The sequence below is a fragment of the Curvibacter cyanobacteriorum genome, assembly GCF_028649475.1.
GTDB lineage: Bacteria > Pseudomonadota > Gammaproteobacteria > Burkholderiales > Burkholderiaceae_C > Curvibacter > Curvibacter cyanobacteriorum.
The window spans coordinates 1-57,671 of record NZ_JAQSIP010000012.1 but is presented as its reverse complement, the minus strand read 5'-3'; the positions used below and the strand labels follow the sequence as shown (position 1 = coordinate 57,671).

Annotated in this window: 45 protein-coding genes (1 of these 45 running past the window's edge); 16 read left to right on the top strand and 29 right to left on the bottom strand. The window is 64.3% G+C overall.

The annotated features are described in order from the left end of the window. From PSQ40_RS19555 to PSQ40_RS19530, 6 genes are all read right to left on the bottom strand, one after another. On the bottom strand, positions 1 to 40 hold the beginning of the coding sequence (locus tag PSQ40_RS19555; protein WP_273953565.1) for a CoxG family protein. 602 nt of this gene lie to the left of the window's left edge; 40 of the gene's 642 nt are visible here — the first part of the coding sequence; the start codon lies at positions 38 to 40; the stop codon falls past the left edge of the window. A gap of 50 nt (positions 41 to 90) precedes the next feature. Next, on the bottom strand, positions 91 to 1,281 hold the full coding sequence (locus tag PSQ40_RS19550; protein ID WP_273953564.1) for a vWA domain-containing protein: 1,191 nt from the start codon (positions 1,279 to 1,281) through the stop codon (positions 91 to 93). Positions 1,282 to 1,293: 12 nt separating this feature from the next. Continuing rightward, positions 1,294 to 2,190 (bottom strand): AAA family ATPase, encoded by an 897-nt coding sequence (locus PSQ40_RS19545; RefSeq protein ID WP_273953563.1) that lies wholly within the window; start codon positions 2,188 to 2,190, stop codon positions 1,294 to 1,296. 27 nt (positions 2,191 to 2,217) lie between these two features. Continuing rightward, entirely contained in the window at positions 2,218 to 3,009 is a 792-nt protein-coding gene (locus PSQ40_RS19540) for an FAD binding domain-containing protein (protein ID WP_273953562.1), read from the bottom strand. A gap of 25 nt (positions 3,010 to 3,034) precedes the next feature. Next, positions 3,035 to 5,413, bottom strand: a complete 2,379-nt coding sequence (locus PSQ40_RS19535) for a xanthine dehydrogenase family protein molybdopterin-binding subunit (protein ID WP_273953561.1) — start codon at positions 5,411 to 5,413, stop codon at positions 3,035 to 3,037. A 69-nt stretch (positions 5,414 to 5,482) separates the two neighbouring features. Then, positions 5,483 to 5,959: a (2Fe-2S)-binding protein gene (locus PSQ40_RS19530; RefSeq protein ID WP_273953560.1), complete on the bottom strand. Its 477-nt coding sequence runs from the start codon at positions 5,957 to 5,959 to the stop codon at positions 5,483 to 5,485. Positions 5,960 to 6,214: 255 nt separating this feature from the next. On the opposite strand from PSQ40_RS19530, the gene PSQ40_RS19525 reads away from it, so the two are divergent. After that, a complete protein-coding gene (locus PSQ40_RS19525; protein ID WP_273953559.1) occupies positions 6,215 to 7,387 on the top strand; it encodes a helix-turn-helix domain-containing protein in 1,173 nt (390 codons plus the stop codon). 60 nt (positions 7,388 to 7,447) lie between these two features. On the opposite strand, the gene PSQ40_RS19520 is transcribed toward PSQ40_RS19525, so the two are convergent. Further along, on the bottom strand, positions 7,448 to 8,440 hold the full coding sequence (locus tag PSQ40_RS19520; protein ID WP_273953558.1) for a TOBE domain-containing protein: 993 nt from the start codon (positions 8,438 to 8,440) through the stop codon (positions 7,448 to 7,450). 492 nt (positions 8,441 to 8,932) lie between these two features. Between PSQ40_RS19520 and modB the strand changes: the two genes are divergently transcribed. Together modB and PSQ40_RS19510 are read left to right on the top strand one after the other, a co-directional pair. Continuing rightward, positions 8,933 to 9,595, top strand: a complete 663-nt coding sequence (gene modB, locus PSQ40_RS19515) for a molybdate ABC transporter permease subunit (RefSeq protein ID WP_273953557.1) — start codon at positions 8,933 to 8,935, stop codon at positions 9,593 to 9,595. 127 nt (positions 9,596 to 9,722) lie between these two features. Beyond that, entirely contained in the window at positions 9,723 to 10,469 is a 747-nt protein-coding gene (locus PSQ40_RS19510) for an ABC transporter ATP-binding protein (protein ID WP_273953556.1), read from the top strand. Positions 10,470 to 10,499: 30 nt separating this feature from the next. Here the strand turns inward: PSQ40_RS19510 and PSQ40_RS19505 are convergent, their stop codons facing one another. Beyond that, positions 10,500 to 11,771: an SUMF1/EgtB/PvdO family nonheme iron enzyme gene (locus PSQ40_RS19505; protein ID WP_273953555.1), complete on the bottom strand. Its 1,272-nt coding sequence runs from the start codon at positions 11,769 to 11,771 to the stop codon at positions 10,500 to 10,502. A 41-nt stretch (positions 11,772 to 11,812) separates the two neighbouring features. Further along, positions 11,813 to 13,075, bottom strand: coding sequence for a putative Na+/H+ antiporter (locus PSQ40_RS19500; RefSeq protein ID WP_273953554.1), 1,263 nt, complete (start codon positions 13,073 to 13,075; stop codon positions 11,813 to 11,815). Positions 13,076 to 13,297: 222 nt separating this feature from the next. Between PSQ40_RS19500 and PSQ40_RS19495 the strand changes: the two genes are divergently transcribed. The 3 genes from PSQ40_RS19495 (at position 13,298) to PSQ40_RS19485 (ending at position 16,017) form a co-directional block, all read left to right on the top strand. Beyond that, positions 13,298 to 13,837, top strand: a complete 540-nt coding sequence (locus tag PSQ40_RS19495; protein WP_273953553.1) for a TRAP transporter small permease subunit — start codon at positions 13,298 to 13,300, stop codon at positions 13,835 to 13,837. Between the two features lie 54 nt (positions 13,838 to 13,891). Continuing rightward, positions 13,892 to 15,403 (top strand): TRAP transporter large permease, encoded by a 1,512-nt coding sequence (locus PSQ40_RS19490; RefSeq protein ID WP_273953552.1) that lies wholly within the window; start codon positions 13,892 to 13,894, stop codon positions 15,401 to 15,403. Positions 15,404 to 15,507: 104 nt separating this feature from the next. Further along, on the top strand, positions 15,508 to 16,017 hold the full coding sequence (locus PSQ40_RS19485) for a hypothetical protein (RefSeq protein ID WP_273953551.1): 510 nt from the start codon (positions 15,508 to 15,510) through the stop codon (positions 16,015 to 16,017). A 193-nt stretch (positions 16,018 to 16,210) separates the two neighbouring features. Here PSQ40_RS19485 and PSQ40_RS19480 read toward each other — a convergent pair whose 3' ends face one another. The 3 genes from PSQ40_RS19480 to PSQ40_RS19470 form a co-directional block, all read right to left on the bottom strand. Next, positions 16,211 to 17,290 (bottom strand): TRAP transporter substrate-binding protein, encoded by a 1,080-nt coding sequence (locus tag PSQ40_RS19480; protein WP_273953550.1) that lies wholly within the window; start codon positions 17,288 to 17,290, stop codon positions 16,211 to 16,213. Positions 17,291 to 17,514: 224 nt separating this feature from the next. Further along, a complete protein-coding gene (dxs, locus tag PSQ40_RS19475; protein ID WP_273953549.1) occupies positions 17,515 to 19,380 on the bottom strand; it encodes a 1-deoxy-D-xylulose-5-phosphate synthase in 1,866 nt (621 codons plus the stop codon). 76 nt (positions 19,381 to 19,456) lie between these two features. Then, positions 19,457 to 20,353, bottom strand: a complete 897-nt coding sequence (locus tag PSQ40_RS19470) for a polyprenyl synthetase family protein (RefSeq protein WP_273953548.1) — start codon at positions 20,351 to 20,353, stop codon at positions 19,457 to 19,459. A 535-nt stretch (positions 20,354 to 20,888) separates the two neighbouring features. On the opposite strand from PSQ40_RS19470, the gene PSQ40_RS19465 reads away from it, so the two are divergent. The 4 genes from PSQ40_RS19465 to PSQ40_RS19450 all read left to right on the top strand — a co-directional run bounded on the left by PSQ40_RS19465 (position 20,889) and on the right by PSQ40_RS19450 (position 25,508). Further along, entirely contained in the window at positions 20,889 to 22,460 is a 1,572-nt protein-coding gene (locus PSQ40_RS19465) for a methyl-accepting chemotaxis protein (RefSeq protein ID WP_273953547.1), read from the top strand. Positions 22,461 to 22,604: 144 nt separating this feature from the next. Continuing rightward, positions 22,605 to 23,081 (top strand): cache domain-containing protein, encoded by a 477-nt coding sequence (locus tag PSQ40_RS19460; protein ID WP_273953546.1) that lies wholly within the window; start codon positions 22,605 to 22,607, stop codon positions 23,079 to 23,081. A 371-nt stretch (positions 23,082 to 23,452) separates the two neighbouring features. Beyond that, positions 23,453 to 23,908, top strand: coding sequence for a hypothetical protein (locus tag PSQ40_RS19455; protein ID WP_273953545.1), 456 nt, complete (start codon positions 23,453 to 23,455; stop codon positions 23,906 to 23,908). Positions 23,909 to 23,915: 7 nt separating this feature from the next. Then, the gene (locus PSQ40_RS19450) at positions 23,916 to 25,508 is read left to right on the top strand and encodes an ATP-binding response regulator (RefSeq protein ID WP_273953544.1); all 1,593 of its coding nucleotides are present in this window, start codon (positions 23,916 to 23,918) and stop codon (positions 25,506 to 25,508) included. A 335-nt stretch (positions 25,509 to 25,843) separates the two neighbouring features. Here the strand turns inward: PSQ40_RS19450 and PSQ40_RS19445 are convergent, their stop codons facing one another. The 15 genes from PSQ40_RS19445 to PSQ40_RS19375 all read right to left on the bottom strand — a co-directional run bounded on the left by PSQ40_RS19445 (position 25,844) and on the right by PSQ40_RS19375 (position 47,090). Further along, a complete protein-coding gene (locus PSQ40_RS19445) occupies positions 25,844 to 27,847 on the bottom strand; it encodes a methyl-accepting chemotaxis protein (protein ID WP_273953543.1) in 2,004 nt (667 codons plus the stop codon). Between the two features lie 185 nt (positions 27,848 to 28,032). Beyond that, positions 28,033 to 35,232, bottom strand: coding sequence for a LamG-like jellyroll fold domain-containing protein (locus tag PSQ40_RS19440; protein WP_273953542.1), 7,200 nt, complete (start codon positions 35,230 to 35,232; stop codon positions 28,033 to 28,035). Then, complete coding sequence (locus tag PSQ40_RS19435; protein ID WP_273953541.1) at positions 35,232 to 35,600, bottom strand: hypothetical protein; 369 nt, start codon at positions 35,598 to 35,600, stop codon at positions 35,232 to 35,234. Before PSQ40_RS19435 ends, PSQ40_RS19440 begins: the two co-directional genes overlap by 1 nt. A gap of 52 nt (positions 35,601 to 35,652) precedes the next feature. Continuing rightward, positions 35,653 to 36,540 (bottom strand): PulJ/GspJ family protein, encoded by an 888-nt coding sequence (locus PSQ40_RS19430; RefSeq protein ID WP_273953638.1) that lies wholly within the window; start codon positions 36,538 to 36,540, stop codon positions 35,653 to 35,655. Further along, entirely contained in the window at positions 36,533 to 37,108 is a 576-nt protein-coding gene (locus PSQ40_RS19425; RefSeq protein WP_273953637.1) for a type IV pilus modification PilV family protein, read from the bottom strand. Before PSQ40_RS19425 ends, PSQ40_RS19430 begins: the two co-directional genes overlap by 8 nt. A gap of 38 nt (positions 37,109 to 37,146) precedes the next feature. Further along, entirely contained in the window at positions 37,147 to 37,647 is a 501-nt protein-coding gene (locus PSQ40_RS19420) for a prepilin-type N-terminal cleavage/methylation domain-containing protein (protein ID WP_273953540.1), read from the bottom strand. A gap of 36 nt (positions 37,648 to 37,683) precedes the next feature. Further along, positions 37,684 to 38,313 (bottom strand): prepilin-type N-terminal cleavage/methylation domain-containing protein, encoded by a 630-nt coding sequence (locus PSQ40_RS19415; RefSeq protein ID WP_273953539.1) that lies wholly within the window; start codon positions 38,311 to 38,313, stop codon positions 37,684 to 37,686. 44 nt (positions 38,314 to 38,357) lie between these two features. Then, positions 38,358 to 39,596, bottom strand: coding sequence for a type II secretion system F family protein (locus PSQ40_RS19410; protein WP_273953538.1), 1,239 nt, complete (start codon positions 39,594 to 39,596; stop codon positions 38,358 to 38,360). Between the two features lie 10 nt (positions 39,597 to 39,606). Then, positions 39,607 to 41,307: a GspE/PulE family protein gene (locus tag PSQ40_RS19405; protein ID WP_273953537.1), complete on the bottom strand. Its 1,701-nt coding sequence runs from the start codon at positions 41,305 to 41,307 to the stop codon at positions 39,607 to 39,609. Then, positions 41,304 to 41,855 (bottom strand): tetratricopeptide repeat protein, encoded by a 552-nt coding sequence (locus PSQ40_RS19400; RefSeq protein ID WP_273953536.1) that lies wholly within the window; start codon positions 41,853 to 41,855, stop codon positions 41,304 to 41,306. Before PSQ40_RS19400 ends, PSQ40_RS19405 begins: the two co-directional genes overlap by 4 nt. 655 nt (positions 41,856 to 42,510) lie before the next feature. Then, on the bottom strand, positions 42,511 to 44,349 hold the full coding sequence (locus tag PSQ40_RS19395; RefSeq protein ID WP_273953535.1) for a secretin N-terminal domain-containing protein: 1,839 nt from the start codon (positions 44,347 to 44,349) through the stop codon (positions 42,511 to 42,513). Positions 44,350 to 44,360: 11 nt separating this feature from the next. Beyond that, the gene (locus PSQ40_RS19390; RefSeq protein WP_273953534.1) at positions 44,361 to 44,624 is read right to left on the bottom strand and encodes a hypothetical protein; all 264 of its coding nucleotides are present in this window, start codon (positions 44,622 to 44,624) and stop codon (positions 44,361 to 44,363) included. 68 nt (positions 44,625 to 44,692) lie between these two features. Next, positions 44,693 to 45,439 carry a hypothetical protein gene (locus PSQ40_RS19385; protein ID WP_273953533.1) on the bottom strand — a complete coding sequence of 249 codons (747 nt, stop codon included), beginning with the start codon at positions 45,437 to 45,439 and terminating at the stop codon, positions 44,693 to 44,695. Further along, positions 45,436 to 46,110, bottom strand: coding sequence for a PilN domain-containing protein (locus PSQ40_RS19380; RefSeq protein ID WP_273953532.1), 675 nt, complete (start codon positions 46,108 to 46,110; stop codon positions 45,436 to 45,438). Before PSQ40_RS19380 ends, PSQ40_RS19385 begins: the two co-directional genes overlap by 4 nt. Then, positions 46,107 to 47,090: a type IV pilus biogenesis protein PilM gene (locus tag PSQ40_RS19375; RefSeq protein ID WP_273953531.1), complete on the bottom strand. Its 984-nt coding sequence runs from the start codon at positions 47,088 to 47,090 to the stop codon at positions 46,107 to 46,109. The genes PSQ40_RS19380 and PSQ40_RS19375 overlap by 4 nt, the downstream gene beginning before the upstream one ends. Positions 47,091 to 47,502: 412 nt before the next feature. On the opposite strand from PSQ40_RS19375, the gene PSQ40_RS19370 reads away from it, so the two are divergent. Next, complete coding sequence (locus tag PSQ40_RS19370) at positions 47,503 to 48,231, top strand: LytR/AlgR family response regulator transcription factor (RefSeq protein ID WP_273953530.1); 729 nt, start codon at positions 47,503 to 47,505, stop codon at positions 48,229 to 48,231. A gap of 9 nt (positions 48,232 to 48,240) precedes the next feature. Here the strand turns inward: PSQ40_RS19370 and PSQ40_RS19365 are convergent, their stop codons facing one another. Continuing rightward, on the bottom strand, positions 48,241 to 48,792 hold the full coding sequence (locus tag PSQ40_RS19365) for a hypothetical protein (RefSeq protein WP_273953529.1): 552 nt from the start codon (positions 48,790 to 48,792) through the stop codon (positions 48,241 to 48,243). A gap of 30 nt (positions 48,793 to 48,822) precedes the next feature. Then, entirely contained in the window at positions 48,823 to 50,973 is a 2,151-nt protein-coding gene (locus PSQ40_RS19360) for a putative bifunctional diguanylate cyclase/phosphodiesterase (RefSeq protein ID WP_273953528.1), read from the bottom strand. A gap of 947 nt (positions 50,974 to 51,920) precedes the next feature. On the opposite strand from PSQ40_RS19360, the gene PSQ40_RS19355 reads away from it, so the two are divergent. From PSQ40_RS19355 to flhD, 5 genes are all read left to right on the top strand, one after another. Next, entirely contained in the window at positions 51,921 to 53,057 is a 1,137-nt protein-coding gene (locus PSQ40_RS19355; protein ID WP_273953527.1) for an aromatic ring-hydroxylating oxygenase subunit alpha, read from the top strand. A gap of 135 nt (positions 53,058 to 53,192) precedes the next feature. Beyond that, a complete protein-coding gene (locus PSQ40_RS19350; protein ID WP_273953526.1) occupies positions 53,193 to 54,104 on the top strand; it encodes a DMT family transporter in 912 nt (303 codons plus the stop codon). Positions 54,105 to 54,519: 415 nt separating this feature from the next. Next, positions 54,520 to 56,154, top strand: a complete 1,635-nt coding sequence (locus tag PSQ40_RS19345) for a leucine-rich repeat domain-containing protein (protein WP_273953525.1) — start codon at positions 54,520 to 54,522, stop codon at positions 56,152 to 56,154. Between the two features lie 103 nt (positions 56,155 to 56,257). After that, complete coding sequence (locus tag PSQ40_RS19340) at positions 56,258 to 57,127, top strand: sulfurtransferase (protein WP_273953524.1); 870 nt, start codon at positions 56,258 to 56,260, stop codon at positions 57,125 to 57,127. A 304-nt stretch (positions 57,128 to 57,431) separates the two neighbouring features. After that, positions 57,432 to 57,671, top strand: a 240-nt coding sequence (gene flhD / locus PSQ40_RS19335; RefSeq protein WP_273952381.1) for a flagellar transcriptional regulator FlhD, incomplete at its 3' end; no start/stop codon positions are given.

The following is a 57,671-nucleotide window of genomic DNA, read 5'->3' as shown; positions in this document are numbered from 1 at the left end:
GCTGGGTGATGGCCAGGAGGCGGCTGCCTTGCATTTCCATGGTGGGTTCCTCGGGAAGGGCTGGATTGAAACGGAAAAATCAAAAATCGGTCAGCGGCGCAGCACAGCAGCCAGACTGCTGGCAAGGTCTTCCAGCCGGCTCAGGTTGTGCACGGCCAGCATGCCATGCGCGTGGGCGTGCAGCTGCACGGCCCCGCGAGCCAGCGGTGCGTAGCCCTCGAAGCGCAGCAAGGGGTTGAGCCAGAGCAGGCGCCCACAGTGGCGGCGCAGCCAGGCCAGTTCCTGCCCCAGCGCCTCGGGCTCGCCAGTGTCCAGGCCATCGCTGATCAACAGCACCAGGGTGCGGCGCCCCACCAGGCGGCGCGCGTGGCGCTGGCGCAGCTGGGCCAGGGATTCGCCCAGGCGGGTGCCGCCCGCGAAGTCGCGCAGGGTGTCGCTGGCCTGGGCCAGCATGGCATCGGTGTCGGCCAGCCGGAACGCGGGGGTCAGGTCGCTCAGGGCGGTGCCAAAGGCAAACACATCGCGCCGCGGCAAGCGCCGCGTGGCCGCGTGCAAAAAGGCCAGCAGCAAGCGGGCGTATCGCTCCATGGAGCCCGACACATCGACCAACACCAGCAGCGGCAGGGGCTGCAGGCGCCGGCTCAGGCGCGGCAGCTGCACCAACTCGCCCCCGGTGCGCGCGGCGCCCTGCATGACCCCGGGCCAGTGCAGGCGCGGCCCCTGGGGCCCGGGTCGGCTGCGTCGGCTCGCAAAGCGCGGCAGGGGCAGCGCCACATCGCGCGCCAAGCGCTCCACCAACTGGTATTCGCGGCCCGACAGCGCATTGAAGTCAGCCTGCTTGAGGCGCTGCAACGTGCTGGCGGTCATGGCCGCATCGAGCTCGATGGGCTGGTCGGCGCTGGGTGGCGCGCTCAGCGGCGGTGGCTTGGGGGGCGACAGCGCCTCGTTGACGCGCGGGCGTCGGCGCGAGGCCTCAGCGCGGCCCTGGGCGGTGGGCAGCATCTGCGCGAGCAGCTTGTGCGCCATGTCGGGGTCGCGGAAATAAGCGTCGAACAGCTCGTCAAACAAGGCCCGGTCGGCGGCCCGGCTGGTCAGCACGCAGGCCAGGGCGGCGCGCAGGTCCTCGCGCTGGCCCAGGTCCACCCGTGTGGCGGCGTCGGCGGCCAGGGCCATGCGCGAGGCGTCCATCGGCACGCCCGCGCGGCGCAGGGCGCGGCCGAAGCCGCTCAGGTTGTCGAGCAGTTTGCCGTGGCGGGCATCGCCCAGGCGGGGCAGGCTCATGGGCGCGGCCTCTCAGCCCGCTTCGGGCTGCAGCAGGGTGCCCGCCAGCTCGGGCGTCAGGGCGGCCACGTCTTCACGCTGCTTGAACAGGATGCCCGCGGTGTCGGACACCACCTCGGGGTCGAGCACCAGGGTGTCCAGTGCGACCAGGGCGCGCGCCCACTCCACGCTCTCGGCGATGCCGGGCGCCCGCTGAAAAGCGTTGGCGAACGGCGCACTGCGCAGGCGCGCGACAAAGGCCGCCACCTGCTCGGCCAGGGCCTGGCTGGCCAGGGGCACCTGGGCCCGCACGATGGCGAGTTCGCGTTCGCGCTCGGGGTAGTCGAGCCACTGGTACAGGCAGCGGCGTTTGACCGCATCGTGCAGGTCGCGCGTGCGGTTGCTGGTCAGCAAGGTCACCGGTTTGTGCTGGGCGCGCACCGGGCCGAGCTCAGGGATGCTGACCTGGTACTCGCCCAGGTACTCGAGCAAAAAGGCCTCGAAGGGCTCATCGGCACGGTCGACCTCGTCGATCAGCAGCACAGCCCCCGGCGCCGGCGCCTGCAGGGCCTGCAGCAGCGGTCGACGGATCAGGTAGCGGTCCTGGTAGACCTCGCGCTCCAACTCGCCCGCCAGCGCGCCCGAGCGGCCTTCGGCGGCGCGCAGGTGCAGCAGCTGGGCGGCGTAGTTCCACTCGTACAGCGCCTCGCGCTGCTCCAGGCCGTCGTAGCACTGCAGGCGGATCAGGTCACGCTGCAGCACCGCCGACAAGGCCTTGGCCAGCTCGGTCTTGCCGACCCCGGGCTCCCCTTCCAGCAGCAGCGGCCGCTGCAGTTGCAGGGCCAGGAAGACCGAGGTCGAGAGACGGCGGTCTGCCAGGTAGCCGACCCCCGCCAGGGCCTGTTGAAGCGCGTCGATGGAAGCAAACAAGGCTGGAGGTTCTCCGGGGTCAGGGCCTCAGGCCAGCAACTGGGCCACCGCACGCTGCGTTTGCACGCTGATGAGGTTGGCGCGGTAGGCGGCCGAGGCGTGGATGTCGGTGTTGAGGTCGCTGGGGTCTATTTTGACCGCCGCGGCCGCCTCCGGCGTGAAACTCTGGTTGAGCGCGGCTTCGAGCCCGGCGTGGCGGAACACGGCGCTCGCCGCGCCGGTGATGGCGACCCGCACCCCGGCGTCGGTCTGGGACAGGAACACCCCCACCAGCGAGAAGCGCGAGGCGGCCTGCTTGAACTTCAGGTAGGCCGCGCGCCGCGGGATGGGAAAGCGCACCGCGGTGATGATCTCGCCGTCTTCGAGGGCCGTGGTGTACATGCCCAGGAAGAAGTCGTCGGCCGCGATCTCGCGGCGGTCGGTGATGACCGTGGCCCCCAGGCCCAGCAGCGCACTGGGGTAGCAGGCGGCCGGGTCGTTGTTGGCCACCGAGCCGCCCAGCGTGCCGCGCGCCCGCACCTGGCGGTCGCCAATGTGCGCGGCCAGGTCCGCGAGCGCGGGAATGGCGGCTTGCAGTTCGGCGTGGGCGGCCACGTCCATGTGGCGGGTCATGGCGCCGATGACAAAGCTGTTGCCTTCGCGGCGGATGCCGCTCAGGCCGGCCACCTGGTTCAGGTCGACCACCTGCTCGGGCGCCGACAGGCGCAGTTTCATCGAGGGCAGCAGGCTCTGCCCACCGGCCAGCAGCTTGCCGCCGGCCTGGGCCAGGGCGGCCGCAGCGGCCACAGTGCTGGGGGCTTCAAAAGTGAATGCGTACATGGTTCGTCTCCTGGAAGGGGGCGGTTCAGGCGCGGGCCTGCTGGATGGCGGCCCAGACACGGGCCGGCGAGGCCGGCATGTCGAGGTCTTTCACGCCCAGCGGCTTGAGCGCGTCGAGCACGGCGTTGATGACCGCCGGGGGCGAGCCGATGGCGCCGGCTTCGCCGCAGCCCTTGGTGCCCAGGGGGTTGTGGGTGCAGGGCGTGCAGACATGACCCAGCTTGAACTCGGGGAAGTCGTCGGCACGCGGCATGGCGTAGTCCATGAAGCTGCCGGTCAGCAACTGGCCGGTCTCGCGGTCGTAGACACAGTTCTCGATCAGGGCCTGGCCAATGCCTTGCACCAGCCCGCCATGCACCTGGCCTTCGACGATCATCGGGTTGATGATGGTGCCAAAGTCGTCCACCGCCGAGAAGCGGTCCACCTTGACCACGCCGGTGGCCGGGTCGACCTCGACCTCGCAGATGTAGGTGCCTGCCGGGAAGGTGAAGTTGGTCGGGTCGTAGAACGCGGTCTCGTTGAGGCCGGGCTCGAGCTTGTCGAGCGGGTAGTTGTGCGGCACGTAGGCGGTCAGCGCGACCTGGCCGAAGGTCACCTTCTTGTCGGTGCCACGCACGGTGAACTCGCCGTTGGCAAAGTCGATGTCGGCGTCGCTGGCCTCCATGAGGTGGGCCGCGATCTTCTTGGCCTTGGTCTCGATCTTGTCGAGCGCCTTCATGATGGCCGCGCCACCGACCGAGATCGAGCGCGAGCCATAGGTGCCCATGCCAAAGGGCACGCGACCGGTGTCACCGTGCACCACATCCACCTGGTCGGGCGTCAGGCCCAGGCGTGCCGCCACCACCTGCGCGAAGGTGGTTTCGTGGCCCTGGCCGTGGCTGTGTGAGCCGGTGAACACGGTCACGCTGCCGGTGGGATGGACACGCACCTCGCCACACTCGAACAAGCCGGCGCGCGCGCCCAGCGCCCCGGCGATGTTGGACGGCGCAATGCCACAGGCCTCGATGTAGCTGCTGTAGCCGATGCCGCGCAGCAGGCCCTTGGCGGCGCTGGCGGTCTTGCGTGCCTCGAAGCCGGCCGCGTCGGCCAGCTGCTCGGCCTGGGCCAGGCAGGCCGGGTAGTCGCCGATGTCGTACTGCAGCGCCACCGGGGTCTGGTAGGGGAAGGTGGTGATGAAGTTGCGCCGGCGGATCTCGGCCTGGCTCAGGCCCAGCTCCCAGGCGCAACGGCTGACCAGGCGCTCCAGCAGGTAGGTGGCCTCGGGGCGGCCGGCCCCGCGGTAGGCATCGACCGGCGCCGTGTTGGTGAACCAGGCGTCGACCTCGACATAGACCTGCGGCGTGGTGTACTGGCCCGCCAGCAGCGTGGCGTACAGGATGGTGGGCACCGCGCTGGCGAAGGTGCTGAGGTAGGCGCCCAGGTTGGCATCGGTGTGCACGCGCATGGCCAGGAACTTGCCGTTGGCGTCCATCGCCATCTCGGCGTGGCTCACGTGGTCGCGCCCGTGGGCGTCGGACAAGAACGCCTCGCTGCGGTCGGCCACCCACTTGATGTTGCGGTTGAGCTTCTTGGAGGCCCAGGTCAGGCAGACGTCCTCGGCGTAGAGGTAGATCTTGGAGCCGAAGCCGCCGCCGACGTCGGGGGCGATCACGCGCACCTTGTGCTCGGGCAGCCCCATCACAAAGGCCGTCATCAGCAGGCGCTCGACGTGCGGGTTCTGGTTGGACACGTACAGCGTGTATTCATCGTTGGCGCGGCTGTAGGAGCCAATCGCCGCGCGCGGCTCCATGGCATTGGGCACCAGGCGGTTGTTGATCAGGTCCAGCTTGGTGATGTGGGCCGCTTGGGCGAACACCGAGTCCACCGCGCCCTTGTCGCCGATGGCCCATTTGAAGCAGTGGTTGTCGGGGGCGATGTCGTGCAGCGGCGCGCGCGCCGTGGCCGCGTCGCGCACATCGACCACGGCGTCCAACACGTCGTAGTCCACCGCCACCAACTCGGCCGCGTCACGCGCCTGTTGCAGGGTTTCGGCCACCACCATGGCAACATGGTCGCCCACGTAGCGCACCTTGCCCTGGGCCAGGATGGGGTGTGGCGGCTCTTTCATCGGCTGGCCGTCGGTGCTGGTGATGAGCCAGCCGCAGGGCAGACCGTTGATGTTGTCGGCCGCCACCTGGCTGCCCACAAACACGTCGAGCACGCCGGGCGCGGCCTTGGCCGCCGCGGTGTCGATGCTGTTGATGCGGGCGTGGGCGTGCGGCGAGCGCACAAACACCGCATGCGCCTGGGCGGCGAGCACCACGTCGTCGGTGTACTGACCGGCACCGGTCAGGAAGCGGTAGTCTTCCTTGCGCCGCACGGCAGCGCCGATGTGGGGAAGGTTGGCGAAATCAGAGGCACCCATGTCTTTGTCTCCTGCTGTTCTGGAACCGGGGCACAGGGCCCCACAAGAAGCGAACCTGCGAAAGCGGACTCAGCGCGCGCCGGCCGCCATGGCCTCGCGCCCCTGCACCACGGCCTTGACGATGTTCTGGTAACCGGTGCAGCGGCACAGGTTGCCCTCGAGCTGTTCGCGGATCTCGGTGTCGCTGGCCTGGGGGTGCTGCTGACACAGGTCCAGCGCACTCATCACCATGCCCGGCGTGCAGAAGCCGCATTGCAGGCCGTGGCATTCCTTGAAGGCGGCCTGCATCGGGTGCATGGTGCCGTCGGCGGCGGCCACCCCTTCGATGGTGGTCACCTCGGCGCCCTGGGCCTGAGCCGCCAGCACCGAGCAGGACTTGACCGCCCGGCCATTGAGCAGCACGGTGCAGGCGCCGCACTGGCTGGTGTCGCAGCCCACGTGGGTGCCGGTCAGTTGCAGGGATTCCCGCAGCAACTGGACCAGCAGGGTGTTGGGGGGGATGTCAACGCTGGTGGCGCGGCCATTGACTTTGAGTTGAACCTGCATGGACGGACTCCTTGAGGAAGGGATCAAACAACAGCCGCCATCTTTTTCGGAGCCCGCCCCCACCGCGTCTAGGCAAAACCCTAGGGTGATTGCGCTGGGCGCGGGATATTCTCAAAATGAGACGCTGCCCCAGCCGAGCGGCCGCCCAACGGCTGCTGTGTTCGTCCACAAGGGCGAGACACCCGCGCCACGGGGCCCCACGATCTGCCAGCCCCACCGATCCCAAGCCCACCGATCCCAAGCCCACAGCACCCGATGCACACCGCCACCCCGTCCCCAGCCCACGATGAGCGCCAGGCCCTGATCCGCCAGGCACGTGCCGTCTGGCTCGACGAAGCCGCCACAGGCCCGGCGGCGCCAGCGCTCGGGGGGGCGACAGCCGCGCTGGAGCCCTGGATCACCCGCTCCTGGCAACGCTGCCTGGCCGCCGGCCGCCAACCCAGCGACAAGATCGACTTCGACCCCCTGCACGCGACCCGGCAACGCCAGGTGCGGGAGGACAACCAGGCCCTGATCGACGCGGCCCGACCGGTGCTGGCCCAGCTGACCCGCACCATTGCGGGCACCCGCTACTTCAGCCTGCTGACCAATGCCCAGGGCGTGGTGGTCGAAGTCCAGGGCCCGGTCGAGGCCCGCAGCCCCGCAGCCCCCCTGGCCCGCGTCGGGGTGGACCTGTCCGAGCGCGCCGTGGGCACCACCGCGATCGGAGCCGCGCTGACCGAGCTGCAACCCGTCTGGCTGCACCAGGGCGAGCACTTCTTCCACGAGAACCGCATCTACAGCTGCGCAGGCGCCCCGGTGTTCGGGCCGGAGGGCGACTGCGTCGGCATGCTGGACCTGACGGGGGTCGAGGTCCCCGAGCGCCCCGAGCTGCGGCACCTGGCGGCCCGCGCGGCCCGCCACATCGAAGACGCGCTGACCCTGCAACGCCCCTGGCAACTGCTGTTGCGCCTGAACTGGCCCGGCACCCCGATGGTCGACGGCGCGCCCAACGAATCCGATGGCCTGTTGTGCCTGGATGCCGACGGCCTGGTGTTGGGCAGCAATGGAGCCGCGCGCCAGATGCTGCCGCAGCCGCTGCGGCCGACGGGGCAGCGCCTGCACGCCAGCGACCTGTTCGCCCTGCCCTGGGGCCTGCTGTTTGACCACGCCCAACGCGAGGCCCCCGCACAGGACCTGCCCCTGTGGTCGGGCCTGCGGGTGCAGACCCTGGCCCGCCTGCGCCAGCACCACGCCCCCAGTGCGCCCGCCGCCCCCCCACCAGCCACCTTGCCCGGGGCACACGGCCTCAAGGACCTCGAAGCCAAGCTGATCCGGCAAGCGGTGGACGATGCCCGGGGCAATGTGGCCGAGGCCGCCCAGCGCCTGGGCATCAGCCGCGCCACGGTCTACCGCAAGCTGGCGACCCGCGGCGGGCCGGCGCGCTGACGACGCCCCACCGCCACCGCCGGGCCGCAGACCGCGCCCCGCCCCGACACCAGGCAGGCCTCAAGCCCCCAGTGCCAGCACCACCGCCGACGCGTGCAGCACCGCCCGGGCCAGCCGCCCCCGCCGCAGCGAGACCCCGGGGGCCGTGAAGCCCACCCACTGCAAGCCCCCCGGCAGCGCCAGCACCACCTCTTGCGCCTCGCCCGCACGTGCCACGCGCAAGACCTGTCCCACCAGGCCGCTGAGCCCATCGGCCTCGTCGGCCGGTGTGTCGGGCCCCGGCTCGGGCCGTGCGGTGGCCTCGTGCGCCGCGTCGCCGCCCGGCCCCTGAGGGGCCTCCAGGCCGGTGTCGGCCGCGCTGTGGCGCACGCCCCCCAACGCCTCGCCCGACACGGCCTCGATGCGCACGGCTGTGGCTTTGCACAGGGCCTGCACGGCCAGGCCGGTTTGCAAGCCCAGCAGCTCGGCACTCTCGCGCGTCAGGCGGGACGACAGGGTGAGACCGCCCGCCAGACCCAGGGTCACATCGACCAGCGCGCCAACCCGGCGCAGCCCCAGCACCTGGGCCGGCACCTGGTTGCGCATGCTGGTGCGCAAGCCCAGGGCGGCCAGGCCCACGGGGGCGGTCGGGGCCACGCCGGCGGTGCTCGGCGCACCCTCGCCAAACGGGGGCAGGCGGGCCAGCACGGTCTGGCGGGCCTGGTCCAGGGCCTCGGCCGCCTGCAGCAGCCACAGGCCTGCGTCGGTGACGCGGGCGCCCCCGCCCCCGGCCCCGCCCACCGCCCGCTGCACCAGCTCGACGCCGGCCAGGTTGCTCAGGGTGTCCAGCGCTTGCCAGGCGGCCTTGTAACTGACCCCGGCCTCGCGGGCGGCCTGCGAAATGCTGCCGCTGCGGGCGATGCCGCGCAGAATGTCCAGGCGCTTGTCACTCGCGGCATGGCCCAGCGCCTGGGCCCACTGCGGCGCTGGGGCAGCGGCTGGTGCAGCATCCGCCGCCGTGGCCGAGGCCGAGGCCGTCAGCGCCACGGTGGCACGGGCTCGGGCGGCGCTCATGCGCGCGCCCCACCGGGTTGACCCACTGGGCTGCGCACGCCGGGATTCGGCAGGACAAAGGCACACGACATCGAACAATCTCCCCCAAGAAACCAGCCACAGACCACCCGCCGAGGCGGCAGCCCCAAGCACTGCGACACGGCCCCGATTTTGCGCTGCCGCCGCAGGTCGCGCGGCAAATCAGCACCAAACCAGCGCAGCAGCCTGCAACGGCCTGCCCCCAGCCCAGCGGGAGCCCAGCCTCACGCAGGCCTGGTGAGGCGACTGCGCCCGCGGCCCGCGGCCAGCAAGACGCGGCACGCCTCGCCCAGCCCACCCGACCGACCCCGACCCCGACCCCAACCCCAACCGATGATTGAACCCAGCGGCCGCGGCCCCGGGACGCCCCCACGAGCGCGCCAGAACCGCTACACTGCGCGGCAGCTTCGCTATTCATTTTCAGAATAACGTCCACCCCTCGCCCGGGTGGGCATGCCCCAGCGTCTACCCGCCATGCTCGATGTCCTGACCCCGCTCTGGCTGACCCTCAAGGTCGCCGGTCTGGCCACCCTGGCGGCCGGCCTGCTGGGCCTGGCGCTGGCCTGGTGGATGGCGCACCGCCGCTTTGCAGGCCACGCCCTCTTGGACGCGGTGCTGATGCTGCCCATGGTGCTGCCCCCCACGGTGCTGGGCTATTACCTGATCGTGCTGGTGGGGCGCAACGGCTGGCTGGGGCAGTACCTGGACCGTTGGCTGGGCATCAACCTGATGTTCACCTGGCAAGGCGCGGTGCTGGCGGCCACCGTGGTGGCGCTGCCCTTGATCTACAAGGGCGCGCGCGCCGCCTTCGAAGAAACCGACCCGCGCCTGGCCCAGGCCGCCCGCACCCTCGGGGCGGGGGAGTGGGAAGTGTTCCTGCGCGTGACCCTGCCCCTGGCACTGCGCGGCATCGGCGCGGGCCTGATGCTGACTTTCGCGCGGGCCATGGGCGAGTTTGGCGCCACCTTGATGATCGCAGGCAATCTGCCGGGCAAGACCCAGACCCTGTCGATTGCCGTCTACGACGCGGTGCAGGCTGGCCACGACGCCCAGGCGCTGTGGCTCACGGGCGTGATCTCGGCCGTCTGTGTGGCGGTGCTGTGGGCCTCAGGCCGCCTGCTGCAGGCCCGGCATTGAGGGGCCTGCCCCCCAACGCCCACCCATCGCTCCCCCCTCCACGGTCCAGCCAGCACGCCGTCACCCCACCTCCAGCGCCAACGCCGACGCCCCCCAGTCCTCCAGCCCCCCGATTCCCCACTTGCCCATGCCCTCCATGCCCCCGCTGCCCTCCCCCCACACGCTACCGGACGCGCCGCCCCCCGTGCTGGCGGTGGACCTGAAGCTGCGGGCACAGGCCCCGGGGCGGCAGTTCACCCTCGACGTGGCGTTTGACTCCCACCAGTTGCGCACGGCGCTGCTGGGGCCGTCGGGGGTGGGCAAGTCGATGACGCTGCAGGCGCTGGCGGGGCTCAGCGCGCCGGGGCAGGTCACAGGCCACGCCCGGGTACAGGGCCAGGCGCTGTTTGACAGTGCACTGGGCCTGAACCTGCCGGCACGCGACCGGGGGGTGGGCATGGTGTTTCAGGACTACGCCCTGTTCCCGCACCTGAACGTGCAGCAAAACGTGGGCTTTGGCTTGCAGCGCCTGGGCCAGCGCGCGTCCCCGCAAGCCGCCGAGCGGGTGCGCGCCTTGCTGGCCCGCTTTGACCTCGAGGCGCTGGCCCAGGCCTCGCCACGCCAGTTGTCGGGCGGGCAACGGCAACGCGTGGCGCTGGCCCGTGCGCTGGCGGTGGAGCCCCGCTTGCTGTTGCTCGACGAACCCCTGTCGGCGCTGGACACCGAGCTGCGGGAACGCCTGCGTGATGAACTGCAGGCCTTGCTGGAGCAGGTGCGGATTCCGGTCTTGCTGGTGACGCACGACCCGCAGGACGTGGCGCAGCTCGCCCAAACCGTGGTGCGCCTGCGCCCCGGCGAAGCACCCCAGGTCAGCGACGTGGCGCGCCCGGCTTGAGGCGCGGCCCCGCCCGGGGCGCGACGCCCGTCAAAGCGCGCAGGAACGGAAGCCGACAAAGTCCGCATCGTCCCCGGGCAAGGCAAACCAGCGCCAGGCCGGGTCACTGAGGCGGGCCCGGTGGGCCGGCGAGTGCCCGCGCCGCACCCGCGCCTGCCCCATGAGGGGCCAGGCGTAATCGGCCCAGGGCCCGCTTCGGGCGCCCGGCCAGGGGTGCAGGCGCGACGCCGTCCACTCGACCACGCCACCGTGGCGGAAACCGCGGCGCGACAGGGTGCGGGCGGCCAGGTCCCATTCGGCCTCGTCGGGCAGCCGGCGCCCGGCCCAACGGCACCAGGCATCGGCCTCCCACCAGCTCAGCTGAGTCACCGGGTGCAGGCCGGACAGGCGGATGGACTGGCCAAAGCGCTGCAGCAGCACGGCACCGCTGCCGCCTTGGCGGGCCACCCCCAGGCTCAGGACCTGGCGCGGGGCTTGACGGCGGGCCGGCGGCTGCGCCTGCAACCAGGCCCAGCCCTCGGGCTGCCAGCATTCGGGGCGCTCGTAGCCACCGTCGTCGACAAACTCGATGTACTGGGCCCAGCTCACGGGCTGGGCATCGATCTCGAACTCGGGCAAGGCCAGGGTCAACTCGCCCGGCGGGCCTTCGGGGCTGAAAGCGGCCACGCGCTGCGACAAGGTCCAACGCGTGGCGGGCAGGCTCAGGGGTTCACGCGGGCTCATCGGCTCGGGCCAGGGCAGGTCCAGCCGCACCCCCTGGTGCTGCGCCAGCTGCACCAGCTGCGCGCCAATCAAGTCCTCGCGGAACAGGGCCAGCCGGAAGAAGTACAACGAAGCATCGTCGGCGGGCAGGCGGTCCAGCAGCTCGAGGGTGGACTCCAGGGTGTCCAGCATCCAGGACCGCACCGCCGCGGGCTCGGGCAGAGTGGCCTGGGCCGCTGGACTGGCACGGCGCCAGGCGGGGTCCCACAGGCGGTCGGCCGAGGCATCGAGTGATGGCAGGCGCAGCGGGTCTGGCGGGCACAGCACACCCAGGCTGCGCCGGGTGTTGCGGCCGATCCAGTACTCGGCGAACCAGGCCGCGTGGCCGGCCAGCCACAGCGGCGTCGGCGCCCCGGCGTCGGGCGCCAGCGCCGGCCCCCGGCCGGTCTCTGCCGCCTCCGCCGCGGCCTCGAAGCGCGCCAGCAGGCTCAAGGTGTGGTTGCGTGCGTCCATCAGGCCCAGCGACAACATCGGCCCACCGGCCGACCACAGGGCGGGTGAATCCAGCGTGGACGAGGGGTTCAGGGCACTGTCAGACATGGTGCAGAGCGGCGCAAGGGGGCTGCGGGGCCAGCATGAGGTCAGAGGAAATAGAACGCCAAGGCGGCCACCGCGGTCGGCGGCAAGGCCCCCAGCAGCAGGCCCCCGGCCCCGATGGCCCCGCCGTCAAAACCCTGGCGCAGCAAGGCCACCCCGGCGGGGTTGGGCGCGTTGGCGATCACCGTCAGCCCGCCGCCGGTGACGGCCCCCGCCACCAGCATGTACTTGGACACGTCCGAAATGCCCTGGATCAGCGAGCCCAGGTAGGTCAGCGCCGCGTTGTCGGTGATGGCCGTCAGCGCCAGCGCGCCCAGGAACAGCGCGGTGGGCGGCAGGTCGGCCACCAGGGGTTGCAACCACCATTGCTGCAGCCCGCCCAGCACCACCAGGCCAGCCAGGAAGAAACCGACCAACAGGCCTTCCTTGATGATCAGTGGGGACTGAAAACGGCTGTAAGCCTGGGTGTAGCCCAGGAACATCATGAACAGGCCCATGAATATCACCGGGTGGTGCGCCATCAGCACCACCCCGGCCAGGAACGCCACGTGCACCGCGGTGACCACCCAGGGCACCGCCGGGGGCGCATCGGCGCTGGGCGGGGCGGAGGGCACGGTCTGCAGCGAACCCCGGATGAACCAGGTCAGCACCGTGGCATTGACCAGCACCGCACAGGCGGCCTTCCAGCCGAAGTGCTGCAGCATGAAAGCCGAATCCCATTGCCAGGCCGAGGCCACCATCAGCACCGGGGGCGCCGCGTACGAGGTCAGCGTGCCGCCGATCGACACGTTGACAAACAACACCCCCAGGGCGGCGTACTTGTGGCGCTCCGGCACGCTGGCACGGAACACGGTGCCGGCCAGTGTCAGCGCGGCAATCGTCATGGCGGCCGGCTCGGTGATCAGCGAGCCCAACAGGGGCACACCGGCCAGCACCAGCCAGGCCTCGGCCACGGGCTGACGCCAGGGCAGCAGGCGCGCCAGGCCCCGCAAGGCCATCGACACCGCCTCCAGCACCGGGCGCGAGGCGGCCACCACCATGACCGCGAACACAAACAAAGGTTCGGTGTACTGGCGCGACTCGGCGTAAGTGACCGCCGCCGCTGGCCCCTGCAACACCGCCATCAGGCCGAGCAGCACAAAGGCCCAGAAGCCGAACACCACCTCCACCTCGCCCAGCAGGTGCAGCAAACCCGCATGGCGCGGGCTGTGGTGGGCCAGACGCTCCAGCGCGCTGGCGGCAAAGGTGTGGATCAGGGCGATGGCGAAGACCGCAGCGGCCAGCCATTGAAGGGCTTCTGAAGACAAAGAGGCTCCTGTGTGTGGGCACAAACGGGCGTGCGTCGGGTTGAGAGGGAGGGCATCGGCACCTCGGACCCGCCACAGCCGGCGACCCTAGGGGAAACCCGCAATCAGATAGTCAGGCTTTTTTCAGTGAGGGCGCAGTACCATTCGCAGCCTTGCAGCCGCTGCAAAGGCGTCTTGCCGTCACTGTGCAAACGCCTCCAACACCAAGACTGGAGACACCGCGTGTCAATCTTACTCAAACTCTCTGCGCTCGTGGACGGACTCAGTGTGCGCTTGTCGTACGCCGCCGCCGTCACGGTGCTGCTGGCCGCTCTGATCTCGGCTGGCAACGCCTTCATCCGTTATGGCTTCGACATCAGCTCCAACGGCTGGCTTGAAATCCAGTGGTACCTCTTCGCGGCCACCGTGATGCTGGGGGCCCCCGCGGTGCTCAAGTTCAACGAGCACGTTCGCGTCGACATCATCTACGGCAAGCTGCGTGGCAAGGGCCCGGTGTGGGTCGACCTGTTCGGTCTGGTGGTGTTCCTGCTGCCGGTGATGGGCCTGCTGGCCTACCTGAGCTGGCCGCTGTTCATGAAGATGTACCTGACCAACGAAATGTCGGGCAACGCCGGGGGCCTGATCCGATGGCCCGCCATGCTGCTGTTGCCGGCCGGCTTTGGCCTGATGTTCCTGCAAGGGGTGTCGGAAATCATCAAGCGCGTCGCCTTCCTGACGGGTGACCTGGAACTCAACCTCCAATACGAAAAACCGGTGCAGTGAGCGCGCAGGCGCTTCCCCCACCCTCTCACTCCACCGGATTTCAGGACTCACAAGATGCTCATGGAAAACTTCGCGCCCTTCATGTTTGGAGGGCTGGTGCTGGTCATGCTGATCGGCTTCCCGGTCGCCTTCTCGCTGGCGGCCCTGGGCCTGGCCTCAGGCTTCTTTGCCATCAGCCAGGGCTGGTTCCCCGCCAGCTACCTGTCCAACCTGCCGCTCAACATGTTCGGCATCCTGTCCAACGACCTGCTGTTGGCGATCCCGTTCTTCACCTTCATGGGCGCCCTGCTTGAGAAGTGCGGCCTGGCCGAAGACATGCTGGACTCGATGGGCCAGCTGTTCGGCCCGGTGCGCGGCGGCCTGGGCTACTCGGTGATCATCGTGGGCTTCATCCTCGGCGCCATCACCGGCACCGTGGCGGGCCAGGTGATTGCCATGGCGCTGATCTCGCTGCCCGTGATGATCCGCTACGGCTACAACATGCGCTACGCCACCGGCGTGCTGGCCGCCTCGGGCACCATCACGCAGCTGGTGCCGCCGTCGCTGGTGCTGATCGTGATGGCCGACCAGCTGGGCCGCTCGGTGGGCGACATGTACAAGGGCGCCTGGGGCCCCTCGATCCTGCAGGTGCTGATCTTTGCGGGCTACACCTTCGCCTTGAGCGTGTTCAAGCCGTCCTACGTGCCGGGCGTGCCCAAAGAAGCGCGCACCCTGGTGGGCTGGGCCCTGTGGGCCAAGTGCCTGCGCGGCATCATCCCGTCGGCCGTGCTGATCTTTGCCGTGCTGGGCTCGATGGGCGGCCTGCCGGGCATCGACACCGCCATTGCCACCCCGACCGAAGCCGGTGCCATGGGCGTGGTGGGGGCCATGGTGCTGGCCGCCATGCACAAGCGCCTGTCGCCTTCGCTGATCTGGGAAGCCATGCAAGGCACCATGCGCCTGACCGCGATGGTGGTGTTCATCCTGATCGGGGCACGCGTGTTCTCGATGGTGTTCCAGGGCGTGGACGGCGCCAAGTGGGTCGAGCACTTGCTCAGCGGCCTGCCTGGCGGCCAGACCGGCTTCCTGATTGCGGTCAACATCTTCATCTTCTTCCTGGCGTTCTTCCTGGACTTTTTCGAGATCGCCTTCATCATCTTGCCGATGCTGGGCCCGGTGGCCGACAAGCTGGGCATCGACCTGGTGTGGTTCGGCGTACTGCTGTGCGTGAACATGCAGACCAGCTTCATGCACCCGCCGTTTGGGTTCGCGCTGTTCTACCTGCGCGGGATTTCGGACACGCTGTTCAAGGAAGGCCGCATCAAGAACCCGATCAAGTCCTCGGACATCTACATGGGCTCGATCCCTTGGGTGATCATGCAGTTGGTGCTGGTGGCGGTGGTGATCTTCGTGCCGCAAACGGTGACGATGTTCATCCCTAAGGAAGCCGTGATCGACGTCAACAAGGTGACCATCGAGGTACCGGCCGACGAAGAGGAAGCCAAGCCCGAAGACGATGCGGATGCCGAACAGAAGAAGCTGGAAGAAATGTTCAAGCCTTCGGAAGAGAAGCCCGCCAGCAAATGATCGCCGGGCCGCCATGGCGGCCTGCGCATCCCCCTGCACAGCCCCTGCCCCCAGGGGCTGTTTCTTTTGAGCCCCAGCGCTGATCCCTTTTGGAGTGCCTTGCGATGACCGAACCCACCGCGCCCCCCGCCCCCGAGCTGCCCCGCATGGGCCCGCCCCCCTTTGTGTTCAGCCCCCAGGGCGGCAGCGTGGAGGGGCCTGCCTTCCCGGTGCTGGTCAAATGCCTGGCGGTGCTGATGGCCGTGGGCTGCGGCGCCTGGCTGGCCCAGTTGTGGATCACCAACCAGCCCGAGATCCACAGCCGCTCGGCTGGGCTGTGGTTTGTGGCCGCCCAGTTGATGATCACCTGCCTGGCCTGGTTCATTGTGCGCAGCCGCACCCGCCTCGATGCCACCCGCCTGCACCAGCAATGGGCCGGCGACAAGGTCATGCCCCTGGCGGACCTGGCGTTCGCCAAGTTCATCCGCGTGCGCGGGCTCGAATGGCTGATCGCACCGCGCCTGTACGTGCGCACCCTGAGCGGCAAGTTCGCGGTGTTCTACGTGGCCTCCCCCGAGGTGCGCGCCGAGTGCGAGCGCCTGATCGCCGAGCTGGCGAGCTTCCGGCGCCTCTGAGCCCCGCCTCTGAGCCCCGCCGCGCCGCCCAGCCGCCCCTAAGCCCACCGCCTGGGCCTTGCCCCACCAGGGGCCGCCACAAGCGCCCTGCACGGCCCCAGGACGCGTCCAGATGCTCGGCGCAGGCCCGTTCAGCAGGGACGAAAAAAAACGCGCCAGAGGCGCGTTTTTTCTTGAGGCCCGCAGGCAGGCTTCACAGCTTGGCGGTTTGCATGAAGCTGTCGAAGCGGGCTTCGGCGAAGCGGAACCAGAGGATCTGGTCCTTTTGGAAGGTGCGGTAGTCGGAGTAGATCTTCTTCCAGTCCGGGTTCTTGGCTTCGAGTTCGGCGTAGATGGCCATCGAGGCGTCGAACGAGGCTTGCAGCACTTCCTTGGGGAAGGACACGACCTTGGTCTTGGCACCCACCAGTTGCTTCAGGGCGGTCGGGTTCAGCGCGTCGTACTTGGCTTGCATGTCGACGTGGGCATAGGCCGAAGCGGCTTCGATGATGGCCTTGTTCTCAGGCGACAGGGTGTCGAACGCCTTGTTGTTGATGAAGAAGTCCACTTCCGGACCACCTTCCCACCAGCCCGGGTAGTAGTAGTACGGGGCGACCTTGTTGAAGCCCAGCTTCTGGTCGTCGTACGGGCCCACCCACTCGGCGGCGTCGATGGTGCCCTTTTCGAGCGCTTGGTAGATTTCGCCACCAGGGATGTTTTGCGGCACGCCGCCCATGCGTTCGATCACGCGGCCAGCAAAGCCACCCACGCGGAACTTCAGGCCCTTGATGTCGGCCGGGGTCTTGATTTCCTTGCGGAACCAGCCACCCATCTGGGCGCCGGTGTTGCCGCCAGCGAAGCTGACGATGTTGTACTTGGCGTAGAACTCGTTCATCAGCTTGCGGCCGTTGCCGTGCATCATCCACGCGGTCATCTGGCGCGAGTTCATGCCGAAGGGAATGGCAGCGCCAATCGCAAAGGCTTCGTTCTTGCCGAAGTAGTAGTACGGCACGGTGTGGCACATCTCGACGGAGCCTTGCTGCACGCCGTCCACCACGCCCAGCGGGGGCATCAGTTCGCCACCGGCGTGAACCGAGATTTCAAACTTGCCACCCGACAGTTCTTTGACCTTCTTGGCAAAGACTTCGGCGGCGCCATAAATCGTGTCCAGCGACTTGGGGAAGCTGGAAGCCAGGCGCCAGCGCACAGCCGCCTGAGCGTGCACGGCGGGTGCCGCACCCGCGGCCAAAACCCCAGCAATACCCGCCTGTTTGATGATTGAACGACGATCCATGGACAGTGACTCCGATATAGGTGATTGACCGACAGACACCGGGCTGCACGCCCTGGCGACTGCCTAGAGAACCCGGATTGTAGAAAGGCCCCCAGCCCCAAAGGCCCGGGTTTACCCTGCGAAAACCGCTGTCACCGGGAAGACTTCAGGGTTCTGCAAGGAAAGTCCAATTTACACCGGATTGACCCACCGTGCGGGCAAAAATCCCCCGCGGGGAAGGCCCATCAAGGGGCCGGAAAACGCGCACGCACCGATTGCTCGATGCCCGCTGCGTCCAGACCCTGAAGTTGCAGCAGTTTGGCTGGGTCGCCATGCTCGATGAACTCGTCGCGCAGGCCCAGTTGCAGCACCGGTCGCGGCAGGCCCGCGGCCTGCAAGGCCTCCAGCACGGCCGAGCCTGCACCGCCCATGACGGCGCCTTCTTCGATCGTCACCAGGGCTTCGTGGCGCGCGGCCACCTCGAGCAACAGCTCGGTGTCCAGCGGCTTGGCCCACCGCATGTTGACCACCGTGGCGTTCAGCGCCTCGGCGGCCTGCAAGGCCGGGTACAGCAAGGTGCCAAAGGCCAGGATGGCGATGCGCTGGCCTTCGCGGCGCAACGCCCCCTTGCCGAAGGGCAGGGTCTGCAGGTCGTTGCCCGGCACCGTGCCCACCCCGGAGCCCCGGGGGTAGCGCACCGCCACGGGGTGGTTCTGGGCATAGGCCGTGCTGAGCAGCTGACGGCATTCGGCTTCGTCGGCGGGGCAGGCCACGCTGACCTGGGGAATGCAGCGCAAAAACGGGATGTCGTAGGCCCCAGCGTGGGTGGCACCATCGGCGCCCACCAGGCCAGCGCGGTCGAGCGCAAACACCACCGGCAGGTTCTGCAGGGCCACATCGTGGATCAGTTGGTCATAGGCCCGCTGCAAGAAGGTGGAGTAAATCGCCACCACGGGCTTCAAGCCTTCGCAGGCCAGGCCCGCGGCAAAGGTGACCGCGTGCTGCTCGGCAATGCCCACGTCGTGGTAGCGCCCCGGAAAGCGCTTTTCGAACTCGACCATGCCCGAGCCCTCGCGCATGGCGGGCGTGATGCCCACCAGGCGGATGTCGGCCGCGGCCTGGTCGCACAGCCATTGGCCGAACACCTGGGTGAAGGTCTGCTTGGGCGGCGTAGCCGGCTTTTGCAGGCCCACGGCGGGGTCGAACTTGCCCGGGCCGTGGTAGGCCACCGGGTCGGCCTCGGCGAGCTTGTAGCCCTGGCCCTTCTTGGTCACCACGTGCAGGAACTGCGGCCCCTTGAGGTGCTTGAGGTTCTCCAGCGTCGGGATCAGCGAATCGAGGTCATGGCCGTCGATCGGCCCCACGTAATTGAAGCCGAACTTCTCGAACAGCGTGGCCGGCACCACCATGCCCTTGGCCTGCTCTTCGAGGCGTTTGGCCAGCTCGAACAAGGGGGGCAAGGGCTTCAGCACCGACTTGCCCAGGTCCTTGGCCGCGGCATAGAACTGGCCGCTCATCAGCTGGGCCAGGTAGCGGTTGAGCGCGCCCACCGGCGGGCTGATCGACATGTCGTTGTCGTTGAGCACCACCAGCAGCTTGCAGTCCTGCTGCACGCCGGCGTTGTTCAAGGCTTCAAAGGCCATGCCCGCGCTCATGGCGCCATCGCCAATGATGGCCACCGCGTGGCGGTCCTCGCCCTTCTGACGCGCGGCCAGGGCCATGCCCAGGGCGGCCGAGATGCTGGTCGACGAATGCGCCGTACCGAAGGTGTCGTAGGGGCTTTCGGCGCGCTGCGGGAAACCCGACAGCCCGCCCAACTGGCGCAGGGTCGGCATGCGGTCACGCCGGCCGGTCAGGATCTTGTGCGGGTAGGTCTGGTGGCCCACGTCCCAGACCAGGCGGTCGTGGGGCGTGTTGAACACGGCGTGCAAAGCCACGGTCAGCTCCACGGTGCCCAGGTTGGAGCTCAAGTGGCCACCGGTCTTGGAGACACTGTCGATCACATAAGCCCGCAACTCGGCGGACAACTGCGTGAGCTCAGCACGCGACAAACGCCGCAAATCAGCGGGATCGTTGACCTTCTGCAGCAAGGGGTAGCTGGGGAATTGCATCGGATTGCTATTCAAAAGAGAGCCTGCATCGCCCGCTGCCCCGGGGGCAGCTGCACGGAAGGCTCGGTGTTCTGGGTCAGTTGGAGCGGTTCACCACCATGTGGGCCAGGGCCGCCAGGGCGACCGTGTTGCTCAGGCGGCTGGCTTGCAGGGCCGCCATGGCCTGGTCCAACAGTTCGCCAGCATAAGCCCGCGACCGGTCCAGGCCCAACAGGGACACATAAGTAGGCTTGTCCTGCGCAGCGTCTTTGCCCGCGGTCTTGCCCAAGGTGGCCGAATCGGCCACCACGTCGAGGATGTCGTCCACCACCTGGAAGGCCAAGCCCAGCGCAGCGCCGTAATCCTTCAGCGCCTGCCAGGCGCTCGCGTCAGTCTGGCCGCAAGCGGCGCCCATCAACACACTGCCCTGCAGCAAGGCACCGGTCTTGAGGCGGTGCATGCGGCGCAGTTGCACCTCGTCCAGCGCTTTGCCGACGCTGGCCAGGTCGATCGCCTGGCCGCCGGCCATGCCCTCGCTGCCGGCCGCACGGGCCAGCAGACGGCACAGCACCGCCTGCATGGCATCGGGCACGCTGCCGTCGTCGGGCGTCAACAACTCAAACGCCAAGGCCTGCAGGGCATCGCCGGCCAGCAAGGCACTGGCTTCGCCGTAGGCCACATGGACGGTGGGCTTGCCACGGCGCAGCACATCGTTGTCCATGCAGGGCATGTCGTCGTGCACCAGCGAATAGGCGTGGATCAATTCGACCGAGCAAGCGGCCCGCAGGCCCGCCTGGGGCAGGCCCTGGACCGCCTCCTGGGCGGCCAGCACCAGCAGGGGACGCAGTCGCTTGCCGCCGTCGAGCACCGCATAGCGCATGGCCTGGCCCAGATCGGCCGGCGCATCCTGCCCCACCCAGGTCGACAAGGCGTTCTCCACCGTCGCCAGGTGGGCCGAGCTCCAGGCCCGGAAATCAAACGCCTGCGCGCTCATGCGCCCGCTCCAGCCAGCGAACCCGACCGACCCGCCCCCTCGACAAACAGCCCACACGCGGTCCGCGTGACGACGTCACGGACTGGCGAAACAGGATCAGGACAGAAATGGGGCGCGTTGGGCATTGGGCGATCGCTTAAGACGGGCAAACCCTGAATTCTAGGCCGTTGCGACCCCTGAAGGCAGCCTGAGCACCAGACAAGTGCGACAGCCCCGGGTCCGACGAGCCCCCGCCATGCGCCAGGGACTAAGTCGACCACCGGGCGAACTGGCATGCAGAGCGGTCTGCTGCCCCCCGCCTCGCGGGTCGCCGGACCGAGCCCTGCGCGCCGCAGGGTCGGCTCGGGCAGCCTGGGTGGCGCCAAAGCCTCGAGGGGCGGCTTTTTGATTGATCTCGGTCAATAAACCGCTGCACCACGCACCGACATGGGGATAACCCTGGGTCAGCCCCGATAGGATGAAAACCAACCCAGTGACCACCGGGTTCGCGCTCTCGCAGACCACTGCATCCCTTCCCCAACCGCTCACCCGACCCATGAAAATCAGGCAAAAAGTACTGCTCTCACCGGCCGTGGCACTCGCCGCCCTCTTGATGTTGCTGGTTTTTGCAGGGCTGACCCTGCAGTCGCAACAGGAGACGACCGCCGCCATCGTGGGGCAGCGCAACCTGACCCTGCAAAACGCCAACACCGTGCTGCAAGACATCGGTCAGGCCCATGCCGAGGCCTACCGCTTCATGTTCATCATGGGCAAGGTGGACGACAAGGTTCAGGCCCGCGCGCTGGACAAACTCGGCAGCCTGCAGGCGCAGGCGCGCCGCAGCGTGAAGGCGGCCGCCGAATCAGAGGCGCTGAACAGCGCGGGCCAGGCGCAGGCCACCCGGGTCGCCCAGGAGATCGAGGGCTACCTCAAGAAGGTCAAGTCGGCGCTGGACATGGCCGATGTCGACATGGCCTCGGCCTCGCAGATCATGCAGGCGGCCGACGACGAGTTCCGCAAGGTGCACGACGACGTGCAAGCCTGGATCGGCAGCGAAAAAGCCCAGGTCCAGGACGCCATGGCCGCCTCACAACAGGCCTACGAGCGCAGCCTGGTCATCGGCTTGGGCTTGACCGCGCTGGCCCTGGCGGCCTGCGTGGCGATCAGCCTGCTGATGGCCCGCCGCATCACCGCGCCACTGCAGGCGGCGCTGGGCGTGGCCAACCGACTGGCGCAGGGCGAGATCGTGCCGGTCACCCGGGTGGCCGAAGAAGACGAATCGAGCGCCCTGCTGAATGCGCTGGCGGGCACGTCGGACAACCTGCGCGTGCTGGTGTCCCGGATCCGCGAAGTCGCCTCCGAGGTCTCGCTGTCCTCGTCCGAGATTGCGCAAGGCAACATCAACCTGGCCCAGCGCACCGAGGCCACGGCCTCTGCGCTGCAGCAAACTGCAGCCACGGTGCAACAATTCAGCGATGGCGTCAGCCAGGCGGCGCAAGGCGCCATCCAAGCCTCGCAGCGCGCCCACACCGCCCGCGAAGCCGCCGAGGAAAGCCGCACCGAAGTCAGCCGCATCGTGGACTCGATGGCCGCCATCCTGGCCTCGTCCAAGAAGATCGGCGAGATCACCAGCGTGATCGATGGCATCGCCTTCCAAACCAACATCCTCGCGCTCAACGCCGCGGTCGAAGCGGCCCGCGCCGGCGAACAGGGCCGGGGCTTTGCCGTGGTGGCGGCCGAAGTGCGGTCGCTGGCCCAGCGCAGCGCCGTGGCCGCCAAAGACATCTCCAACCTGATCCGTCAGGCGGGCAGCGACGTCGACCAGGGCAGTGCCCTGGTGACTTCGGTCGGCGAGCGCACCGAGACCCTGGTCAATGACATCCGTGAACTGGCGGCCGCCGTGACCGCCATTGCCAGCTCGGCCGACGAGCAGAGCGTGGGCATCCGCGAGGTGAACCGCGCGGTGGCGTCGATCGAGAGCAACACCCAGCAGAACGCGGCCCTGGTCGAGCAGATCAGCGCCAACTCGCGCGGCCTGCAAGACCAGACCGAGCTGCTGGTGCAGACCGTGGGCGCGTTCCGCACCGCGGGTGACGCCCGCAACACACCGCTGCTGATGCAGGCCTGAGCCCCCCGGGCGCCGACCGCCCCGGCGGTGGCGCTGCGGTCCTTTCCTGGCGCAGGCGTGATGCGCTGTTTCGCTCTTGTTTGACGCGCCGTCACGTCCGGTGCGCCCCCGTCCATTTCTGACCTTCACCAACCAAGGAACACCATGTTGAATTCCGCGATCCGCCGCCGCCAAGCCTGCGCCGCCCTGTTGGCCCTGTGCACCTTTGGCAGCGACCTGGCCCACGCCCAGGCCACCCCCCTGTCCAAGGCCGAAGCCCTGGTGGACAAGGCCCTGGCCACCCTCAAGAGCCAAGGCAAGGACGCCGCCCTGGCCGAGTTCAACAAACCCGACGGCGCCTTTGTCGACGGCGAGCTCTACATCTATGCCTACGACCTCGAAGGCAACTGCCTGGCCCTGGGCGCCAACCCCAAGCTGGTCGGCAAGAACCTGATCGAGCTGAAGTCGTCGAACGGCATCTACCAGATCAAGGAGCTGATCGCCCAGATCAAGGCCAAAGGCGTGGCCCATGTGGAGGCCGAATTCACCAACCCGCTGACCAAGAAGGTGCAGCCCAAGGTGCTGGTGGCCAAACGTGTGCCGGGCGCCGACATGTTTGTCGGGTCGGGGGTATACAAGTAAAACAGCTGATGGTCCGGTCCATCTCACCCGCTCCAGAACGGAGCGATGGTCAGTGCCTGCTCTGCCCCTGAGATGGACATGGGTGTCACATTTGTCGGGTGCACACAACGGTCGATGGCTGAAATATCACCTTGCTCGATTTGGTAACAAAAAGTCAAATCAACAAAATAGAATCAAAGTGAAGAATCCGGCATGGCCTAAGTCAATGGGGTTTGCCCGATGGGCCCAGGTGCATGGGTGCATGGGTGCATGGGTGCACAGGGATGGTGTGCTGGCACTCAACCGCCAGGATGGCCCCAGCCTCGACATCTGACAAGTACCAAACTCTGCCTCAATGTGATGGTGTCCTACTGACACTGGACGCGCTGCGTATGGCTTATGAAATGCAATGGCTCAAGCTGGGGGCCTACACCAAATACACCGGCCTGGTCACCCAAGACGAGTTCTTCCGCTCGCTCGATGAACTGCACCAACACCCCGATTTCGGTATCTTCCGGTTTTCCATCCGGGACCTGCGTGACTGCAACACCGAGCTCCTGAGCAATCAAGGCCTGCTGCGCTACGCCTCGCGATTTTTAGCGGCCCGGATGATGAACCCCCGTATCTATTCGGCCATCCTGGTCGATGACAGCCAAGTGTGGCCGATGGCACACAGACTCAAAGAATTGGCTCCCCAGATGCTGGAGATCTTTGAAGAGACCTCGGAAGTGACACAGTGGTTGCAATTGATGACCAACGTACCAATTGATTGTCTGGGGCATGGGCGCTGGCACCATGCGTACTCGGCGGGCCCGGTCATGGCCCAGCAAATCTTCAGAGGGCGCTGAGGCGACGATGAGAAATGATGCCGCGTGGCTGGCTTCGGTCTTTGACGAACACTCGCGCGACCTGCTGCTCATCACCACGCTACAAGGGCAAGTATTGGCCGCCAACCAGCGCTGTCGAAAGTTGCTGATCTCGCCTGATCGCGACTTGAGCGATCACCAACTGGGCGAGATGATGTCCAAAGTGACCTTTGGTGGCCAGAACATCAGCCAACAGGTCAACCTCTCGGACATGCCTGGGTACTTCCACGGCGACGAGTTGGTGGTCTTGAAATCGCACGAAGACAGGATCTTTTATGGCTCGTGCCGCAGCCACCCAAAAAAGTGGCGCGAAACGGACATCGTCATCCACAGCATCAGCCCCCTGGTGATTGATCCATTTGAGTTTGCACGGCAGAGAGCCAGCGTGTCCCTGCCTGATACCACCCTGCATTCCCCCCCCTTCTTGCTCGAAGTGGCCCATGAGATCAAGAACACGCTGCAAGTGATCCTGGGTCTGCTGGGACAGTCGTCCTCATCGGGCGATCACAAGGCCGTCCCTGGATGGCAACAACATTTGAGCCGGGCAGCAGAGAGCCTGACCCACCTCGCGCACGACATGGGCGATATCTCCCGCCTGCAGCGAGGTGACTTCTCGCTGCACTGCCGTGACTTCGATTTGCTGGAGGCTTTTGAAAGTCTGATGTCAGGCTATCGAAGCACCCTCCAGGGGCAAGTCACCAGACTGATCTTTGAGCCGAAGCTCTCCTTCTCGAGAGTGCACGGCGACAAACAACGAATCCTGCAAATCGCTAGGAACCTACTGGACAACGCTCTGCGCTTCACCGCGGAAGGGGTCATCAGTCTGCAGCTTCAACTCGATGCCGTCGGCCCCCCTTCGAAGCGGCTGCACCTGCGACTGCGAGTGCAAGACTCTGGCGTCGGTTTACCGGAAGGGTTCTACATCGGACAACCCAGCGCAGCCCACCCGCCACATCACCAGGTGCCGCGCTCACCTGCAGGCAGCTTCGGCATTGGTCTGACGTTGTGCGAACGCCTGTGCCATTTGATGGACGGTAAAATCTCCGCACACAACGCCCCGACCGGCGGGGCTGTCTTTGAGGTCAGCCTTGTACTCGCACCGGCGGCCGAGCAGCGCCCAACGCAACACGACGCCCCCACAGACTCCATCCCGCGGCCCCGGGATAGCTCGGGGGATGCCCTGATCGGCAAGCGCATTTTGCTGGTAGACGACGCAGCCCACAGCAATGAAATGACCGCCCAGTGGCTGCGCGAGGTGGGGGCCCAACCCACTCTGTGCAGCGATGGCCAAAGCGCCTGGCAGCACCTGCGCGATGCCCCCTTTGATCTGGTGTTGATGGATGCCAGCCTGCCTCGCTGGTCGGGTGCAGAGACCACGCGCGCCATCCGGCAGTTGCCCGGGGCCGATCAGGGCGGCACGGGCCAGGTGCCCATCATTGGCTTGACGGGCCAAGTCGACCCCCGAGTGATTCAAGATTTACGGCACAGCGGCATGAATGAGGTCCTGAGCAAACCCATCAGCCGGGCCGACTTGCTGCAGGCACTGGAGGCGCATCTGGACAACGCTGAGCGTTCCCCCTGAGATCGCGGCCTCAGCACGACGATGGGCTCCCAGTAGGCCTGATTTGCAAGAGCGTCTGCAGCCGGTAGCGACAAAGCGAATCGTGGGCTGCCCCAGGCTGACAGTGGTGAGTTCAACTTTGCCACGCGTGACCCGCTTTGTCAGCTGACTCACCGAGTCCCACATTGGCACCGCTACAAAATTCCCCAGCGCGGCAGAACCAATCAGCTTTCCGCATGTTTTCCTCTGACATTGCAAAACCACCTTGAAACCAGGCGGGCTGCTTTTTTATTGATCTACCAACTATTTTCACCCGACTCACTTCGTCCCGGATGATGAAGGTCAATCTACTTCAACTACAACTTGAAATTTGACACCTCAGCCAACAAGGCATCAGCTTGGTCTTTTAGCAGATTCGCTGTCGCACTGGTTTGCTCGACCATCGCTGCGTTTTGCTGAGTATCCTGATCTAATTTATGAATAGCCTGCCCGGCCTGCGCCACCCCAGCCGCTTGCTCCTGCGCGGTATCGGCAATTTCACCAACCAAACCGTGAATTCTGATGACCTGAGCCAAAATCTCCTGCATGCTCGATCCGGCCTCTCGCACCACAGCTTCGCCGCGTTCCGCCCGCTCCATATTGGAGGTGATCAAACTTTTGATTTCTTTGGCGGCTGACGCACTGCGCTGGGCCAAGGCTCTGACTTCCGAGGCGACGACAGCAAACCCACGCCCCTGTTCACCGGCCCGTGCCGCCTCCACCGCAGCATTCAGAGCAAGAATATTGGTCTGAAATGCAATGCCATCGATGACGCCAATGATGTCCTCGATTTGTTTCGATGAACTGTTGAGGCTGTTCATGACTTCCACGACAGCGGAAATAACCTCACCCCCTTGGCGGCTGGCATCGGCGTTGCGCTGCGCCACACGAGCAGCCTCGGTGGCGCTGGCCGCAGTGTGCTGGCCTGCCACGCTGATTTGCGCCATCACCGCCGCCTGTTCCTCCAGGCTGGCGGCCGACACCTCAGTGCGGGCTGACAAGTCGAGGCTGGCGTCCGATATTTGGGAGGCTGCATGGTGCAGCTCGGCGGCAGAGCGGCCCACCTTCTGGGTCAGATCACGCAGTGAGTCGTAAGCTAGACGAAGGTCTCGTATCAGCATGGCAGGCTCATCGCGCCCCCAGGGCTCGCCCGGTGCACGCCGCAGATCACCGGTGGCCATTTCGTTGAGATGCTGACTGATCAGCCGCAAGCCCCCCCGAGTAACCAGATAGAAGCTGTAAAACAAGTAGGCGGCTATCGACAAAAATACCAGCAAGGCCAGCAGCGCCAAGCTACGCAAGGTGCTGAGCCGGTGCTCACGCTCCGCCAAAATGCCATCCAATGTGGGTAGACCCGATTCATAAAAACTCACCAAGTTATCGAGGGCCTTCTCGCCCAGGTCATAGACCTCTTCAGGGGTCATCGCGGCGGCAGTCAGTTTGGACGGATCAGAGACCCGCCTGCGGTAGGTCTCGGTTTTCGCCAACAAGTCGGTGTTGAGGTCCTGCGACAAACTGGGACGGGCCTCGGCAGCCACATTGAGGTACCCCACCGCATCGTCCAAGCCACGCAGAACCCCCGCGTCCCAAACTGCGTAGCGACGGTACTCCTCTCCCGTCAAGCCGCCCTTGGCCACGCTGTAGCTGCTCCATCCCCAGAGTTGTCCCACCTCATCAATGACCCGGGGCAGCGCCAGAACCAGCGTATTGGTGAGGTAGAAGCTGTCCAAATCAGGGTCCAGTACCAAATTGGAGCGATCACCAATGTGACGCAACAACTGGATGCTTGCTTTGACCACCGGACCAAAAACGGTACGGCCCTGGGCGTCGACCCCGTTAGGCACAGCCGCCGTGTCGACCCAGGCGGACTTCAGCGCGGCCACATCTGAGCGCAGGTTCAACGGGTCATCGCTTTGAGCGATGTCCTGCTCCAAGCCACGCAGTGCTTGGTCCACCTGAGTACGTGCCTGCTGGTAATCTTTGCTGCGATCCAATCCCCCCAAACTAGCCCGGGTCGCATTCCGGGCCTTCAGCAAGCCGTGCATGATGGGAACGTAAGTACCAAAGGTCTGAACCCCCAGTCGCTCCTGACGCGTGAAACTGATTTGCTGCTGTTCAAATTTAAGAAAGACCCAAGACAGAAAAACAATCGGCACCAAAAAGGCACAACTGATTGACAAAGCCTTGGCTTTAAAATCCAGGCGCCGCATCACTTTGACGCCCAACGCCCAAAAACCATGGGGATAGAAAAAACTGTTTTGGCAGATCACCGCTTTGGCTGGACTGAATACCTGCCCACGAGTGGTTTGATTCAAACGCATGATACTTGACACTCCTCCCCATCTCATTTCAGCCGTTCAGCATGACAACGTGATGTCGCCACACAAAATTCCTTTAATAAACACAAATCGGCATGACGACCTGTTAATTGAAATAAGCCGATCAACCAACCAGGTCTTCAAAACACCGACCTGAATAGGGGCCAGGGTTTTACAAGCTATCCGACTCAGTAGACCTCGCGCCGAAACACCCACGGCTGGCGATCCGCCCCATAGGTCATGCGCCCCACCGGGTTGCTGCACAAGCCCCCAATCCAACTCCAGCGGCCTTGCAAATGCCCCAAGCCAGGGGCCACGGTGGAGCTGCCATTGCTGCACACGGCGTCGGTGCCTAAATTGATGAACACATCGCTGCTGCCTCGGTACTTGCCGTCGCCACCGCTGGGACGGGACACCCGCAAGCTGCCCACACCTTGGCTGAGCTGCCAACTGCTGCCCACCAAATGGCTGGTCCCTGTCTCCGCGGCGGTGAGGTCGCTGGTGAAGTTACGAAAGCCCACCGCGCTGCGCGCAAAGCCGGTGCAGTTGTCGGCGCTGTGGGTCACAAAACGACTGCCATCCCAATACTGGGCGGACAGCGGCAAAACCAGGTCGGTGCTCGGGGCCCCAAACGCATTGCCCAACTTGAGGCGGCCAAACACATAGCGCTGGGCGCTGGCCAGGGTGACCGCAGCAGGGGTGGTGACGCCATCCAGGTCCACCGGACGGGTCGTCACCGTGACCGACGCCGGTGCCACCGCCGCGACGGGTTTGCTGATCAAATGGTTGGACTGGACCTGGAAGGCCACCCCCTGACTCCAGAAGCCCGAGGGTGCTTGCGCACCGCTGCCCAGCACACTGCCGCTGGGCAGGTTCAGCGCGTCAAAGCCGTGAAAGCTGTACTGCGTCAGATCGAGCCGGGCCAGGCTGCCGGTGTAGTTACGGGTGGTTTGTCCCTGGGCGTTCTGGGCAACCAGGGTGGCGACGGTCAGCAATCCATCCTGCCCCAGGTAGGTGAAAGGATTGCTGCCGGAGGTACAGGCGGGGGTGGCGCTGACCGGCAACACGCTGAAATGATCAGGCACAAAGCGCCCCACTGTGACCAAGGGAGAATAGACGGTCCGTTGGGTCGATGTGCTGCCATCAGTGGCATCAACCTGAGCGAAGCTGTCGTCCTGCAATTGAACCTGAATGACACCCACTTCGGAGTGGACTGCCGTGTTGGAAATGACCGTGCCTCCCCCGCCACTGAACGCCCCCGCTTGCAGTACCCCGCCGACACAGCCGCTGGCCGGCAATTGGCAGTTCGCAACCGCCACTGTCGGGAGGCCGGCGTAATTGGTGCTTAAAGCCCCACCACTGTCGTACGCGCTGGCAATCAAGGTGAAGGGCTGGCCCGCTTTGTGGACAGGGCCACTGGTCTCAGTGGCGGCGTCCAACGTACGGGCATTTCCTGCGGTTTGCCAATCTGCATCGCGCGCCACAAAGCCCAGTGCCCAGGGTCGCAGTGCGAAGTTGTCGTTGCTGCAAGTCACGACCGAGGCCGCGCCTGTGGGCGGAAAACTGAGGCGAATGCGCGCGTCACGCCACGCGTTCGCCACGACTGGCAAAGTCACGCTGCTGCGACCATTGATGATCGCTACCCGGGTTGTCGAGAGTACGGTACCGCTGACAGGACAGTTGTAGTTGTCCACATCCACGCCTAGACCTGGGTTGGCGATCACCTCCACCTTGACGGTCTGATTGAAGCTGGTGTCCACCTCTGTCTTGAGGGCGTTGAGAGCGACCACATCGACCGTGACCGAGTTCCCCGCCACCTTGGTGGTCACGTAGCCACTGACAGCGCCCGCTGCGGTGCCTGTATCAAAGGCATTGAGCAGGCCAGGTACCCCAGGTGTGTTGGGACAGTCCCGAATGCTACCGTCCCAATTCTTGCCCGCAGCCTGGTTGGTGTAGATGGCCTGCACTTGGGCTGCACTGATGGCACCGTTGAATATCAAAACTTCGTCAAACAGCGCATTGGTGATGCGCCCCCCCTCAGGGGTGTAGCCGACATAAATCACCGCAGGCGTTCCTGGGATGCTGCCTGCTGGGGTGAGGGCATCGTAGACCCGAACCCCGTCGACGTAGCCTGTCAAACGACCGGTGCGCAAGTCATTGACCGTCACCACATGCTGCCAAACTCCGGTTTGGAAAAGTCTGGCGTTGACCGTTGCAGCGCGGCCCCAAGAGCCGCTTTGGCCAGTAACACCAAAATGCAGCCCATCCCAACCCAAGCCATCAGAGCGGAAGGTGGACAGGTAGAAGTAGCGGTTGCTGGTAGCGGTGCCACTACCACTGATGCCCACGTACATCATCAACTGCTCGTTCGACAAGCTGTTGAATCGAACCCACATCGAGGTCGAAAACACTTGGCTGGACAAACCACTCAACGGGATCCCCGCCTGCACGCCATCTTGCAGGCCATCGCCCATGACGCCACTGAAGCTACCGGCTCGGCAGACCTTGCCAACCGCACTGGACGACGCCCCCTGGAAGGCCTGGGCATGGTTGGCTTGAGGGCTGCTGTCCTTGACCTCCTGAGGGGTACCAGTCCAGTAATGCTCGTCGTAGTGCCAATCAGAAATAGGCGCCTGATTGCCACAATCGCGAGTGGAGCCATCCCAACTGAGGCCTGCGTTCTCATGGTTGTAAATAACAGTGATCTCGCTGGCCGAAAGCACTCGGTTCCAGATCTTGAGTTCATCGATTTGCAGATTGCCATCGCAGGTGGGACAGTTGGCGAGTGCACCGATCACCCCGCCCCAGGACGCCGGGTTGCCAATGGTGGTGGCCGACAGCACCCGGCTGCCGATCTGATTGCCGTCACGGTAGAGCCGCATCGTCGTGCCATCAAAGGTCGCAGCCAGATGCACCCAAGTGTTGAGGGCCATGGTCGACGGCGAGTTCAGATTTTGCAGCACCTGGTCAGCAGTCCAGAGTTGAAAATAAGAACGCGAACTGTAGGTGGCCGCCAGGTTGAACCCCCGGTATGAGCCGCAGCAATCGCGGCTGTTGGAGAAAATGTAGTTGTAAGTGGCCGCCGAAGGCTGCTTGGCCCACGCCATGATGGTGACGGCATGACTCAACTGGTCCGTCACATCGTTTTCGACGCTGACACGGTTGTACGCCCCCGAGAAGTCCCCAGCGCCGCACACCTTTCCATGGGGTGTCGGCGTTGGCAAGCGTCCCCCCGAATAGCGCTGGGCTGTGCCATGCAGCCCATGGGGACCACTGTCCAACACCGCGCCGACATCACCCCGCCACCAAGATGCGTTGAGTTGCACCTCACCGCCCGAGGCCCAGGTCAACTCATCCATGCGCCACTCGGCCACCGGTCCAGTGCCACCACAGGCATGCACTTCGTTGTACAAGCTCAGCACTTGGGCGGCGGAGACGGCCCCGTTGAAGACCTTGAGTTCGTCGAGATAGCCCGTGAAGCGGTGATCGCTGTTGCTGCCCCAGCCCCCCATCAGCAGCGTGCCTTGCACCACCGCATTGCTGGGGTTGGCCGCTGACTGCAGGGCGCGAAGACTTTGCTGAACCCCATCAATGTAGAGTTCGTTCTGAGTCACATCGCCATTGGTGAACACCGCCACGATGTGATGCCAAGCCTTTTCCAATCCAGTGGGCACGATGCCTTGCACATCGTTGTTGCTGGTGTTGAAACCAAAAGCCCCAGCGGCCAGCCACAGGTCGTATTTGTCCCAACCCAATGGGCGCACGCCGCTGGTTCCGTCCCAGTACATCCAAAAAGCCACACTGGTCTTGGCGCCCGCCGCCGTTGACACTGGCAAGCCGCGCACCTCAAAGGCCCCACCGCCCGTCAAAGGTCCACTGAGCCGGGCATAGCCACAAGTTCCCGTGGTGCCCGTGCGCGCCGGCAAGGCGGCCCCTGAGTTGGGCAAAGGTTGACCGATCGCTTTGCCGTGGAAGGGGCCCCCAGCATGCCCAGCAGAATCAGCCAACTCGCCCGCCACGCCGGCGTAGGCCGCGCTGTCTTCAAAGCGGTACTGGGCAATCAACTGCCCCCCACAGTTGTGCGCCTCGTTGTAAAGCGCCATCACCTGGGATGGACTTAGTGCCCCGTCATAGATACGCACCTGGTCCACGCTGCCCGGAAACTTGATCCAGCCATTGTTGACAGACCACCCCCCAACGCGCAAGGTGCTGGAGACCACAGCACTGGCTTGCTGGGGTGCACCATGACGTTGAGATAACGGTTGCGCTACACCATCGATGTACAAAGTGTTCTGGGTCACATCACCGTTGGTGAACACTGCCACCACATGACGCCAAGTGTTGATGAACCCAGAAGACGATACCCCGTACACATCGCTGACGCCGGTGTTGAAGCCAAAGCTCCCAGAGTAGAACCAAAGGTCATACTGGTACCAACCCATGGGCATGGCATCGCCGCCATTCCACTTCATCCAAAAGGAAACGGTGGTCTTGGCGCCAGGGCTGACATTGACAGGCAGGTTCGGCAGACTGATGGCCCCCCCGGCCTGCAACTGGGCGTAGCTGCAAGTGCCAGGACTGCCCGGTCGCGCTGGTGACGCGCTGGCTTTGAGGGGTGCGGTGCCGGCGCCCCCCACCACGTACAGCTGACCGTTGTAAGGCCCTCCCGCTGACGCGGCCGTGTCTCGAATCTCGCCCGCAGCGCCAGTCCAGGCGGCGCTTTCCTCGAAGTCGTAAGCAGCCAGCAGACGGGTGGTGCCGGCACTCACAGGGCACTGGCTGGCCGCCAGGGGGCAGTTGGCCAGGGCATTGTTGTCATTGATGTTGCCGCTGCTGTAGGCTGCGGCGCTGTTGCCTTGCCAGTAGTTGCCGCTGAAGGTCTGACCACTGGTGGACTGGGCCGCCGGCGCGTTGTTGGCTGCAAAGCAACTGCCGCTCACGGTGCCCCCTGGCGTGGTGCTGGCCACGCTCAGTGCCAGGTAACTGGCCCCACTGGTGGCGGTACCGGTCACTGAGATGCGCCCACTGCCTGCACCGAAGCCCAGCCCCGTGGCCCCATTTCGCAAGCAACTACCGCTGACGTGAGCGGTACTGGCGCAGCCCACATACAGAGCGATCCCGCCATCACCTGCAGTTGCGGTGACCTGATTGATCAGTTTGGCTTGGTTGCATTGACTGCCCGCCGCCAAGTAAATGCCATTTGCACCCGCTCCAGTCACGCGCACCTGGCCATTGCTGAGGCTCAAGTCATTGGGCTGGTTGCTGACGTACACCCCATCGCCACGAGATTGGATGTCAAAGTTGCTCAGTTGCGTCAGCGCGGTGCTGGCATCCACCTGGAGACCAAAGCCCGCGTTGGCATGCAAAGTCAGGTAGTCCAACACCACGCTACCGCTGTTTTGCAGTCGCATCGCATGACTCCCCTCCCCAGAGCTCACGATCTGTACGGGTGCCAATGCGGTGCCCTGGATCGCCACTGCGCCAGTGACCGCACTGCCCAAACGCACCCCCCCGTTGATCGAATTGACGTTGAGGTTCTGCACTGTCACGGTGTTTCCGCCATTGAGGTCCAGTGCCCAGCCCCCTGCCAGGGTAGTTGGCGTGCTGATGTTGACCGGAGCCTGCACGCCCAAGCTGATTTTGCTCAGCAAACTGGGCCCGGTAACGATGCCTTGCTGGGCTCCAGTGATGCTGACGCCATGGATATCCAGGGTGTGAGAACCAGAGGCCCGACCATTCACATGAATGCCGATCGTCTTCGCATGGATACGGATCCGGCTCTCGCCACTGCCACCTATCGCGACCGCACTGAGGGCGGTGCCGGCCGACATGCTGGCCACATGGATTCCCATGCCGTTGGCCGAGTTCAGCACCAAGTCCTGGTAGGTCTGCGTCAAGCTGATATCAGGTACCGTGTAAATGGCATCTCCATCAGTCGAGATGGTCAGCCGAGCGAAATAGTTCGCTGCATAGCACTGGATTCCCCTGGACCCCGACCCGGAAGTCTGGATCAGCAAATCGCTGAAGGCGCTGGCCCCATAACCGCTGCCAATCTGAATGCCATTGCCCACCGAGTAAAGACTCAGGCGGTTGAAATAGGCATAGGGTGCAGAAGTCGCGCCCAACAACACGCCAACCCCTGAGGTTTTCGCGGTCACATCAGACATGTCCACCGTACCGGAGTAGATCGCGACGCCGTGCGCGACCGTACCACTGCGGGTGTCAATGACCAGACTATTCACCTGGTGACGGCTGTTCGAATTGGCTGGGCCGTTCACGATGAGTGCTGTTTGCCTGGATGTCAGCGTCATGTATCGCAATGACAGGACATAGCTCTGCGTACTGTTGAAAACAAATGCACTTCCGTTGGTCGACGTCACGGACGGACGGCCAGTCCCAGGCGACACCATCACGCCGCTGAGATTGGCGTTGAGAAGATCAAAAGCCGTGCCTACCGTGTTGGCCGATACTTGGGACAACATCAGTGCAAGCGGATGATTGCTGCTGCGCGCATGAAGCCCCTGCACGTTCGATGTCAGCCGGAGGTTAAGGATCAACAGACTGGCCAGGCGCGCATCATCGGCCAAAGTGACAGCCGGCGACGCCCCTCCGTTCACGGTCACATCTGTGCCACCGGTAGCAGTGGTCAACGTCAGACTTTTGTCCAGGACGACCGCCTCGTTGTAAGTGCCCGCGCAGATTGGAATCACGTCGCCCGGGGAGGCTGCGGCCACCGCGGCCGTGATCGTCGGGTAAGCGGCCCCAGTGCAACTGCCCACCAGGTTGTTCTTGGTGAACAGTCGCAGAGTGCCGGTCCAATACAAGTTGCCTTTGTTGTTTGTGACGATGTCCGTCGCATTCGCTGTGCGGTTGGTATCCAGCAATTGGGCGGGCAAGGTGCTCTTGAACAGCAGCGCAGCCGGGTCTGAGCCCTTTAAGATTTGACCTCGAACCTCCACGCTCGCAATGAAAAGGTTGCGGTCCTGTCCCCCTGAAGCGCCGTCGTTGGTGAACGCGACATCAATCACCAAATGGGGATGGCTCGCCGGGCTGGTAGGCGCGGTGAACGTGTAGGCGGTCAATGGGCTGTAGACCGCGGCACCATTGTCTTCGGGCGGTGCTGCATCACCCACAGTGACGTCTGTGGTGCCACTGATCTTGATGCCATTGACCCAGACCTGCATGTTCGGCCAAACCCCGCCCGAGCCCTGGCCATAAGCGTTGACGACGATGGTTTCATCCGCCCTCGCCCCAGCGGACAGAATGGCCAGTAACAGCCCCAGCAAGAGACTCCACCACACCTGACGCCAGATGCCAAGCAGGCGGCAGCCCCCCATCAGCGGCAGCCGATAACGGCCAAGGCGATCCAGTCCTGAGTTATGCGCCATCACGGTACCAACACGCCACTGACCTGGCGCTCCACATAATCACGTCCCACGGTGCCCGTGTGCGCCTGTGCGACCAACTGATACACGGTCACGGCCCGTCCCGTGCCATCGTCGGCGACGCTGTTGGCTCTGCAACTCAGCACCAATTCAAAAGCTGCCAATGCCCCCGGCAATGCGCCAGCAGCCAAGGTGCTGCCCTGACATGCACCGCCATTCCGCAGAACCTGCCAGGCCAACAGATCCAGCCCAGCGTGAGCGGCCTTCAACGCTTGACTGCCACGTGCATCCAGCGCCAAGGTGCTGCTTTGCGTGTTCACCAAGGACGTTGCCGTTGCCGCCAACAGCGACAGAACCACCAGAAAGAACACGGCTGCGACCAGCGCAAAGCCCTGTGCGCGTGAGGGATGGGTAGGCGGAGAATCAAGGCACATTGTTAACGTGGATCTGATGCATCAGCGAAACCGACTCGGTGGCCGCTGACAAGGTCAGGGCCAGCGACAGCAAGCCCCGTCCCTGAAGACCTAACTCGGCACTGGCGTCACTGTCGTAGCCAAGCTCACAGCCGCTGACTTGCTGCGCCATCAAGGCCGAACGGGCGTCCGCCGGCGGCGTGCCAGTCCATTGGGTCTGGCGAGGCAAGCCGTAGGCCCAGTAGCGGGTCAAGGTGCCAGCCACTGGATCACACACCCATGTGACTGGTCCCTCAATGACCCGGAACGCATTCTTTGCTTGGTCACTGACGGCACTGAAAGCCGTGTTGGCAAAGCGCAACTGCTGCGCCACACCAACACTGTCAAATGAAGTGATCACCGGCGCCCAATTCACCACCCCGGGGGTGTCTGCACACCAGGCGCTGACGTCGCCCCCGGCACAATTCAGCGCCGTGCCATAGTCCTGACTCCAGAGCGATAGACGGTCGGAGCCCGCGATGAAGGCCCAACTACCGTCCTGGACGGCGCCGATCGTGGTCAGGCTTTGACAACCTGAGGCGGTGAAACAAGCAGGTTGGTACACAAATCGACCGCCCGTCTTGGTTGCCAACAACTCCAGGTAGCGGACCTGACCCAAGCTAGCCACGCGCAGACTCATGGGCAAGGCTGCCTGCACATCACGGGCGATACGCCGCAAGGCCAAATCAGCGTTGTCACTCAGAACGACCCGCCTCTGGAGACGAAGATAGCCATCGACCAGGCGCGCGACACCCAGCGCCGTGGTGCTGGCCAAGATGCCGGCGACCAGGATGACCACCACCAACTCAATCAAGGTGAAGCCACGTTGCCGGACTGGTGGACGGGCCCGCTCATGCATCAGGGTCGTACTTGGCACGCAAGGCCTCCAGTCGAACCAGAGGCGCCGCGTTGGCCATGGCAGCGGCAGAGCACACCCCCGGAAATGCCCCGCCCCCAGGACCAAACACCAGGACCTGGAGGTGAAGCAGTGCTTGGCGATCCACCCCAGCCAACGTCGTTTCGGGGTGACTGACAAGGACGCAGGTCGCGTACTGTCCTGTCAAGGGCCAGGCATTGCCGGCCGCATCAGTCAAGGTCCCTTGCTGGCTGTAGCCTGCATAGTCATCCACATTGTCAAAGCCCAAAGTGGGTGAACTGCGCGATTCTCCCAGCGCCACTTCAGGCCCCAAAGCATTGGGGATTGCAGCAGCAGGGTCGTGCAGGTCAACGTCAGTGAAGGCGCGGCTGCTGACTTCCTCCATCAAGCTCTCCGCAATGGCCAGGGCCTGGCGCTGGGCCAGGGGATCGGCGCTGTAACGCAGGGCCAGTTGCAAGGCGGTCAAGACCCCGGCACCGGCGACACCAACAATCACCAGAGCCACGATCAGCTCGATCAAGGTCATGCCCCGCTGACGGACCTGGCCCACCGCCCCACAGGCGCGAAGTCGACTTCGTGTCAAAGGCTTCAACGGTGAACCCAACCAGTCTCGGGCTCCAGCACCAGGGATTCGCTGGCACTGCTGGAGCTGATGCTCACTGGCAACGCTACTGTGAGCAAATCGCCAGCAGCCGAACTGCCGTCACGGGGGCGTCCCAACGCATCGAAGCACAGGACGTAAGGTAAGCTCTGCCCCCCCAATCCCAACGTCACCCCCGCCGGCGCGGAAAGCGCTTGGCTGCTGCCGGGCATCGGCAACGCCAAACCAGAAGTCTCTGCGCAGTCCGAGGTTTGCAACACGGTCAGACCTGAGGCCGTCAAGGTGACGCGAGTGCGCATGCTGTGCGCAGCAATGGCCATGGCACGGGCGTAACTCAAGGCCCCCATCACCTGATCAGCCCAAGCCCGGGTGCGGTAAGCCTGCAGGTCAAAAAAGCGCGCGCCCCCGACCGCCGCCAGCACAGCCAGCAGGGTCAGGGCCAACACCAGTTCAACCACCGTGAAGCCTCGGTTGCGGGCTAAAACCATGACTTCCCCCCCCCCAGCACAGCCGGGGTCTCAGCATCAGGGATTGGTCAATACCAAGTTGCCGGTGTTGACGTCATACGTGAAGCTGCGGCTGCCTCCGGTGCCCGCCACCGAACAGGTGGTGGCCGAGCCGTTGTCCTTGAGGTAGATGTATTGGCAGGTGTTTGCTGTCGCCACAGCGCACCAGTCGCTGCCGGTGGCGTTGGCCGCAATGCTGGGTGGGTTCTGCATGATGCCCGACCAGACATTGGTGCATTGGGTGTGAGCGGCGGCGGCTACCGCGGTGGTGCCGGCCGTGTCGGTGGGCCAGCCGGAGGCACTCATGTCCACGGTGCCATCGCCAAAGTTGGGCAGGTTGGTCTTGGTGCCGGTGTTGCCCCCTACCACCCACTGTGAGTGGGCCAATTGAAGCGCACTGCCAAAGGCACCACTGACGCCCGCCACAGCCGCCTTGTGGGCATCGGTGGCCACGTTCATGAAACGTGGCAAGGCTGTTGCAGCCAAGATGCCCAACACCAAAATGACCACCACCAGCTCAACCAAAGTAAAGCCGCGTTGCCGACTTTGTACAGATCCCATGACGCTCGTCCTCGTGAATGAATAAATCTCAAAAACCATTCCACCAAAGCCGCGGGTAAACGCGAAAGACTTGAACCAATCATCCAAAACGGCCCCTGAATCGTCTCTGCTTTGGACCGAATTTCACCACCTCAACCGGCGCCACCACGGGCCGCGGCCCCCAAATCCCACATAGGAAGGAAAACCCCCAAGGCCAGTACCATGACCAGTGCACCCAACACCACAATGAGGATGGGCTCGATCTGCGCAGACAGGCGCTTGAGCTGAAAGTCCACTTCCCCCCGATACAGCTGGGCCACCTCATCCATCATGTCGTCCAGACAGCCCGTCTCCTCGCCGACGGCGATCATTTGCAGAATCACCGGGGTGAACACCCCTGCCGCCACCGCGTTGCGGTGCACACTGTCGCCGCGCTCGATTCCGTCTCGCATGCGCTCAACCAGAGTGCGCAGGTGTGCGTTGTCCACCGCCAGCGCCACCGATGCGAGGCCCGACGCAATGGGGACACCGCTGCGCATGGACATGGCAAAACTGGCGCAGAATCGCGCCAGCACCGCTTTGGTGGCGATCGGCCCAGCCAGTGGCAAGCGCAGCTTGAGCCGGTCCCAGAGCAAGCGGCCGGCAGGCTGATTCAGCGCGTGACGCAGGCTCAGCCCCAGCAACACCAACGCTAGCAACAGCAGTCCCCCGTACTGCACCATGCCCTGCGAAGTGGCAATCAAGACCCGGGTGAGCCAAGGCAACTGCGCATGAAATGAAGCAAAAACCTTGGCAAAAGCTGGAATGACGAGCAGGTTGATGATCACCATCGCACCCGCAATCGCCGCGACCACAAACGAGGGATAGCGCAGCGCGCTGCTCACCCGCTCAACCATCTCACGCTCGAACTCCAGGTGCTCAGCCAGGTTCAGAAACACCTCGTCCAGGCGGCCAGTGAGTTCACCCACCTGCACCATGCTGCAATAGAAGTGACTGAACACCCGAGGATGGCGGGCCAAACAACTGGACAAATCGCGGCCGCTCTGCAAGCCCGAGGCAACCTCCTGGACCACACGCCCCATGGCCGGATTGACAGCCGACTGCCGCAGACCTTCCAACGCCCGCAGGATGGGCACCCCGGACTTCAACAAAGTGTGGATCTGACGGCTGAACAACTGCAGGTCCTGCGCCGTCACACGGGGCTCTCGCAGAGCCACCAGCCAGGCTTGCAAGCGCTCCGTTAAGCTGGGACCACGGACCAGATCAATGGTCAGTGGCGTGATTCGCTGAGCCAGCAAATCGCGGGCGACACTTTGCGCATCTTGGCCCTGCATTTCGCCCTGACTCTTTTGACCTCGATCGTCCCGACCCAGGTAACGGAACTGTGGCATGGGTCAGGACTCAGTCGTCAGTCTCGTAACTGACTTTCATGGCCTCGGCCACGGAAGTCACGCCGGACAGGGCCAACGAAGCCGCTTGGTGGCGCAGGGTATGCGATCCCATCTGCTGACGAGCCAAGCGCAGAAAGTCAGCAGGATCGTCTCGCGATGCAGCGGATGCCAGTGAGCGGGTGATGTCCAAAAATTCATAGACGCCAATGCGACCCAGGTAGCCGGTGTTGTTGCAATGGCTGCAGCCCGCGCCCACCCGCTGCACGTTGACCCGAGCCTCTCCCCCCAGCGCAGCGGCCAGCCATTCCGCCTCCCGAGGCGCCAAGGGTCGTTCGGTCTGGCAGCGCACGCAACAACGCCGCACCAAACGCTGAGCCAACACGCCCTGCAAGGCACTGGCAACCAAAAAGCCCGGCACCCCCATGTCCACCAAGCGGGTCGGCGCGCTGGCCGCATCGTTGGTGTGCAACGTGGCCAACACCATGTGGCCGGTCATGGCCGCCCGCAACCCAATCTGGGCGGTCTCCAGGTCCCGGATCTCGCCAATCAGCAGCACATCGGGGTCTTGCCGCAAGGCCGAGCGCAAGACTTTGGAAAAGCTCAGGTCAATCTTCTCGTTGACCTGCACCTGGTTGATACCGTCGAGCCGGTACTCCACCGGATCCTCCACCGTGATCACCTTGGTCTGTGGCGTATTGAGCTCGTCCAAAGCCGCATACAGGGTGGTGGTCTTACCACTGCCGGTAGGCCCTGTGACCAACACCAGCCCGTTGGGTCGGGCGATGGCGGAACGGAACTGCCGCAGTACCGCTGCGGGCATGGCGATGTCGTCGAGGTTCTGAATGCCCTCGGCACGGGTCAGCAAGCGCATCACCACCGATTCTCCGTACTGGGTCGGCATGGTGGAGATGCGCACATCCAGCGGGCGCTCGCGCGACTTGACCACAAAGCGACCGTCCTGCGGTTGGCGCTTTTCTGAAATGTCGAGGCCACTGATGAGCTTGAGTCGCAACACCACCGCAGAGGCAATGCGCAGGTCCGCCGTGGTTTGGGGATGCAGTACGCCATCGATGCGGAAGCGGATCTGCAAGCGCCCTTCCTGCGGCTCGAAATGGATGTCCGACGCCTTGACTTGCAATGCGTCGTCAAACACCGACTGCAACAGCCGTACCACTGGCGCATCCTCCTGGCCGTTGCTGCTAAGCAACTGACCGAAGTCCGCAACCTCGCCCAGGTCCGCCTCAAGGGCTTTGGCCAGACCGGATATTTCACTGGTACGCCGGTACAAGCGGTCCACCACCTCAAGCACCTGGGACTCGGTCACCACCGCCAACTCAATCTCGGAACGCAACAGGCGGCACAACTCATCGTACGCCGACAAGTCGGTAGGATCTGCCATCGCCACCTGCAGGCCCACTGGCGTGCGCGCCAGCACCAAGGCACGGAAACGCCGAGCTTGCGACTCAGGCAGCAGGCGTACCACGTCAGGATCCAGATTCAGGCGATCCACATTGACGTAGGGCAGCGCCATCTGGCGGCCCAAGGCCATGGCGATTTGATCTTCGGTGACAAAGCGGCGCTCCAGCAGAATGCGGCCTAACTTGCGACCGGTAGCCGCCTGGTCTTTCAAGGCTTCATCAATCTGGGCCGCGCTGAGATACCCTTGCTTGACCAGCAGGTCGCCCAGCCTCACTCGCTCTGGACGCGTCATCGCTTAGGCTCCTGCCGCTGCAACAAGGCCACAGTCAGCTCTAACTGATCGCGCAGCGAGGGCTGCAAATCCCCCATGACCAAGGCTTGTCGCAAGGCGCGCAAAGCATCCGTCTCTGACCCTGGCTGGGCGCTCAAGGCCAGACCCAGCCCGGCCCACCAATTGGCTGGGCCAGGCCCAAGCGCCAACGCGCGCCGGTAATGGCGAATAGCATCCGCCGGACGGTCCGCGCGCATCAGCAGGGCGGCAAGCAAGGCCTGATAGCCTGCATCCTCCACCACATGGCCCTCATGAGCCAACAACAAATCAAGGGCCGCCCCGTCTTCGCCCCGCTCCACCTTCAGCCGGGCCAAGGCACTGACCTGGGCCGCACTGGGTGACTTGGACAACCCATCAGTCAGCAAGGTCTCTGCACGAGCCATCTGCCGATCCTCGATGAGCAGCGCCGCCAACAAGAGGCGGGCATCGCCATGGGTCGGGTCGAACTCCAAGGCATCCTGCAGGCTCTGCCGGGCATCACTGCCCCGAGCTTCCTGCAGCTGATTCACGGCCCGCGCAAAGCTGGCATCAGCGCGCTGTCGCGGGGAGGTTTCTTTGAGACTGCCACCCGGGCGCTGAGGGCCGGCCACCAAGGCTGTAGTGGATGCCGAGCCCGGTACTGCAGGCAACTCAGCCGCCGGCGCTGCCATCGCAGCGCCAGTCACCTGTGCCTGAGCCGACTTTTCTTTGGCAGTGGAACGGGTGGGAGCCGAGGACACGACAGGCCCCTTGGCAGCAACGGCGGCTGGCACAACCGTTGTTGCCCCAACTGAGCTGTTCGCACCAGCGCTTGTGGAGAGGGGCGTGGCCGGGGGAGGAGGCACTTGCACTTGCACTTGCACCGCACGCGGTGCCAGGGACTGCCCAACCGCCATCCCCGCGGCACCCAGAATACAGGCGACCGAGAGAAGCGACAGCAGGTTTCCACCCACATACCGAGCACGCGGTGCCCATGAGGCCAACGCAGCGGCCCCAAAACCACTGGGTCGGGCCAGCGCTGACACCCCGTGGGGCAGGATAGTTTGACTTGTTTTCACACTGAGTTCCTTCCAGAGACAGACCGCGGCGAAGCCGACAGGCACCGCAATCCGGCAAGTTCGTTCAGCCGCCACCCCGAGGCACTCTTGGACGGAGGTATGAAGGCACCACGTGCCTCCGGCACGTTCATTTGTCGCGGGCCTCGACCAGCGGCGCAATGCGATCGGTGCGATCCCGACTGGCGAGAATGTCACGCGACCAGTCCTCGTTACTGTTGATAACGCTGGCCTTCATGAGGATCACCAACTCGCGCTTGGAGCTGGTGCGATTGACAGTCCCGAGCAAGGTTTGCGCCAATGCGCCATCGGCGCCCGGCAGTCTGTTGTTCTGATCGCTGTAGGCTTGCGACATCAAACCGCCAATCACCACCATCTGTCCGTCCTGAGCGCGAATCACGCTGTCGGTCTCTGAAATATTGCTAGACGCCAACGGCAGCACCAAGGGTGAACCGAGTCCCGCATTGATGGTTTTGACCTTCTCTGAGACCACACTCACGGAGGGATGCACATGCAGAATCACGGCATCGTTCTCATCAATCTGCGGCGTCACATCCAACGCGATGCCTGAGAAGAACGGTCGTAAAGTCACGCTGGGCGTGTTGGTGGTGGTCGTTCCAGTGGTCTGGGTGACGCTGATGTTGGTGACATAGAAATCATCAGTCCCCACCTTGAGCACCGCTTTCTGATTGTTCAGGGTGGCAATGCGGGGGCTGGACAGCACGTTGACCTTGCCCTGCCCCTCCAGCATCTGAATCAGGGCCGAGAAGTTGGTGCGCGCCAGAGCCATCGCAAATCCGCCATTGCCCAAGTTGGCCAAAGTAGGAATGCTGCTGCCGACACTGCTGCTGATGGCAGCGGAGCCATTGGCACCCACGAGCGATCCCACCACCGATGACGTCGCCGAGGCGCCTGCCGGCGTGTAGCTGTACCCCCCAGACGAACCACCACTCCCCAAGGCGGGCGAGGCGCCCAAACCGAGGTAATTGCCACTGGTGCCAATCTGCCCCAGTCCGCCCCAATTGATACCGGACTGGTAGGTCTCATTGAGCTGCACCTCGAGAATCTTGGCCTCCAGAACCACCTGCCTATTCACCGAGAGTTGCATCTCGCGCAAGTACCGCTCCACCATCCGCAACTCAGAGGGCAAGGCGGTGACCACCACCAGGCCAGTCTGTGGACTCAACGAAATACTGCGGGCCCCTTTGTCCCCCAGCAACGATTGCAAGGTGGTCTGCAACTCGCGCCAGAAATCGGCGTCGCTCTGCATGTTCACCTTGCTGGAGTCCAGCGTACTGCTGGCCTGTGAGCCCGACCCCGCCGGGATGCTGTTGCTACCCGTTCCAGACACGGAGCCTGACGTACCGCTGCCCTGGCTGCCCGCCGAGCCACTGGCCCCGGCCCCCCCCGTGCTGGTGATGGAGCTGGACGTCACACGCAGATCCGAGGAACCAGTACGCCGTCCCACCACGTAGTTGACCCGGAACATTTTGGTTTGAATCTGGACCGGACCAACAAAAAGTCGGTTGCCCTCTTGGCGCCAATCCAGTTCGTACTGGTCACGCAGTGTGTCCAGGGCTTCAAACACCGTGACATCCCGCAAGTTCAGAGTGACCGCCTGATCTGCCAACTTGGGGTGCACCAGCATGTTGTAACGGCTGCCCGAGACGATGCTCATGAGCACCGTGCCCAAAGGCGCCCGCGTGACAGCCAAGTCAAAGCGCGGCTCCAACTGGCGAGCCTGTACCTTGGGCACGCTGGGCAGGAGCGGCGGCAGCAAAGCATCCGCCACCGATGCATTGCCTTTGCCGACGGTCAACTTGGGGGGCAGCTGCGGAGTACTCAGTGCGGCGTCAAGCTCGTCACGGATGCTGGCAGCCACGGGCGCACGCTGCGCCAGCGGCGAGGCGCATCCTGTCAGAACCAAGGCACCGCAGACGAGCCACGAAGAACGCGAGAGAAAAGTCATGGGCATGGACTTCAGGGCAAAGAGGATGAGGATTCAAGAGGGATCGCCTGACCGAGAGGGACCCAAACGGTCTGCCCTTCGATCTGCAAGCGAATGCCGAGCTCATCAATGGACAACACCGTGGCGCGGTCAACTCGCTCGCCCACCGTCACCCACCGAGAGCCGATCAGGGCTTGCGGACGTTGACCGCGTCGCTGAATGGCGAGCAACGGCCCCCCCCCTTCAACCTGCGCGTTCGCCGAAGCGCCAATGCGGGCTTGAGCAGGAGGGGCCATGGGGTCCACCAGTGAGGGCCCAGAGGGTGTGGCATGCGCGACCATGCCCCAAGCACAACAGGCAGCCATCAGAAAGCGAGCCATCGGTCCTCGAAACTCAAAGTGGAGATCAACAAGGTGGCCGTCACCCGGTGGGGGGCTGCAGGGTCCACGGGGGTACTTAACAGCAGCTTGTCGCACTGGACCCGGTACGGCAGGTCTTCCAGCAGGCGCACATAGCGGGCCACATCGGGGTAGCTGCCACGCACCCGCAGGCGCACCGATTGACGCCACAACAGGGGCTGAGGCGCGGCCAGGGTCGGTGTGCCATTGGTGACTGAAGCAGGCGCTGGTGGTTCGGCCACAGAAGCCACAGCGCCCGAGCCTGGTCCAGCCGCTTGCACGTGCAGCACGGTCCATTCGAGCTTTTCCAACGCGGGCAAAGTCTGCAGCAAATCGGCCATCAACCGGACGGACTGCTCGGGGGGCAGCAAGCTTTGGCGTGCAGCCCCCCAGCGCGCGTCGCTGGCATCCCACTCGCTTTTCAATTGGGCCTGGCGCGACCTCATGGCCTGATCCGGGTCATGGTGCAGCAACAAGTCCAAAACTTGTTGCCGCGCCTTGACCTCCGCGAGTTGTGTCTGGGCCTGGCTGAGGCGGCTTCTTTCTGCTCGAACCGAAGTCTGCAAGCCGCCCAGCCACAGAGCGTCCAACAACAGCCAAACTACCGCCAACACCAAGGCACACAGCACCACACGCTCGCCCGCTGCACGTTGTTCCAGTCGTTGCGTCAGTCTGCGCCAGGCGATCGACAAACGAGTTACTGTCTGCGTCATGGACCGCCTCCAACCACCGGCGAAGGCGCCACGCCCCCAGTTCCCTGCAGGCGGAACGACGTCCCCTCGAGAGACATCTTCGCAGCCGCGGACGACGGGCTGCGAAGCTCCGCTGACACCATCTCCGATCCCAACTGGAAGCTCGAAAAACTCAGCCCACTCAATGCCGGTTGCTGCTGCAGTTGCCGCAGCCAATCAGGCAGGCGCGCAGGATCCAGGGTACGCCCCTCCAAAGTCATCCAGCCCGACTCAAAATGCAGGTGATTCAGCCAAACGCCCTCCAGCCGAGCCATCGACAGCGCTTGAAGCCAATCTGCATAGCGCGGGCGACTCGACTGAATCTCGACGCTCAGCCACTGCCACGCCTGTGTCCGCTGCGCCAAGCGACGCTCCAGATTGGCAACGCTCTGAGCCAAGCGGGGATCAGGGCGGCGCTCCCCATTCGCAGCGTTGAGCTGCGCCAACGCCTGACTGGCACGCTGCAAGGCCATGTCCGCCGCTTGCCGCTGTTGCTGCAACAGGCGCTGCTCCTGATGCCAATAGACCCCCAGCGCCAATTGGAGCAACAGGCCCAAGAGGACAAGCCCCACCACCCAGCGCATCGAGAACACCGGCGCCTTGGGCAAGAGGGCCCGGTTGTACAAATTGATTTGTGACAAGGGCTGTTTCATGGGCTTTCCCAGGCCGAATCTCGCCACAAAGCGCCCAAGCCTCCCCAACACAAGACGTCATCGGCCCCTACCGGCAGGGTCAGAGCCGCCTCTTTGGGTAGCAATTCCACCGGCACATACAGGTTGCTACGGAACAAGTCATGGGCTGCGCTCAGCGCCGCCTGCGGTGCCAACAGCAATCGGGACACCACCACCTGCCCATACTTGCGATCAAACATGTCCAAAGATCGCTGCACTTCCAGCGCGATCCGCTCCAACTGCTGTGTCGCCCCCGCCCCAAACGCGCGCTCAGCGTCGATCGGACGTGCCTCGAAACGACGACTCAGGTAAAGCTGACCAGCCTGTACGATGCTCAGAAGAAAGCCCTCCACCCCTTGCGAAAGCAATGCAAAAGCACGTCCATCAGCGACTAACCGTGAGGCCAGGTTGCGTTGCGCCAAGTCGGTACAGTCCACCACGGGCGGCGGCAGCTTCAGGGCTTGAAAAGCCAACAACCATGGCTGCAGCGCAGCATTGGCCACCGCCCAAACCCAGTAGGTAGCCTGGTCGGCGCCCGGCCGGTTCAAGGGGTGGGGCAGTACGTCAAACGTGGTGTTCTGCACATTCACCGCATCACCTCCGCTGCCGCTCCCAAACACCTCGGACAACCGCCAAGCCACGGCTGCCTTCACCTCATCGGAGGGCAAAGGGGGGAGTTCGACCGAGCCCAGTTGGCAAAGTGAGGGAGGCAACAGCAAGGTCCAACGGTGCTGATCGGGCTTTTTCACCTCGCGCACCAACGCTGCCAAAACCGACTCGGGATGACCGGGCTCAACGGGTCGCACCGCCCAATGGCGAACGGTTGTCGGCAAACCTTGTGCATCCAGATCGGAGCGCAGCAACAGCACGCGATCGCCCAGGGGAGCCACGCAACAGACGCCGACACCCCGCTCCGCGACCTGGCGAGCAACCCTGAATGGACGGACGAGCCTCAGCGCCATGGGGACTTTGCCCTCGCTGACGGGCAATCCGCCATGCCAACACAACAAGACACCTCAGGGATAAGCAATTCAGACTTCAAATCTCACGCCGACTCGGACCGGTCGACCATGGGTGAACAAGTCCTCGATTTAATGACCCGAACCCCGCCAAGCAAGTTCAGGTTACGAAACCAGAGAACATCAACCCAAACAACCCACCCCAGGGTACGAAATTTCAAGCCGCCCCCCACACATTTCGGGACAGCCCAGCTACACCGCGCCTACCACAAAACTCTTTCCCACATCGAACGTGTGCTGATTGATGCTAAGCTAATCGAAAACTAAATCACAGTTGGTATCGCAAATCGCATCAGAGCGAAGCCGCCTGACCGGAGACAATAAAAACAACACTTGCCAGAAGCACTTTTATCAAATGAATACCAGAGTAATCATTGCAGATGATGATGAAAGTCAACTTGACTTTTTAGCCAAGCTCACAAAGGCGCTGCGCCCCGAATGGCAGATCTCCGCCAAACTGCTCAATCTGGATGACCTGGCGCTGGCGATTGATGAGCAAGCGCCAGACTTGGTGTTGCTCGATGTTCAATTTCCAACCCGCAGCGGGATTGAAACCATCAAGGCTTTGGGCTCAATCTGCGATGTCATTTTTGTCTCCGGCAACGCTTTTAATGCGGTGGATGCCTTTGAATGTGCAGCGCTTGATTTCATTCTAAAACCCATCAACTCAAGCCGTCTGGAGATTGCATTCAAGCGCTACGAAACCAGATTAGCGAATCACCGCACGCCTGCATACAAGCCGCAACTGGACTACATTCGCATTCGAAAGAATGACGATTTGATGATGATCAAATTGCAGGATGTCTTATATTTTCAAGCCCAACACAAATACACTCGAGCCGTTCTAGCAAATGAGGAATTACTGCTCAGAATGAGTATTAACGAGGTGCAGCAGAACGCGCCCGACTATTTCATCAAAAGTCATCGCAGCTACATCATCAACTCGAGGAAAATTGAATGCATCAGCCGCGATGAGTTGAACAGGGTCCAATTAAAACTGAAGGAGCGCCACGACGTATTACCAGTTTCAAAGCCCCATGAGCATGTTTTTTACCGCGAAGGTTTTTTCTCGCTCGAACTTTGAGCGCTATGTTCAGCGGGCGGTGGTGCCGCCTGAGGGCCACCAAATGATCGACACCCCTCGCGACGTGGCCTTGATCCTCCAGAAACCTGGCGCGACAGAGGCCAGTTCGTCCACCAGTTGGGCCATCACCCCCTCGGCCGCCAGACCGTCCCCCCTGGTGCATTGATCTGGTATCGCTTCGAAAACCAGTTCCAGACATAGGCCTGCAGCTGCCAGCTTGACGACCACCTGTCGCAATTCACTGACATCCATCAGTGATGTCTGCATCAGCAACCTCATCACGTGACTGCACAAACCTGCGGGCAGATCGAACTCCAAGTAATCGGCATCAATCCTCTCTGCCAATTGAATTGACTGTTCATGGTAGCGATTAAGCAAAGCGAGATAACTCCGAAACAACATCATTTCGGAGGAAAGCGGCACCATGGCCTGAGGACGACAAGCCGAATAAACTTGCAAGTATTTAGATAAAGAAAGCAACTCCAAGCACTCCTGCCCAGTCGCCAAATAATGCTTGGACGCCATTTTATTCAACACATTGGATAGCAAATGAATATCCATCAAATCCTCACCCAACAACTTCTCAAGAAATCAACCAACCCAAACTGATTCACGCTGTACCCAGCTTAGAAAGTCAGCTTGGGCCAAAGGCGGCGAAAAGTAATAGCCTTGCACATAGTCACACCCCATCTCTTGCAAAATACTCAGCACACGTTGATCCTCAACCCCTTCGGCAATCACACGCAAGCCTAGTTTGTGCGCCATCACGACAATCGCTTCAACAATGGCGCGCCCGCGCGGACGCACGACATCCCGTATAAATGACTGGTCAATCTTGATGTAATCCAGTTCAAACCGCAGCAGATAGGACATGGCCGAATAGCCGGTCCCGAAATCATCGAGGGACAGTTGCACCCCCCCTTGCCGTAACCGCCACAAGGCATTTTGAACTGAGGGCCGCCCATCGAGCAGCAAGGTTTCCGTGATCTCAACCCCAATCCAATGCGCTGGAACATTCAAGCTGGCCAGACGCTCGAGCCAAAGCGCCGAGGAGTCACCCGCGGTCAATTGACGCGCCGACTTGTTGATGGAGATCTGAATGGGCTCGGCCAATTGCATGTTGATATCTCGGGCCATCAGCGCCACTTGCTGGAAAACCCATTCACCAATCTCCTGGATCAGGCCCAAGTCTTCGGCCACCGGGATGAACTCCGCCGGCCCCACCCCGGGCAACTTGGGACACTGCCAGCGTATCAATGCTTCAGCCTTGACCACCTTGCGGGTTTGCAAATCAACGATCGGTTGGTACACCAAGGAGAACTGTTGTTGCGGCAGAGCGACCCGCAAGGCATCTGAAATGCGCCGCCGCCGCCGCGCCTTGGCCAGCATTTGATCATCGAAATGCTGCACCTTGTTGCGCCCCTCCTCTTTGGCTTGGTAGACCGATCTGTCCGCACAAACGAGCAGGTCGTTCACATCTTGAGCGTCTTTGGGATACTCAACAATGCCAATACTGGCGGTGACAAAAATCTCCTCTCCACCCAAATAGAAAGGCTCAGACAGCAGACTGACAAACTGCTTCACCATCTCTTCTGCTGCAGTGACAGCCCCCTTTCTCTGCAACAACACAGCGAATTCGTCTCCGCCCATGCGTGCCACCGTATCGGTTTTGCCTGCACAGGCTTTCAATCGCTGGGCCACTTCTTGCAGCAGTTGATCGCCCACCTGGTGGCCAAACATGTTGTTGACCTCCATGAAGTAGTCCAAGTCGATGTAGATCAAGGCCATCGGGTGACGCATTGCGGAGGCAAACTCAATGGCACAGCGAGTTCGCTCTACCATCAATCGCCGGCTGACCAACGCGGTCAAGGGATCCAATCCACTACCGTTCGCCGAATGGCTGCTGCTCAATGGAAGGGGTGATCGGTCTGAAAGCGTCGCAATCAGCACTGCTGCTTGACTCCCGATTTCGACCCAGTCAGCGCTCTTCAAACGCAGCCATGCAGCGAAAGAACGACCATCGGATCGCCATCCAAGACAAGCCCCTTGCCAATGGCTGCCCATCTCAGCCAAAACATCAGTCAGCGCGAGGTCTGGGGTCAGCCCCCCCACGACCGTCGACAAAGGGGCGCTCTGTAACGCCTGGCGGGAGAACCCTGTCAGGGTGACCATGGCTTGATTCACCGCCTGCATACGCCCCTGCGGGTCGACCACGGCCATGGCTTCGCCACTGCTTTCAAACACCACAGAGGCCACTCGAAGCTGATTCTCCGTCCGCTTGCGCTCTGTGATGTCGGTGATGAAGCCAAACCAGGCCACACTGCCGTCGGGCTGCCGCTCGGGCAGCCCGTTACCGTGGCGCCAAACCACGCCCACCTCCGGCAAAATCAATCGGTACTCGTGGTCCCACGGGCTCAAAGTCTGCGCCGATCGAAGTACCGACGCCACCAGTGCCTGTGCGTCATCTGGATGCCGAAAGGCAAAGAAGGGGGTCGCATCCAGCTCCAACTGCTCAGGTGTAATGCCGTTGTACATTCTCGTGACGGCGGCGCTCATATAAGGGAAGCAGCTTCGACCATCTGGCATCAACTTGAACTTGAATATGATGCCAGGCACCCGCCCAGCAATTTTCTCGAGCAAGCTGCATTCCGCCACGGAGTGGTCCACAGTCCCCGGCGAGGGCATTGACACCGACACCAACTGCGCGGGCATGAGCGCCGCAAAGCCCAGTTCGTGATTCATTTTTAAAACGACCTCAAATCAACTTCAACAGGGTCCACCGACAGTTCAACAGCACCCCAGGCAAGCAACATCCAGCGGGCCTGCCAAGGGCTGCCGACAGGCAGCGCAGCCAACCGACCCACAGCGTTCTTTGGACAAGCGCGAAGCCGTCGCGTACCCCAACTTGAATCCGTGGTGACCAGCCCCTTCCAAACATGGTGGTGGCGCTGGCAAAGTGCCATCAAACCGCTGGATACCCCTCGATTGCAGCCGAAGCGCTCGCCCCAGCGACCACCCCACCCCAAGCCCTCGCTCCGCGGTACCAACAACCGCGCAGGGGACACCAATTCTTAGCCATCACCACGCGCAGGAGGGGGCCAAGCGAACATGAAACGTTGACATCGCCAGCATGGCACTGAAGAAGGGTTTCACCAGCAGCCGGCGCTCTCGGAGACTTGCCCGGACTCCTGTCACACCGGGAAGGGCCGATTCAACCCTTTTCATCAGCCTGCCAAAGATCAATCGCGCAGCGCAGCGAAAGTACTTCAAATGGTGCGGCCAACGCCACCAGCATCGCCCTCAACCGGGCACCCCAACGATCGCACAGGGGATCAGGGTCACGCGGTCTCTCAAATTGCCTCACTTGGATAGCACCACCGTTATCTCTGATGGCAACAGCCAGACCTGCACCCTGCCGTTGGCCGGTAGCAGCCACGTGGCCAAAGTGCGTTGAGGCAGGACTTAGACGTCCTGGGAGGCCGTCATGCACCTGGCGGCGCCTTGAGCCAGATCAGCTGCAATGCCCATGATTCGCACAAAACAGGGCCCCGGGGTACAATCCGCGGTTCCCTTCATGCCGGCTTAGCCGGTTTCTTGTCACCGCGCTCATGCCCGCTGGCGGGGCCCACGGGCCCGCCGTCACGGCGCGCTTTTACCTCCCTGTGGGGAGTCTTTAGGTCAGGTCACCCATGTCTGATTTAAGTCTTCAACTGCAGCAGGCCGCAAGCCAACTACCAGTTTCAAGCTACTTCGACGAAGCGCTGTTCCAGCGCGAGATGGCGCTCATCTTTCAGCGCGGGCCCCGCTATGTGGGGCACCGGCTCAGCGTGCCCCAAGTGGGCGACTACCACGTCCTGCCGCAGGAACACGGGGGGCGTGTGCTGGTGCACAACGCCCACGGCATCGAGTTGCTGTCCAACGTCTGCCGCCACCGCCAGGCGGTGATGCTCAAGGACCGCGGTTCGCTGCACGACCGTGCCCCGGGTAGCGCTGGCGGCAACATCGTGTGCCCGCTGCACCGCTGGACTTACAACGGCAGTGGCCAGTTGCTGGGCGCGCCGCACTTTGCCCAAGACCCCTGCCTCAACCTCAACCAATACCGCCTGCGTGAGTGGAACGGCCTGTTGTTTGAAGACAATGGCCGCGACATCGAGGCCGACCTAGCCGGCATGGGCCCGCGCGCCGAGCTCGACTTCACGGGCTTTTCGCTCGACCGCGTCGAACTGCACGAGTGCAACTACAACTGGAAGACCTTCATCGAGGTCTACCTCGAGGACTACCATGTGGGCCCCTTCCACCCCGGCTTGGGCCAGTTTGTGACCTGCGACGACCTGCAGTGGGAGTTCAAGGACAACTACTCGGTGCAAACCGTGGGCGTGTCCAGCGGCTTCAACCGCCCGGGCTCCAGCGTCTACCAGCGCTGGCACGAGTTGCTGCTCAAGTACCGCGAAGGCCGACTGCCCGAGCGCGGCGCCATCTGGCTCACCTACTACCCGCACATCATGGTGGAGTGGTACCCCCATGTGCTGACCGTGTCGACCCTGCACCCGATCAGCCCGCAAAAGACGCTGAACATGGTGGAGTTCTATTACCCCGAGGAAATCACCGCCTTCGAGCGCGAGTTTGTCGAAGCGCAGCAGGCCGCCTACATGGAAACCTGCATCGAGGACGACGAGATCGGCGAGCGCATGGACGCCGGTCGCCGGGCCCTGTTCGAGCGCGGCGACAACGAGGTGGGCCCTTACCAGAGCCCGATGGAAGACGGCATGCAGCACTTCCACGAGTGGTACCGCAAGCACATGGGTGCCCAGGGCCCCGTCGCCTGAGCCCGGCCGCAGCCATCGTCACCAGAGCGACCGTCACGGTCGCTCTTTTTTTGATAGCATGGCAGCGGCTTGAAGGTCTGCAGGCTTTCAAGCCGCCCTTTTCGCCAGACGCTGTCACCAAGGAACCCACACACCATGCAAGCCCTCTGGATGCTTGTCGCCGCCTTCTTCTTCGCCTCGATGGGGGTGTGCGTGAAGATTGCCTCCAGCGATTTCAGCTCGGCTGAACTGGTGTTCTACCGGGGCGTCTTGGGCATCTTCTTCATGTGGGCGCTGGCCCGCTACAGCGGCATCAGCCTGCGCACCCGCTACCCCATGATGCACGCTTGGCGCAGCCTGGTCGGCGTGACCTCGCTGGGCGCGTGGTTCTATGCCATTGCCCACCTGCCGCTGGCCACGGCCATGACGCTCAACTACATGAGCAGCGTCTGGGTGGCGGCCTTTTTGGTGGGCGGCGCCCTGATGGCCTGGCGCCCCACCGACCCTTCGTCGCGCCCGCTGCTGCAAGGCCCTCTGGTGCTGACCGTGCTGGCGGGCTTCGCTGGGGTGGTGATGATGCTGCGCCCCTCGATCGAGGGCGACCAGATGTTCGCCGCCCTGGTCGGCCTGCTGTCGGGCATGAGCGCAGCCTTTGCCTACATGCAAGTGATGGCCCTGTCGCGTGCCGGTGAGCCCGAGACCCGCACGGTGTTCTACTTTGCCGTCGGCTCGGCGCTGGCGGGCGCCCTGGGCATGGGCGTGACCGGGGTGTCACCGCTGCATTGGCCCAGCGCCCTGTGGCTGCTGCCCATTGGGGTGCTGGCCTCCCTGGGCCAGTTGTGCATGACCCGGGCCTATGCCAGCGCACGCAACCAACGCGGTACCTTGCTGGTGGCCAACCTGCAGTACTCGGGCATCGTGTTCGCGGGCCTCTACAGCGTCTGGCTGTTTGGCGATCAACTGCCCCTGATCGCCTGGGCGGGCATGGCCCTGATCGTGGCCAGCGGCGTGGCCGCCACCGTCCTGCGCGGCAAGGCGGCCCCGAACGCCCCCGCCGAAGAACACTGAGGCACCAGTCGACCCCAGTCGGCCCCAGTCGACCCCGGGCGCCTGGCCTCAGGCCCCAACCCTTGGGCCCCGGCCCGCTTCCCGCCTCGCCCCCCTGCAGGGCTCAACGCCCCCACCACCCGCCCACGCTGCGGCGCGCGGGCCCGAGCCCGACCGCGCGTCGCCTTGTCTGCCGCGGGTTGGTCGGCGCAGCCCGTGGGAGGCGGCTCAAATGATCAAACCGCTCAAATTGCAGCCCATGAATTTATTAAAAATAAATACTTACAACGATTACCAGCCCACAGTGATCAATCGACCCTATCTTCCCCCTTTCAGCATCCCGAAAGTACGCCATGCTCCCAGATTGCCCGCCCCACTGCCGGCAGCCCTCCGACCTGCCCCGACGGCCCGCCCACCGCCGGCCTCGGCCTGAGGCATGAAACCAGCGTTATCGCCTTGGCCCGACCCCTGCTTGACGCCGTGCGGCACCCGCCCCAGCCGCCTGGAGCGTCCGGGGCGCCTGAAGTGCGGCCTCGTGGGCAGCGCCCTGGTGATGCTGTCCTCCGCCGTGCCCGCCGCGCTGCCCGCCCCCCAAACCCAAGCACTGATCTCGCTGTACCAGGCGACCCAGGGCCCCCAATGGCGGCGTCAGGACGGCTGGCTCCAGGGCGACCCCTGTGCACAACGGTGGCTGGGTGTGCGCTGCAACCCAGAAGGCACCGAGGTCATCGGCCTGCACCTGCCAGGCAACCAACTGGAGGGCCCCCTGCCCGAGGCCTTGCGCGACCTGCGCGGCCTGCAAACCCTGGACCTGCGGCACAACCTGCGCCTCAGTGGCCCCTTGCCAGCGTGGTCGGCCTGGCCCCAGCTGCAGTCTTTCAACGTCAGCTTCAACCAGTTCAGTGGACCCCTGCCGCCCCTGAGCGACTTGCACGCCCTGCAAAGCCTGGTGGTCAGCAACAACCTGCTGACAGGCCCGCTGCCCGCCTTGACAGGGCTGACAGCCCTGCGCAACCTGCGCGTCAACCACAACCAGCTCAGCGGCCCACTGCCACCCTGGGACACCCCCAAACTGGTCACCGCAGACCTCAGTTTCAACCGCTTCACCGGCCCGCTGCCCCCGTGGCACAAGCTGCCGGCCCTCGAGACCCTGGTGCTGGACTGGAACCGTTTCGCCGGCCCCCTGCCACCGCTGCCGCCGCACAGCGCGTTGCGCACCCTGAGCGCGTCCGGCAACCAGCTCAGCGGCCCGCTGCCCCCCTTCACGGACCAGCCCGCGCTCGCGGTGCTGCAACTCGACCACAACCTGTTCCAAGGCCCCCTGCCTCTGTGGCGTGACCTGCCGGCACTGGGCCGCCTCAACCTGAGCTACAACCAACTCCATGGCAGCGTGCCGGCCCTGACGTCACTGCCCGCCCTGCAGTCGCTGCAACTGCAGGGCAATCAACTCTCGGGGCCGCTGCCCCCCGCGCCCGCCAGCCTGAGCCAGTTCATCCTGTGCCCCAATGCCCCGGCCCCCAACGAAGCCCACGAGGCAGCCGCCCCCCACGCCCCGGACTGGCCTGAACGCATCCAGTGCACCGAAGCCCAGCGCCCCAGCCAACGCGGCTCGCCCAACCCCACGCCCACGCTGGCACCGCCAGCCCGGGGCGCCGAGCTGCCTGACAACCCGCCCAGCCCGCCCCTCTTGTCAGCACCGGGCGGCGCCCACGACCGCTGCCACGAGACCCATCCCCCGCGCCGGCCCATCCCCCAAGCCGAGGCCGCCTGCCTGCAGGCGCCCGGGCGGACACAGGACGAGCCCAGCGATCTGCTGGACGACAGCATGCTGCCCCCCCTGAGCGAATGGATGATCGTGTTCAGCGGCCTGCTGGCCCTGGCCACCGCCCTGCTGATCTGGAACCTGCGCATTTCGCCGCCCCCGCGTGAACGCGAGCCCGGAGCCGCCAGTGCCCCACCACCGGCCACCGCGGCCGCCGCCAGCCCCGAGCCCCAACCCCGCCCCGCCGGTCCGCCGTTCAGCGTCCCCGGGGTCAGCCGGACCCCACGCGACCCACCACCGACCGCTTGAGGCAACTGGGCCGTCAAAGCCGCGGACTTCGCGGCTTCAGCCCAGGGCATTTGGCGCTAGGATGAGCCCCGTTCCAATCAACGTTGCCAAGCCAGCACCGCGCATGTCCACTCCCTACACCACCCTGATCAGCGCCGCCGAACTGCAAGCCCTGCAAGCCAGTGGCCAAGCCCTGATGGTTTTCGACTGCAGCTTCGACCTGACCCAGCCCACGGCGGGCAACAGCCAGTTCGACACCCTGCACGTGGCCGGGGCCCAACGCGCCGACCTGGACCGGCACCTCAGCGCCCACGGGGCCGACCAGGCCAAGGCCTCCGGCGGCCGCCACCCACTGCCCACGCGGGAGGCCCTGGCCGACTGGCTGCGTTCGGTCGGTTTCAACAACCACCAGCAGGCTGTCGTCTACGACCGCAACAACAGCAGCTACTGCGTGCGCCTGTGGTGGATGCTCAAATGGCTGGGCCATGACGCCGTGGCCGTGCTCGATGGGGGCCTCGCCGCCTGGCAGGCCGCCGGCGGCGCCACCGCCAGTGGTCCCGCTGCGCCCCTGCCGCCAGGCCAGTTCGAGCTGCGCCCCGCGCTGCGCGACCTGCGCACCGTCGACCAGGTGCAGCAGGCCCTGGGACGCCCCGAACAGACCTTGATCGACGCCCGCGCCACGCCCCGTTTCAAAGGCGAGGTCGAGCCACTGGACCCGGTGGCAGGCCACATCCCGGGGGCCCTGAACCGCCCCTTCACCGACAACCTGGGGCCCGATGGCCGCTTCAAACCGGCGGCTGAATTGCGCGCCGCTTTCGAGGCCTTGCTGGCCGGTCGTGCGCCCAGCCAGGTGGTGCACCATTGCGGCAGTGGCGTCACCGCCCTGCCCAACCTGCTGGCGATGGAGATCGCCGGGCTCGGCCCGACGGCCTTGTTTGCCGGCAGCTGGAGCGAGTGGTGCCGCGACCCGCAGCGCCCGATGGCGCGCGGCTGAGGCGACCCACGCACCGCGCACCACCCCAAAGATCGAAAAACAATTCGAGCCCACCGGCCAGCAGGCCGGTGTTTTGGAGGGGCCCAGCCCCCCAAAGCCGCAGCAGGCGCGTTCACAGGGCCCAAGCCGCCCAAGCCTGCACCGCTTGTCAGAAAAAACCTGACAAGCCGGGTCAAAAACCAGACAAGTCGGACCGCACTTGCCTGACTTAATTTCCTTTTACGGTGTCTTCACAATCCATTTCAACGGATCGCGAAACCCTGCAAGCGGCAGAGGCAGCGGCTCCGTAACGAAGGAGTTGACCATGACCAGCGAACAAATGCTTGCCGAAATCCGCGAAGCCAACCTGACCTACCTCATGCTGGCCCAATCCCTCATCCGCCACGACAAGGCCGAAGCCATCTTCCGCCTCGGCCTCAATGAAGAGTCCGCCGACATCCTCGCCGCCCTCTCCCCCTCCCAGGTCATGAAGCTGGCCTCGCGCAACACCCTGCTGGCCCGCTTCCGCGTCGACGACGAACTCGTCTGGAGCTTGCTCACCAAC

What these genes read in the sequence shown, in the direction of transcription:
- PSQ40_RS19430 (WP_273953638.1), bottom strand. Translation starts at nt 36,540, where the DNA reads ATGCATGAGCGGGCCCGTCCACCAGTCCGGCAACGTGGCTTCACCTTG.
- PSQ40_RS19440 (WP_273953542.1), bottom strand. Translation starts at nt 35,232, where the DNA reads ATGGCGCATAACTCAGGACTGGATCGCCTTGGCCGTTATCGGCTGCCG.
- PSQ40_RS19350 (WP_273953526.1), top strand. Translation starts at nt 53,193, where the DNA reads ATGCAAGCCCTCTGGATGCTTGTCGCCGCCTTCTTCTTCGCCTCGATG.
- PSQ40_RS19365 (WP_273953529.1), bottom strand. Translation starts at nt 48,792, where the DNA reads ATGGATATTCATTTGCTATCCAATGTGTTGAATAAAATGGCGTCCAAG.
- PSQ40_RS19445 (WP_273953543.1), bottom strand. Translation starts at nt 27,847, where the DNA reads ATGCGTTTGAATCAAACCACTCGTGGGCAGGTATTCAGTCCAGCCAAA.
- PSQ40_RS19395 (WP_273953535.1), bottom strand. Translation starts at nt 44,349, where the DNA reads ATGACTTTTCTCTCGCGTTCTTCGTGGCTCGTCTGCGGTGCCTTGGTT.
- PSQ40_RS19460 (WP_273953546.1), top strand. Translation starts at nt 22,605, where the DNA reads ATGTTGAATTCCGCGATCCGCCGCCGCCAAGCCTGCGCCGCCCTGTTG.
- PSQ40_RS19550 (WP_273953564.1), bottom strand. Translation starts at nt 1,281, where the DNA reads ATGAGCCTGCCCCGCCTGGGCGATGCCCGCCACGGCAAACTGCTCGAC.
- PSQ40_RS19480 (WP_273953550.1), bottom strand. Translation starts at nt 17,290, where the DNA reads ATGGATCGTCGTTCAATCATCAAACAGGCGGGTATTGCTGGGGTTTTG.
- PSQ40_RS19405 (WP_273953537.1), bottom strand. Translation starts at nt 41,307, where the DNA reads ATGACGCGTCCAGAGCGAGTGAGGCTGGGCGACCTGCTGGTCAAGCAA.
- PSQ40_RS19465 (WP_273953547.1), top strand. Translation starts at nt 20,889, where the DNA reads ATGAAAATCAGGCAAAAAGTACTGCTCTCACCGGCCGTGGCACTCGCC.
- PSQ40_RS19505 (WP_273953555.1), bottom strand. Translation starts at nt 11,771, where the DNA reads ATGTCTGACAGTGCCCTGAACCCCTCGTCCACGCTGGATTCACCCGCC.
- PSQ40_RS19530 (WP_273953560.1), bottom strand. Translation starts at nt 5,959, where the DNA reads ATGCAGGTTCAACTCAAAGTCAATGGCCGCGCCACCAGCGTTGACATC.
- PSQ40_RS19510 (WP_273953556.1), top strand. Translation starts at nt 9,723, where the DNA reads ATGCCCTCCATGCCCCCGCTGCCCTCCCCCCACACGCTACCGGACGCG.
- PSQ40_RS19390 (WP_273953534.1), bottom strand. Translation starts at nt 44,624, where the DNA reads ATGGCCCCTCCTGCTCAAGCCCGCATTGGCGCTTCGGCGAACGCGCAG.
- PSQ40_RS19520 (WP_273953558.1), bottom strand. Translation starts at nt 8,440, where the DNA reads ATGAGCGCCGCCCGAGCCCGTGCCACCGTGGCGCTGACGGCCTCGGCC.
- PSQ40_RS19380 (WP_273953532.1), bottom strand. Translation starts at nt 46,110, where the DNA reads ATGAAACAGCCCTTGTCACAAATCAATTTGTACAACCGGGCCCTCTTG.
- PSQ40_RS19385 (WP_273953533.1), bottom strand. Translation starts at nt 45,439, where the DNA reads ATGACGCAGACAGTAACTCGTTTGTCGATCGCCTGGCGCAGACTGACG.
- PSQ40_RS19420 (WP_273953540.1), bottom strand. Translation starts at nt 37,647, where the DNA reads ATGGTTTTAGCCCGCAACCGAGGCTTCACGGTGGTTGAACTGGTGTTG.
- PSQ40_RS19345 (WP_273953525.1), top strand. Translation starts at nt 54,520, where the DNA reads ATGAAACCAGCGTTATCGCCTTGGCCCGACCCCTGCTTGACGCCGTGC.
- PSQ40_RS19485 (WP_273953551.1), top strand. Translation starts at nt 15,508, where the DNA reads ATGACCGAACCCACCGCGCCCCCCGCCCCCGAGCTGCCCCGCATGGGC.
- dxs (WP_273953549.1), bottom strand. Translation starts at nt 19,380, where the DNA reads ATGCAATTCCCCAGCTACCCCTTGCTGCAGAAGGTCAACGATCCCGCT.
- modB (WP_273953557.1), top strand. Translation starts at nt 8,933, where the DNA reads ATGCTCGATGTCCTGACCCCGCTCTGGCTGACCCTCAAGGTCGCCGGT.
- PSQ40_RS19540 (WP_273953562.1), bottom strand. Translation starts at nt 3,009, where the DNA reads ATGTACGCATTCACTTTTGAAGCCCCCAGCACTGTGGCCGCTGCGGCC.
- PSQ40_RS19375 (WP_273953531.1), bottom strand. Translation starts at nt 47,090, where the DNA reads ATGGCGCTGAGGCTCGTCCGTCCATTCAGGGTTGCTCGCCAGGTCGCG.
- PSQ40_RS19535 (WP_273953561.1), bottom strand. Translation starts at nt 5,413, where the DNA reads ATGGGTGCCTCTGATTTCGCCAACCTTCCCCACATCGGCGCTGCCGTG.
- PSQ40_RS19355 (WP_273953527.1), top strand. Translation starts at nt 51,921, where the DNA reads ATGTCTGATTTAAGTCTTCAACTGCAGCAGGCCGCAAGCCAACTACCA.
- PSQ40_RS19410 (WP_273953538.1), bottom strand. Translation starts at nt 39,596, where the DNA reads ATGCCACAGTTCCGTTACCTGGGTCGGGACGATCGAGGTCAAAAGAGT.
- PSQ40_RS19340 (WP_273953524.1), top strand. Translation starts at nt 56,258, where the DNA reads ATGTCCACTCCCTACACCACCCTGATCAGCGCCGCCGAACTGCAAGCC.
- PSQ40_RS19525 (WP_273953559.1), top strand. Translation starts at nt 6,215, where the DNA reads ATGCACACCGCCACCCCGTCCCCAGCCCACGATGAGCGCCAGGCCCTG.
- PSQ40_RS19455 (WP_273953545.1), top strand. Translation starts at nt 23,453, where the DNA reads ATGGCTTATGAAATGCAATGGCTCAAGCTGGGGGCCTACACCAAATAC.
- PSQ40_RS19490 (WP_273953552.1), top strand. Translation starts at nt 13,892, where the DNA reads ATGCTCATGGAAAACTTCGCGCCCTTCATGTTTGGAGGGCTGGTGCTG.
- PSQ40_RS19450 (WP_273953544.1), top strand. Translation starts at nt 23,916, where the DNA reads ATGAGAAATGATGCCGCGTGGCTGGCTTCGGTCTTTGACGAACACTCG.
- PSQ40_RS19370 (WP_273953530.1), top strand. Translation starts at nt 47,503, where the DNA reads ATGAATACCAGAGTAATCATTGCAGATGATGATGAAAGTCAACTTGAC.
- PSQ40_RS19360 (WP_273953528.1), bottom strand. Translation starts at nt 50,973, where the DNA reads ATGAATCACGAACTGGGCTTTGCGGCGCTCATGCCCGCGCAGTTGGTG.
- PSQ40_RS19470 (WP_273953548.1), bottom strand. Translation starts at nt 20,353, where the DNA reads ATGAGCGCGCAGGCGTTTGATTTCCGGGCCTGGAGCTCGGCCCACCTG.